Annotated in this window: 55 protein-coding genes, 4 tRNA genes and 1 other RNA gene (1 of these 60 cut by a window edge); 32 read left to right on the top strand and 28 right to left on the bottom strand. The window is 65.8% G+C overall.

Annotation, left to right across the window (positions count from 1 at the left end):
• The 3 genes from ACFWO8_RS09140 to hisC form a co-directional block, all read right to left on the bottom strand.
• On the bottom strand, nt 1-284 hold the 5' portion of the coding sequence (locus ACFWO8_RS09140; protein WP_378915131.1) for a nuclear transport factor 2 family protein. Its footprint begins 85 nt before the window's first position; 284 of the gene's 369 nt are visible here — the first part of the coding sequence; its start codon is at nt 282-284; its stop codon lies off the left edge, out of view.
• Between the two features lie 92 nt (nt 285-376).
• Nucleotides 377-1,483, bottom strand: coding sequence for a nitric oxide synthase oxygenase (locus tag ACFWO8_RS09135; protein ID WP_378946610.1), 1,107 nt, complete (start codon nt 1,481-1,483; stop codon nt 377-379).
• A 318-nt stretch (nt 1,484-1,801) separates the two neighbouring features.
• Nucleotides 1,802-2,878, bottom strand: a complete 1,077-nt coding sequence (gene hisC, locus ACFWO8_RS09130) for a histidinol-phosphate transaminase (protein WP_378946607.1) — start codon at nt 2,876-2,878, stop codon at nt 1,802-1,804.
• Between the two features lie 89 nt (nt 2,879-2,967).
• Here hisC and ACFWO8_RS09125 point away from each other — a divergent pair, with 89 nt between their 5' ends.
• The 3 genes from ACFWO8_RS09125 to ACFWO8_RS09115 all read left to right on the top strand — a co-directional run bounded on the left by ACFWO8_RS09125 (nt 2,968) and on the right by ACFWO8_RS09115 (nt 3,980).
• Entirely contained in the window at nt 2,968-3,684 is a 717-nt protein-coding gene (locus ACFWO8_RS09125; protein WP_378946604.1) for a dienelactone hydrolase family protein, read from the top strand.
• A 93-nt stretch (nt 3,685-3,777) separates the two neighbouring features.
• Nucleotides 3,778-3,867, top strand: a tRNA-Ser gene (locus ACFWO8_RS09120).
• A gap of 40 nt (nt 3,868-3,907) precedes the next feature.
• Nucleotides 3,908-3,980 (top strand) — tRNA-Arg (locus tag ACFWO8_RS09115).
• Nucleotides 3,981-4,079: 99 nt separating this feature from the next.
• Here the strand turns inward: ACFWO8_RS09115 and xerC are convergent.
• Genes xerC through ACFWO8_RS09085 form a run of 6 tightly spaced genes read right to left on the bottom strand, consistent with a single transcriptional unit; the run spans nt 4,080 to nt 8,048 of the window.
• Complete coding sequence (gene xerC / locus ACFWO8_RS09110; RefSeq protein ID WP_378946601.1) at nt 4,080-5,243, bottom strand: tyrosine recombinase XerC; 1,164 nt, start codon at nt 5,241-5,243, stop codon at nt 4,080-4,082.
• Nucleotides 5,243-5,434 carry an ethanolamine utilization protein EutA gene (locus ACFWO8_RS09105; protein ID WP_378946598.1) on the bottom strand — a complete coding sequence of 64 codons (192 nt, stop codon included), beginning with the start codon at nt 5,432-5,434 and terminating at the stop codon, nt 5,243-5,245. The genes xerC and ACFWO8_RS09105 overlap by 1 nt, the downstream gene beginning before the upstream one ends.
• A gap of 13 nt (nt 5,435-5,447) precedes the next feature.
• Nucleotides 5,448-7,181, bottom strand: a complete 1,734-nt coding sequence (locus ACFWO8_RS09100) for a replication initiator (RefSeq protein ID WP_378946595.1) — start codon at nt 7,179-7,181, stop codon at nt 5,448-5,450.
• Nucleotides 7,178-7,540, bottom strand: coding sequence for a helix-turn-helix domain-containing protein (locus tag ACFWO8_RS09095; protein WP_378946591.1), 363 nt, complete (start codon nt 7,538-7,540; stop codon nt 7,178-7,180). Before ACFWO8_RS09095 ends, ACFWO8_RS09100 begins: the two co-directional genes overlap by 4 nt.
• A 2-nt stretch (nt 7,541-7,542) precedes the next feature.
• Nucleotides 7,543-7,779 (bottom strand): hypothetical protein, encoded by a 237-nt coding sequence (locus tag ACFWO8_RS09090; RefSeq protein WP_378946586.1) that lies wholly within the window; start codon nt 7,777-7,779, stop codon nt 7,543-7,545.
• The gene (locus tag ACFWO8_RS09085) at nt 7,779-8,048 is read right to left on the bottom strand and encodes a hypothetical protein (RefSeq protein ID WP_378946583.1); all 270 of its coding nucleotides are present in this window, start codon (nt 8,046-8,048) and stop codon (nt 7,779-7,781) included. Before ACFWO8_RS09085 ends, ACFWO8_RS09090 begins: the two co-directional genes overlap by 1 nt.
• A 117-nt stretch (nt 8,049-8,165) precedes the next feature.
• Between ACFWO8_RS09085 and ACFWO8_RS09080 the strand changes: the two genes are divergently transcribed.
• From ACFWO8_RS09080 to ACFWO8_RS09065, 4 genes are all read left to right on the top strand, one after another.
• Nucleotides 8,166-8,519, top strand: a complete 354-nt coding sequence (locus tag ACFWO8_RS09080) for a GntR family transcriptional regulator (protein ID WP_378946580.1) — start codon at nt 8,166-8,168, stop codon at nt 8,517-8,519.
• Between the two features lie 199 nt (nt 8,520-8,718).
• Nucleotides 8,719-9,816, top strand: a complete 1,098-nt coding sequence (locus ACFWO8_RS09075; protein ID WP_378946577.1) for a hypothetical protein — start codon at nt 8,719-8,721, stop codon at nt 9,814-9,816.
• A gap of 20 nt (nt 9,817-9,836) precedes the next feature.
• Nucleotides 9,837-10,325: a gamma-glutamylcyclotransferase family protein gene (locus ACFWO8_RS09070; RefSeq protein WP_378946574.1), complete on the top strand. Its 489-nt coding sequence runs from the start codon at nt 9,837-9,839 to the stop codon at nt 10,323-10,325.
• Nucleotides 10,326-11,046: 721 nt separating this feature from the next.
• Nucleotides 11,047-11,877 (top strand): hypothetical protein, encoded by an 831-nt coding sequence (locus tag ACFWO8_RS09065; RefSeq protein ID WP_378946571.1) that lies wholly within the window; start codon nt 11,047-11,049, stop codon nt 11,875-11,877.
• A 504-nt stretch (nt 11,878-12,381) separates the two neighbouring features.
• Here ACFWO8_RS09065 and ACFWO8_RS09060 read toward each other — a convergent pair.
• Together ACFWO8_RS09060 and ACFWO8_RS09055 are read right to left on the bottom strand one after the other, a co-directional pair.
• The gene (locus ACFWO8_RS09060; protein ID WP_378946568.1) at nt 12,382-13,107 is read right to left on the bottom strand and encodes a maleylpyruvate isomerase family mycothiol-dependent enzyme; all 726 of its coding nucleotides are present in this window, start codon (nt 13,105-13,107) and stop codon (nt 12,382-12,384) included.
• A gap of 144 nt (nt 13,108-13,251) precedes the next feature.
• Complete coding sequence (locus ACFWO8_RS09055; RefSeq protein ID WP_378946565.1) at nt 13,252-13,647, bottom strand: Rid family hydrolase; 396 nt, start codon at nt 13,645-13,647, stop codon at nt 13,252-13,254.
• An 85-nt stretch (nt 13,648-13,732) separates the two neighbouring features.
• Between ACFWO8_RS09055 and ACFWO8_RS09050 the strand changes: the two genes are divergently transcribed.
• Complete coding sequence (locus ACFWO8_RS09050; protein WP_378946561.1) at nt 13,733-15,316, top strand: esterase-like activity of phytase family protein; 1,584 nt, start codon at nt 13,733-13,735, stop codon at nt 15,314-15,316.
• Here ACFWO8_RS09050 and ACFWO8_RS09045 read toward each other — a convergent pair.
• Nucleotides 15,303-15,989 (bottom strand): DUF998 domain-containing protein, encoded by a 687-nt coding sequence (locus ACFWO8_RS09045; RefSeq protein WP_378946557.1) that lies wholly within the window; start codon nt 15,987-15,989, stop codon nt 15,303-15,305. The two genes, ACFWO8_RS09050 and ACFWO8_RS09045, sit on opposite strands and share 14 nt — an antisense overlap.
• Before the next feature lie 142 nt (nt 15,990-16,131).
• Between ACFWO8_RS09045 and ACFWO8_RS09040 the strand changes: the two genes are divergently transcribed.
• Entirely contained in the window at nt 16,132-16,260 is a 129-nt protein-coding gene (locus ACFWO8_RS09040; RefSeq protein WP_378946554.1) for a hypothetical protein, read from the top strand.
• A gap of 20 nt (nt 16,261-16,280) precedes the next feature.
• On the opposite strand, the gene ACFWO8_RS09035 is transcribed toward ACFWO8_RS09040, so the two are convergent.
• Nucleotides 16,281-16,775 (bottom strand): very short patch repair endonuclease, encoded by a 495-nt coding sequence (locus ACFWO8_RS09035; protein ID WP_378946551.1) that lies wholly within the window; start codon nt 16,773-16,775, stop codon nt 16,281-16,283.
• Complete coding sequence (locus ACFWO8_RS09030; protein ID WP_378948144.1) at nt 16,772-17,905, bottom strand: DNA cytosine methyltransferase; 1,134 nt, start codon at nt 17,903-17,905, stop codon at nt 16,772-16,774. Before ACFWO8_RS09030 ends, ACFWO8_RS09035 begins: the two co-directional genes overlap by 4 nt.
• Nucleotides 17,906-18,388: 483 nt before the next feature.
• Between ACFWO8_RS09030 and ACFWO8_RS09025 the strand changes: the two genes are divergently transcribed.
• Genes ACFWO8_RS09025 through ACFWO8_RS09015 form a run of 3 tightly spaced genes read left to right on the top strand, consistent with a single transcriptional unit; the run spans nt 18,389 to nt 22,660 of the window.
• Nucleotides 18,389-20,137 (top strand): ABC transporter ATP-binding protein, encoded by a 1,749-nt coding sequence (locus ACFWO8_RS09025; protein ID WP_378946548.1) that lies wholly within the window; start codon nt 18,389-18,391, stop codon nt 20,135-20,137.
• Nucleotides 20,134-21,993: an ABC transporter ATP-binding protein gene (locus ACFWO8_RS09020; RefSeq protein WP_378946545.1), complete on the top strand. Its 1,860-nt coding sequence runs from the start codon at nt 20,134-20,136 to the stop codon at nt 21,991-21,993. The genes ACFWO8_RS09025 and ACFWO8_RS09020 overlap by 4 nt, the downstream gene beginning before the upstream one ends.
• A 49-nt stretch (nt 21,994-22,042) precedes the next feature.
• Nucleotides 22,043-22,660, top strand: a complete 618-nt coding sequence (locus ACFWO8_RS09015; protein ID WP_378946542.1) for a putative glycolipid-binding domain-containing protein — start codon at nt 22,043-22,045, stop codon at nt 22,658-22,660.
• 115 nt (nt 22,661-22,775) lie between these two features.
• On the opposite strand, the gene ACFWO8_RS09010 is transcribed toward ACFWO8_RS09015, so the two are convergent.
• Nucleotides 22,776-23,723 (bottom strand): prephenate dehydrogenase, encoded by a 948-nt coding sequence (locus ACFWO8_RS09010; RefSeq protein ID WP_378946539.1) that lies wholly within the window; start codon nt 23,721-23,723, stop codon nt 22,776-22,778.
• Between the two features lie 58 nt (nt 23,724-23,781).
• Here ACFWO8_RS09010 and ACFWO8_RS09005 point away from each other — a divergent pair, with 58 nt between their 5' ends.
• From ACFWO8_RS09005 to ACFWO8_RS08995, 3 genes are all read left to right on the top strand, one after another.
• Complete coding sequence (locus tag ACFWO8_RS09005; protein ID WP_378946536.1) at nt 23,782-24,321, top strand: tRNA adenosine deaminase-associated protein; 540 nt, start codon at nt 23,782-23,784, stop codon at nt 24,319-24,321.
• An 11-nt stretch (nt 24,322-24,332) separates the two neighbouring features.
• Entirely contained in the window at nt 24,333-24,767 is a 435-nt protein-coding gene (locus ACFWO8_RS09000) for a nucleoside deaminase (RefSeq protein WP_378948141.1), read from the top strand.
• Between the two features lie 46 nt (nt 24,768-24,813).
• A tRNA-Ser gene (locus ACFWO8_RS08995) sits at nt 24,814-24,904 on the top strand.
• A gap of 16 nt (nt 24,905-24,920) precedes the next feature.
• On the opposite strand, the gene ACFWO8_RS08990 is transcribed toward ACFWO8_RS08995, so the two are convergent.
• Entirely contained in the window at nt 24,921-25,889 is a 969-nt protein-coding gene (locus ACFWO8_RS08990; protein ID WP_378946533.1) for a helix-turn-helix domain-containing protein, read from the bottom strand.
• A 303-nt stretch (nt 25,890-26,192) separates the two neighbouring features.
• Between ACFWO8_RS08990 and ACFWO8_RS08985 the strand changes: the two genes are divergently transcribed.
• Nucleotides 26,193-26,441 carry a hypothetical protein gene (locus tag ACFWO8_RS08985; protein WP_378946530.1) on the top strand — a complete coding sequence of 83 codons (249 nt, stop codon included), beginning with the start codon at nt 26,193-26,195 and terminating at the stop codon, nt 26,439-26,441.
• Between the two features lie 40 nt (nt 26,442-26,481).
• On the opposite strand, the gene ACFWO8_RS08980 is transcribed toward ACFWO8_RS08985, so the two are convergent.
• Nucleotides 26,482-28,770 (bottom strand): MMPL family transporter, encoded by a 2,289-nt coding sequence (locus ACFWO8_RS08980; RefSeq protein ID WP_378946527.1) that lies wholly within the window; start codon nt 28,768-28,770, stop codon nt 26,482-26,484.
• A gap of 177 nt (nt 28,771-28,947) precedes the next feature.
• Nucleotides 28,948-31,242, bottom strand: a complete 2,295-nt coding sequence (locus ACFWO8_RS08975; RefSeq protein WP_378946524.1) for an MMPL family transporter — start codon at nt 31,240-31,242, stop codon at nt 28,948-28,950.
• Nucleotides 31,243-31,443: 201 nt separating this feature from the next.
• Between ACFWO8_RS08975 and ACFWO8_RS08970 the strand changes: the two genes are divergently transcribed.
• The 5 genes from ACFWO8_RS08970 (at nt 31,444) to tgt (ending at nt 37,647) form a co-directional block, all read left to right on the top strand.
• The gene (locus ACFWO8_RS08970) at nt 31,444-32,040 is read left to right on the top strand and encodes a TetR/AcrR family transcriptional regulator (RefSeq protein WP_378946521.1); all 597 of its coding nucleotides are present in this window, start codon (nt 31,444-31,446) and stop codon (nt 32,038-32,040) included.
• A gap of 83 nt (nt 32,041-32,123) precedes the next feature.
• Nucleotides 32,124-32,600, top strand: a complete 477-nt coding sequence (locus ACFWO8_RS08965) for an RrF2 family transcriptional regulator (protein WP_378946518.1) — start codon at nt 32,124-32,126, stop codon at nt 32,598-32,600.
• A gap of 83 nt (nt 32,601-32,683) precedes the next feature.
• Nucleotides 32,684-34,417 carry an ABC transporter ATP-binding protein gene (locus ACFWO8_RS08960; protein WP_378946514.1) on the top strand — a complete coding sequence of 578 codons (1,734 nt, stop codon included), beginning with the start codon at nt 32,684-32,686 and terminating at the stop codon, nt 34,415-34,417.
• Nucleotides 34,414-36,318, top strand: a complete 1,905-nt coding sequence (locus tag ACFWO8_RS08955) for an ABC transporter ATP-binding protein (protein ID WP_378946511.1) — start codon at nt 34,414-34,416, stop codon at nt 36,316-36,318. Before ACFWO8_RS08960 ends, ACFWO8_RS08955 begins: the two co-directional genes overlap by 4 nt.
• 75 nt (nt 36,319-36,393) lie before the next feature.
• Nucleotides 36,394-37,647 (top strand): tRNA guanosine(34) transglycosylase Tgt, encoded by a 1,254-nt coding sequence (gene tgt / locus ACFWO8_RS08950; RefSeq protein ID WP_378946506.1) that lies wholly within the window; start codon nt 36,394-36,396, stop codon nt 37,645-37,647.
• A gap of 59 nt (nt 37,648-37,706) precedes the next feature.
• Here the strand turns inward: tgt and ACFWO8_RS08945 are convergent, their stop codons facing one another.
• Nucleotides 37,707-38,489: a queuosine precursor transporter gene (locus ACFWO8_RS08945; RefSeq protein ID WP_378946502.1), complete on the bottom strand. Its 783-nt coding sequence runs from the start codon at nt 38,487-38,489 to the stop codon at nt 37,707-37,709.
• A 53-nt stretch (nt 38,490-38,542) separates the two neighbouring features.
• Here ACFWO8_RS08945 and ACFWO8_RS08940 point away from each other — a divergent pair, with 53 nt between their 5' ends.
• A complete protein-coding gene (locus tag ACFWO8_RS08940; protein ID WP_378946499.1) occupies nt 38,543-39,127 on the top strand; it encodes a DUF4190 domain-containing protein in 585 nt (194 codons plus the stop codon).
• A 69-nt stretch (nt 39,128-39,196) separates the two neighbouring features.
• Here the strand turns inward: ACFWO8_RS08940 and ACFWO8_RS08935 are convergent, their stop codons facing one another.
• From ACFWO8_RS08935 to ACFWO8_RS08925, 3 genes are read right to left on the bottom strand one after another with little or no spacing between them, the layout of a single operon-like run.
• Nucleotides 39,197-39,898 (bottom strand): RDD family protein, encoded by a 702-nt coding sequence (locus tag ACFWO8_RS08935; protein WP_378946496.1) that lies wholly within the window; start codon nt 39,896-39,898, stop codon nt 39,197-39,199.
• A 44-nt stretch (nt 39,899-39,942) separates the two neighbouring features.
• A complete protein-coding gene (gene gluQRS / locus ACFWO8_RS08930) occupies nt 39,943-40,863 on the bottom strand; it encodes a tRNA glutamyl-Q(34) synthetase GluQRS (protein ID WP_378946493.1) in 921 nt (306 codons plus the stop codon).
• Nucleotides 40,864-40,872: 9 nt separating this feature from the next.
• The gene (locus ACFWO8_RS08925; protein ID WP_378946490.1) at nt 40,873-41,358 is read right to left on the bottom strand and encodes a DUF309 domain-containing protein; all 486 of its coding nucleotides are present in this window, start codon (nt 41,356-41,358) and stop codon (nt 40,873-40,875) included.
• Nucleotides 41,359-41,777: 419 nt separating this feature from the next.
• Between ACFWO8_RS08925 and ACFWO8_RS08920 the strand changes: the two genes are divergently transcribed.
• Complete coding sequence (locus ACFWO8_RS08920; protein ID WP_378946487.1) at nt 41,778-41,987, top strand: DUF397 domain-containing protein; 210 nt, start codon at nt 41,778-41,780, stop codon at nt 41,985-41,987.
• A gap of 96 nt (nt 41,988-42,083) precedes the next feature.
• Complete coding sequence (locus ACFWO8_RS08915) at nt 42,084-43,514, top strand: WS/DGAT domain-containing protein (RefSeq protein ID WP_378946484.1); 1,431 nt, start codon at nt 42,084-42,086, stop codon at nt 43,512-43,514.
• Nucleotides 43,515-43,544: 30 nt separating this feature from the next.
• Here the strand turns inward: ACFWO8_RS08915 and ACFWO8_RS08910 are convergent, their stop codons facing one another.
• Nucleotides 43,545-44,027 carry a helix-turn-helix domain-containing protein gene (locus tag ACFWO8_RS08910; protein ID WP_378946481.1) on the bottom strand — a complete coding sequence of 161 codons (483 nt, stop codon included), beginning with the start codon at nt 44,025-44,027 and terminating at the stop codon, nt 43,545-43,547.
• Nucleotides 44,028-44,292: 265 nt separating this feature from the next.
• The gene (locus tag ACFWO8_RS08905) at nt 44,293-44,937 is read right to left on the bottom strand and encodes a helix-turn-helix domain-containing protein (RefSeq protein ID WP_378946477.1); all 645 of its coding nucleotides are present in this window, start codon (nt 44,935-44,937) and stop codon (nt 44,293-44,295) included.
• A gap of 129 nt (nt 44,938-45,066) precedes the next feature.
• Between ACFWO8_RS08905 and ACFWO8_RS08900 the strand changes: the two genes are divergently transcribed.
• Nucleotides 45,067-45,198, top strand: coding sequence for a hypothetical protein (locus tag ACFWO8_RS08900; protein WP_378946472.1), 132 nt, complete (start codon nt 45,067-45,069; stop codon nt 45,196-45,198).
• A 118-nt stretch (nt 45,199-45,316) separates the two neighbouring features.
• Entirely contained in the window at nt 45,317-46,768 is a 1,452-nt protein-coding gene (locus ACFWO8_RS08895; protein ID WP_378946468.1) for a threonine/serine exporter ThrE family protein, read from the top strand.
• Nucleotides 46,769-46,788: 20 nt separating this feature from the next.
• Here the strand turns inward: ACFWO8_RS08895 and ACFWO8_RS08890 are convergent, their stop codons facing one another.
• The 3 genes from ACFWO8_RS08890 to ACFWO8_RS08880 all read right to left on the bottom strand — a co-directional run bounded on the left by ACFWO8_RS08890 (nt 46,789) and on the right by ACFWO8_RS08880 (nt 48,641).
• A complete protein-coding gene (locus ACFWO8_RS08890) occupies nt 46,789-47,217 on the bottom strand; it encodes a DUF5994 family protein (protein WP_378946459.1) in 429 nt (142 codons plus the stop codon).
• Between the two features lie 264 nt (nt 47,218-47,481).
• Nucleotides 47,482-47,566: transfer RNA gene (locus ACFWO8_RS08885), tRNA-Ser, on the bottom strand.
• Between the two features lie 67 nt (nt 47,567-47,633).
• Complete coding sequence (locus ACFWO8_RS08880; protein WP_378946449.1) at nt 47,634-48,641, bottom strand: hypothetical protein; 1,008 nt, start codon at nt 48,639-48,641, stop codon at nt 47,634-47,636.
• Between the two features lie 156 nt (nt 48,642-48,797).
• Here ACFWO8_RS08880 and ACFWO8_RS08875 point away from each other — a divergent pair, with 156 nt between their 5' ends.
• From ACFWO8_RS08875 to ACFWO8_RS08865, 3 genes are all read left to right on the top strand, one after another.
• Complete coding sequence (locus tag ACFWO8_RS08875; protein ID WP_378946445.1) at nt 48,798-49,370, top strand: TetR/AcrR family transcriptional regulator; 573 nt, start codon at nt 48,798-48,800, stop codon at nt 49,368-49,370.
• Between the two features lie 26 nt (nt 49,371-49,396).
• Nucleotides 49,397-49,491, top strand: an RNA gene (gene ffs, locus ACFWO8_RS08870) — signal recognition particle sRNA small type.
• Nucleotides 49,492-49,657: 166 nt separating this feature from the next.
• A complete protein-coding gene (locus ACFWO8_RS08865) occupies nt 49,658-50,947 on the top strand; it encodes an aminotransferase class I/II-fold pyridoxal phosphate-dependent enzyme (RefSeq protein WP_378946440.1) in 1,290 nt (429 codons plus the stop codon).
• Between the two features lie 268 nt (nt 50,948-51,215).
• Here the strand turns inward: ACFWO8_RS08865 and ACFWO8_RS08860 are convergent, their stop codons facing one another.
• Complete coding sequence (locus tag ACFWO8_RS08860; protein WP_378946435.1) at nt 51,216-52,058, bottom strand: methyltransferase domain-containing protein; 843 nt, start codon at nt 52,056-52,058, stop codon at nt 51,216-51,218.
• Between the two features lie 40 nt (nt 52,059-52,098).
• On the opposite strand from ACFWO8_RS08860, the gene ACFWO8_RS08855 reads away from it, so the two are divergent.
• The 3 genes from ACFWO8_RS08855 (at nt 52,099) to ACFWO8_RS08845 (ending at nt 55,142) form a co-directional block, all read left to right on the top strand.
• Entirely contained in the window at nt 52,099-52,677 is a 579-nt protein-coding gene (locus ACFWO8_RS08855) for an HhH-GPD-type base excision DNA repair protein (protein WP_378946432.1), read from the top strand.
• Nucleotides 52,678-52,781: 104 nt separating this feature from the next.
• Complete coding sequence (locus ACFWO8_RS08850) at nt 52,782-53,489, top strand: hypothetical protein (RefSeq protein WP_378946429.1); 708 nt, start codon at nt 52,782-52,784, stop codon at nt 53,487-53,489.
• 372 nt (nt 53,490-53,861) lie between these two features.
• Entirely contained in the window at nt 53,862-55,142 is a 1,281-nt protein-coding gene (locus ACFWO8_RS08845) for an ROK family protein (protein ID WP_378946426.1), read from the top strand.
• Nucleotides 55,143-55,396 lie beyond the last annotated feature (254 nt).

Below are 55,396 nucleotides of genomic sequence, written 5' to 3'. Positions count from 1 at the left end.
GTGCCGTCCGGGTAGCGGCACGATTCCACGAAGGCGATGTGGTCGCCGTCGATCAGGACGCTGTCGAGGGAGTGGGTCATCTCCCTGGCGCACACGTCGTCGAACATCGCGCTGATCGCCGAGCGGCCGTGCATCACCCGCGGATGGCTGGGTTGGTCGCGGTGGTCGACCATACGGATCTCGGCATCGTCGTCGTAGAGCGTCAGCAGTGTTGCGGCATCGCGGCTTTCGATTCCGCGGCGCAGTGCATCGGCATCGAATCCTGAACTGGACGCGGTGCTCATCTCGGTCTCCCTCGCTCGTCGAAACGAGCCGGACCAGGGCGATTCGGCCCGTACCGAGAACCCTACGCTCGCCGGAGGCGGTGCGTAACCCGTCAGTCTCGGCGGACGAAATTCGGTCGAATATCCAGGTCGGGCGCGTCGTAGTAGCGGTGGAAGGTGGGTGTCAGCCCGGACGAGATGGGCGGATTGACCCAACTCCAGTCGGTCGGGCACGCGCGCCCGGCAGCTTGCTCGCGTTGCACGTGATCGCAGAACTGCTTGGCCACGGTGTGGTGGTCGACCATGTGCACGCCAGCCGCCCGAAAGCTGTGTAGCACTGCATGATTGAGTTCGATCAGGGCTTTGTCGCGCCACAGCGTCCGCACCGATGAGGTGTCCAGGCCCATCATGTCGGCGATCAGCGGCAGCATGTTGTATCGATCGGTGTCGCTGAGGTTGCGTGCGCCGATCTCGGTGCCGACATACCAGCCGTTGAAGGGGGCAAAGGGATAGCTGACCCCACCCACATCCAGATCCATATTCGAAACAGCGGGCAGCGCATGCCATTTCAGGCCGAGCGCGGCGAACCACGGGTAGTCGGGGTGGATCAGGTCGACCTCGCGCACCAGCTCGCGCGGAACGTCGAAGTACCGCACGCCCTCGGTTGGGGTGCTGATCAGCACCGGCAGCACATCGAACGGCGTGCGCGCCCCACGCCAGCCGAGCTCCAGTGCCTGCTCGGTGGCCGCGATATTGGCCGGATCGCCGGTGACGGTGCCGTCGCCGTTGCGGTAGCCGGCGTAGCGGATCAGCTGCGAACTCTCGATCCGGTACGCACCACCGCCGGGTTCGGACGTCGGGCCGACCGTGATCATCGACTGAATCGCGCCGCCATTGGTGGCCAGGCGCAAATGTTGCCAGCACACCTCGGCAAGTTCCCGCGCAGAAGTAACTCGGCGGGCATCGAGGAGCTTCAGCGATCGCCAATGTTTGCGGCCGACACAGCGAGCGTGGTTGCGCCACGCCAATTTCGCGCCGATCAGGATCTCCTCGGCGGTCTGGGTGTAGGTGCCGGTATCGCGCAATTCGGCGAGCGCGCCGAGGCGGCGCTGGGTGGGCAGGTGCCCGAGCTCGGGGTAGCGGAAGAACTCGTCGCAGTCACGCAACCGGCGTTCCAGATCGACCGAGGGCGGCGCGTCGACCTCGACATTGGCTGCCAAAGGGACTGTGGGGGTGAGTGTTTCGCAGACAGCGGGGCGAGAGCCTTGGTTCACGGTAAATCTCCGGTCGGGCAGCGGGGTGCGGGGCCGTGCGGGTGCACCCTCCGACGCGGGAAGATTGCCCGCCGAGAACACATCACTCGACCGGTGGCGCGCGCCGACCAGGTAATGGTCGGTCGTCGCCGCATGCGTATTCGTCGGAATTCGAACACCGAAATCAGCTGCGAGTCAGCCTACGACCGGTGTGCTGGCAGTGTGCTCGAATTCGCGGTAATCCCACCGCAAACCGATGTCAAGGGATGCTGACCATGTCCCGGACTAACGGAATCGGGCCGCCGTTTCGGGTGCGGTGGCGAAGCTGAGGAATTGCTCGTTCTCGTGCGGATCGCCGACCGTCACCCGCACACCGTCGCCGGCGAACGGCCGAACCAGCACGCCCGCAAGGGCACTCGCCTCGGCGAATTCGATACTGCGCTCGCCCAGTGGCAACCACACGAAATTGGCCTCGCTCGGCGGCACTGCGTAGCCCGCGGCCAGCAGCGCTTCACGCAGCCGATGCCGTTGTGCCACCAGTACATCGGTGCGATCGAGCAGTTCACCGCGCGCCTGCAGCGAGGCGATCGCGGCGACCTGCGCGATCCGGTTCACGCTGAACGGGATATGCACCTTCAGTAGTGCGGCGATCACCTCCGGAGCACCAACCGCGTAGCCCACACGCAGCCCGGCCAGGCCGTAGGCCTTAGAGAAGGTGCGCAGCACAACAACATTCGGCCTGGTTCGACCGATCTCGACGCCGTCGGGGCGGGTTTCGGGGGTCAGTCGCAGGTACTCGTAGTAGGCCTCGTCGAGCACGACGAGAACATGCGCGGGCACTCGATCCAGGAACCGTTCCAACTCGGCACGCCCGTGTGCGGTGCCGGTGGGGTTGTTCGGATTGCAGACGAAGATCAGCTTGGTGCGCTCGGTGACCGCGTCGGCCATCGCGTCCAGATCGTGCAGGTAGTCCGGGGCCAGTGGCACCTGTACTGCCGTCGCGTTGCCCACCTGCGTGACGATCGGATACGCCTCGAACGAGCGCCACGCGAACACCACCTCGTCGGTGGGTGCGTCGCAGGTGATCTGCACCAGTTCCTGGCACAGCGCCACACTGCCGCAGCCGACCGCGACATTGGCGACGGTGACGCCGAGGAACTCGGCCAGCGCCGCCCGCAGCTCGCTGACCTGATTGTCCGGGTAGCGGTTGGCCTGCTCGGCGGACTCCGCGATCGCCTTGGTCGCGCTCGGCAACGGACCGAAGGTGGTCTCGTTGGACGCGAGCTTCACCGCATCGGGGTGGTTACGGCCGGGAACGTAGGCCGGGATGGTGGCGAGGTCGGGGCGGATGTGCGCGGTCACGCCTCCACCCTACGATGATCGGCCGTCGCGACCTGCGGCGCGGCCGTCTAGGCCTACCCAAGTCCAGTTCTGCCGCCTACGCTGGGTTTATGTCGGGCACTTACGACGATGTCGCCCCCTTGCGGCCGGTGGATGTCGACGCGGCCGCCGTCGCGCGACGCACGGCCGTGCCGATCACGGTGGTCGAACCCGAACGGGTGGCCCGCGGCGGCATCGTCGTCCTGCACGAATCCCGTGAGTTCTCGCCCCGGCTGCTCGACCTGATGCGGGCCTTGTCCGCCGAGGGCTGGATCGTCATCGCGCCGCACCTGTTCGACCGCATCGCCGACCCGCAGGTGCACGAGGTGTTCGGCGAGGAACTCTTCGACGACTTCGATGCGGGCTTCGACTGGCTCACCGGCCGCGGAGTCTTCCCCGACACCATCGGCGTGCTCGGCTTCGACAGCGCGGGCACCGCCGCCTTCCTCGTGGCCGCCACCCGCCCGATCGGCGCCGCGGTGAGCGTGTCCGCCCCCGGCATCACCGAACCGCTCCCCGATCAGAACGCCGCCCTGATCGATATCGCCGCCGATCTCCAAGCCCCCTGGCTCGGCCTCTTCGGCGCCGACGACCCCGCCACCCCGCCCGAGGCGGTCGAACGCCTGCGTGAGGCCACGTCCAAGGCGAATGTGGCCAGTCTCACAATCACCTATCCCGGCCTGAGCCACCGCGCCGACCGCCCCGACCCGGAAGACGACGCGGCCATCGCCATCCGCATCGATTCCCAGACGCGCATCTACGACTGGTTCGACAGCAATTTACGCTGATTGACCAGGCGTTTTGGACTACTACGACTGCTCGTGTAATCTTCATTCCCGGCGGATCGACAAGGTCCGGTGCCCTCGAAAGAGAAGGCTCCAGGAGGCGTGCCAGAGCGGCCGAATGGGACTCACTGCTAATGAGTTGTCCCTTCACGGGGACCGGAGGTTCAAATCCTCTCGCCTCCGCCACACCCAGTTCGCTGGGTGACAACTGAAGATGCAAGACCATGCGCCCGTAGCTCAACGGATAGAGCACTTGACTACGGATCAAGAGGTTAGGGGTTCGAATCCCTTCGGGCGCACAAAAAAACCGCCTCTCACCAGGGTTTACCGGTGAGGGGCGGTTTTTCATTTCGGGGAAATGTCGCCAAATCCACTACTTTCCCACTACAAACGATCCACTACTTTCCCTCCGTGAACTTGTCGAGGGCCTTCCGTGCGTCCGGTCCGACAGTCCGCCGTTCGAGGTAGTGCCGCTCGGTTGTGTCCAGCTTCGCATGCGACAACTGGGCTTGCGCCTGAGCCGGGCCGAGGTCGTCACGGACCACCGTCGCGACAGTCGGGCGGAAGCTTCGCGGGGTGACCCACTTCAGATCCTCGGGCAGCGCGGCCCGCAGAGACCGACGCATGTTCGCCAAGCTCATCCACTCGCCGTTGCGGTTGGCGAACACCGGGCTGTCGGGGTCAGGGTCCTTTGGGCGCAGGGCGTTGAGGGCTTGCACCGCAAGCTTGGGCAGGATCACCGTGTGGTCGGGCGCATCCCCTTTCCGCGCGTCCTGACGGTGGAGCGCCTGCCCCTTGACCTTGCCGTGATCGATCATGGTCCCGGTAGTCGTGACCGTTGGCGGGTCGGCTTTCAAGTTGACCTCGCACCACCGCAGCGACAGCACCTCATTCGGTCGCCAGCCTGTTGAGACCAGCACGTCAACGAACTCGGGCAGATTCCGGCCGGGCCGAGGTCCGAAACCCTTCTCACGGTCACGGTAGGCATGCACCGCTTCCCGCACTTTCGCGAACTCGTCAGGAGTGAGGGCGCGTGCACCGGACTGCTTGCCCCCCGTGCGGCTGGTCTCCCGAATCGGGTTGACGGGCAACACGTCGTATCGCACGGCCAGAGCGAACATGCCGATCAGCACCACCCGGAATGTCTTGGCGTTCGATTCCGATCGGGCAGCGATCTTGCCAAGGTGCCTTTCGGCCCTGCTGGTGGGCAACTCCCGGACACGGAGTGCGCCAAGCTGTTTGCGCCCGTGCCGAGTCCAGGACTGTTCGTACAGTTCGCGCGATTGAGGCTTGAGCTTGGCCTTGGTCGCGAGCCAGATCGGGAACAACTCGGCCAACGTGGTGCGATCGGTGATCACGGCATCAGCAAGCGGAGAGGTCCGCGTCTTCAAGTGGCGCAACATGTTTCGTCGCGCATCCTCTGCGCTGGTACCTACGCGCTCCAACTTGCGACGCTGCCCGTCTTCATCGCGCACGTAGGTGTAGGCGGTGAATTGGCCGGGAGCGGTCTCTTTGACGCTGATCTTGCCCCACTCGCCGGGAGTCATCCTCTGACGTGGCATCAGGCAGCCTGTTCGAGTTCGGCCACCTGGTCGAGACCGGTGATGTAGTCGGTGATGGCCTGTTCGGTGACAAAGCGACGACGACCGATCTTCACCGACCGCAGCGCACCAGTACCGATCAGCTCGTAGTACTTGCTGTGCCCGATCGGGATCAGCTTGCGCACTTCGGCCTCGTTGAGAAGCTTGGACATGACGAGTTCCTCCCTATGCTGCTTCGGATTGCTGAACGACTGAAATCTGTTGTGGCACAACGGTTTCACGTGAAACACCTGGTGGTCCCTCGTCCTGTGCGAGACGGGCCATCGTGTACTGAGCGCGTTGGCTGATCCGCCTGTTCACCAGGTCCATCACCAGTTGCGCGCGAGGCGGTGCGTCCTTGTCACCCGGACGTACCGGGGTGATCCGCAGGTGCGAGGTATCGGGCGGGTAGATCCCGACAGCGGCGAGCTGCTGACGCACGAACTCCATGCGTTCAGCCTTGTGGTCGGGCAGGGTTTTGCCGGTCCAGTTGTTGGAGACCAAGCACCGTTGACCGGGCAGTCCGAGGGTGTCGCGGCGGTGGGCTTTGCTGTTGCACTTGCCCGGCTGGGTGTTCTCGCTGGCACCCTTGGGAACGATGCCGTAGAGCAACCAGACCCCGCACCGAGGCGAGCACGGAGTGTGCTGCAACTCCGCGTGGAGCCGGTCGTAGTGCTCGGCCACCCGACGAGAACCAGGGGTCAGGAGCTCGCCCAGGCTCTTGGTGAGGTACTTGGTCAGGTACCGCACGCTGTAGTCCATGCTGTCGGTGTTGGCCAGGATCTGGATGGGCTTGGACTGCGCGCCGAACTTGAGCGTGTGCGCGGGATCGAGTTCGTCTACCTCGTCCATCACCGCCAGCGCGTCATCCCAGTAGGTCAACGGTCGACCGGTGCGGGGGTCGGCGAAAGTGCCGGCGGAATAGTCCCAGACCGGCATCCGAGCTTCGCTGTAGACAGGCTTGTCGAAGTGAGGCCACCAGATATTGACGTAGGTAGCCGCGGTGACCTGAGCGAGCAGTTTCTTGGAGAACGAGCCACGCAACGCCACATGCAGGTGCGGAGCGGCCCGACGCTGCGGCTCGACCGTGGCGAAGTACTGGACATTCCAACCCACCGCACGGCGCAGGTTCTCGATGAACTTGGAGAACAACCGGGCCGTGTGGATCGTGTCGCGGGCCTGGCGGGTGTAGTCGTAGGACTCGGGATCACGCGGGGACCCATCCGAGACCATCGCGCCCTTGCCGTCCTTGCCTCCTGTGGGGTCCCATACCTGGTTGATCCGGCCGAACGAGTCCAGCGTGAGCGTGAAGAACGTCGAGGGGCGGTGTTTACCGTCGGCGTATGCCTGCCCGATCGTCAGCGTCTTATCGACTTTCAGACGCGGCAGATCCGGCAGTCCGTCACGGCGACGGGTGGACTTGGTCTTGCGGCGTGGCTTCTCATCCAGGGCCGGGAGACGACCACGCACACCGAGTTCGCGGAGCTCGGTGTCGAGGTCGGCCACCAGAGCCTTGATCGACTCGGCCAGCTCGTGTTCCTCGGTCCGGCGCGCTTCGTGGTATTCGGTGAACAGGGTTGCGCGAGTGCCCAGTACATCCGCCTGTGCCTGGGTGACGACCGGCTCGGCGTCGACGGGTTCATGGTCAGCGCACCACCCTTCCCGGAGCTGGGTGATACGCAGGTACTTGTTCGCCTTCGCACACGCCGGGCAGGTCGTCGCCACGGTCGCCTTGCACGGGGCACCGACGTAGGAAGTCCGCGAGGTGTTCGGGTCGAACGCCCGCATCGGCACGACCCGAGCGCACACCCCTTCCTTGTCGGCCATGTGTTCGGCGATATCGGTGATGTCGGGCATTGCCCGGCGGTCGGCAGCGGTTTCCCGTTGAGGGGCCAGGCCGATGATCGGTGCGGTACTCACGCCGTCGCCCCCATGGAACCGGTGGCCTTTTCGAGGTTCTCCAATCGGTCGGTGAGTCGATCCAGGACAGCGGCCACACTCGCCAGGCGATCGAGTACCTGTGTCAACGACATTCCGCCGTCGATCACCGGAGCCGATGCCGGGACCGGTGCCGTGTCAGTGTCGGACAGGGGCCACAGCTCAGCCATCGGCCGATTCACCGCGCAGGCGACCCGATGACGGGTGATCGGGTGCGGGCGTCGCCCCTTCGATACCCACCGCTGGACGGTCTTGGCGTCGACCTCGACACGTTCGGCCAGCATGCCCGGAGTCATCCCGGCATTCAGGATCGCCTCTCGCAGAACAGCATTCGATGACATGGTTACCTCTCCGGGGGTGTGAGGGTGAAGGACAGACCGCCGTGGCACCAGCGGCAGCGCTCGGAGGCGTCTTCGGGGTAGCGGTGGCCGTCGATGTACTCGGTACCGCCGCAGCGCTCGCAGATGTCCCAGGTGGTCGCGGCATAGGTGTCGATGCACGAAGGCTTTTCGCAGTCACGGCGCAGGCAGTAGGTGCACACGCCAGCCAGGTTCATCCGGGGCGGGGTCGGGACCGGCATCAGTAGCTCATTCCGTAGGCGCGGGCGTCGGCGCGGTAGTCCCACGGCTCGACCGTGGCGCAACGGGCCATCTCCGGCAGCTCGAACAGGTGGTCGGCAGCGCCGTCGAGGTGATCGGTCCGGCAGACCGCGCACAGACCCTGATCCGATCCAGCGGCAGGGCGAGGCGGGTAGGTGACAACCCAGCCGGAGAGCTCCACCGGAGGCTTGGGCCGGACGGAGTTGGTCGAGCAGAACGAGCGGGCGGCGGTCGCGGTTTGCGTGTTCATTGGGTCTCCCCTGATCGGCGTCTGTTCAAGCTGATACATATCAGTCTGTATCAGTATGGATCAGTTGTCAATGGTCCGATATAGATCAGTGACGGTCAGTGCCCGTAATCTGGTCGAATGGATATCGACCGATCGGGATTGGCCGCGTACCAGCGGGTTGCCGAGCAGATCAAGCAGGACATTCGGGATGGCCGACTGGCTCCCGGTGCCCGCTTGCCCGGAAACCGGCAGATCGCGGAGGATTACGCGGTCGCGCTGGGGACGGCACAGAAGGCGTTGCAGTACCTGCGCGAGAACGGCTGGGTGACAGTTACCCCGGCTGTTGGCGTGTTCGTCGCCGAGGAGTGCCCACCCGAGGGCGGGGTGACCGACATTGAGGCCATGCGCGTCGAGCTCCGCAAGCTGCAAGCGGAGACGGCCGACCTGTCTGCACGTGTCGAGCGGCTGGAGGCGGACGCTGAGGGCGGCTAGTCGCGGTGTTGGATGGTGCATCTCATGCCCTTCGGTTGATCGTCGGCCGGTGGTAGTTCCAGCTAACGGCCAAGCGATGTGCACCCGCGATCACCTTCTTGTCGCGTCTTTCGCGGCTGAGTCATCCGCCGTCGCGTCTCTGTTGCGTCTGTGTCGCGTCGCCTAGGCTGGCTGCACAGGGTTGCCGGGAGGGGACTGAATGAGTGCGCAGCCGATCCAACTGAAAAAGCTTCTGCGAGAACGTCATTGGCAGAAATATTCGACTTTTTGTCGTGAGTACGACCGAGTTGCCGGGACTATCGACACCGAGCTGATCGGCACAGCGCCGAGTCGTGGGCAGCTACACCGATGGCTTGGTGGCGAGCTCAAGGGCCTGCCGTACCCCAACGCTTGCCGGATACTCGAGGGCATGTTTCCGGGATGGACAGCCGCGGCTCTGTTCGATCCCGCGCCCGATGAAGACCTACCCATCTCCGACGCGACCGGCGTTGGACAGCTGGTACGGGCAGTGAACGAGGCATTCCAGACGCCCGATGCGCACCGTGCGGAGTGGACACCCGAGCCCAATTCGCTACCGCATCGGCCTGTTCGGCTAGACGGGGCGCTGGATTCGGTCGGCCAGGAAATCCCCGATTCAATGCAGCGGATCAGCAAGAAGCTTGTCGCACTTGCCCGCGTGCTGCGCATGTCGCCCGATGAGACAGCCCGCCTCGCGAGCCTTGCCGGTCAGGTCGTTGAGCTGACCATGCAGGTAGACATCGTGATCGGAGACGAAGGCCATGCTGTCGTGCGGTACTCACATGAGCTGTTCAACATGAGTACTCAAGCGATCGCCCGTATCCCGCGTGAGGTGTGGTTCGAGCACACACCGAACTCGATCACGATCACACCGCAGTCGGTTGGATCGCGGAAGGTGCTTGTTCAGCGCATCCACGACACGCCCGGTATGGCAAAATTCGCGTGCCAGATATCGCCCCCGATTCAGCCAGGAGAGACGGGCACGGTTGCCTACGAAGTCACCGGTGGTCGATTCATCAGCGATCACTATTGGCGGCAGAGTATCCCCAGATACACAAGGCACATAACGATCACCTTGCGCCACAACGCGGTAGGTCGGTTGCTGTCGTACGCTGCGCTCGAGGAGCAGGCAAACGGGTCGGAGCAGACCGTGTCCGAGGATCTCATGTGGGACAACGACGGAACCGACGTGCTCGTCACCCTTACCCGCAACTACCTGCGGCCCGGTCAATCTGTCACCGTGCGATGGGATGTTGAGCACATCGAACGTGCCCGTTGAGCATTCAGGAGGTACACGCCATGCCAGTAACCGCCCGCGTTCATATCGGCCGAACCGACATCTTCGGACCCGAGGGGTTGGCGTCGACTTCCACCGCGCCACTCTTCGCCTATGGCACCCTGCAAGTCCCCGAGGTGGCTCAGAAGCTGATCGGACGGGTACCGGATACCCGAGCTGGGGAGCTCAACGGCTGGGTGGCCGCACCGTTGCCGGGACGCATGTACCCCGGATTGGTTCGTGACAAGACCCGCCGAACACCTGGGCTTGTCGTCACCGGACTCACCCCGGCAGAGTGGATGCTCTTTGATCGGTTCGAGGACGAGGACTACGCACTTGAGCGTGTGACCCTCACCGATGGCACCGACGCATGGGCCTACGTCTGGCAGCTCGACACAGACCCCGGCGTGTGGAGCATGTCCGACTTCCGTTCGAACTTTCTGCCGCAGTACGTCGACAGGTGCGCATCGTGGTCCGAGCGAGACACCAAACACCGGTCGATCCCGCGATAACGACCCAGGCTGTTGGCGAGCCACGTCACGACAACAAGTTGTTGCTGAAATTCGCTATATAGAGTCAAGAGCGCCTGCGGCGGCGCAGAGCGCCGCCGCCGCGCTTCGACGCGCAGCGGCCTTGCTCGTACCTCACCGTCCGGCGCGTCGGCACGTCGGCGGCACCCTGCGCCGAAAGCAGGCGAACCGGGACTCCAACCAGCTCACACTGCACCGACCCGAGCTGTTGACGAGGCCCGATCAGTGGACCGGCGAGAATTGCTGAACGGAATTCACGAGCCCGATCGTGTCGGCACCCTGCCTCGATCGACAGCCCACCAGCACACCGAGTCGCATACGTACTGCCGCACGACTTCGTCGCTTGCCTCATAGGACCAGCCTGCCGAACCCATGCAGGTGGTTCATCGAACCGTCATCGGTCCCAGCCGAAAAGGCCGGCATAGTTCCCGATCACCTTGGCCGGTCACCAGGTCGGCGAATTGCTGAACGAAGGAAGCCGCGGTGAGTCGGTGAAGAAACCCGTGGGTTGGGTTGGCTCCTCATGGCCCGATTGTCTGACCTCACTCGGACGAGTCAAGGGAAAGAGCGCCCTTGACACGACCTCCCTCAGTTCAGGGATGGCCAGGACGAGGAAGCAGGGGAAAAAAAGTCACCAACTGTTCCAGATCCTGCGGGTGACCTGTACGATCACCATGTCGATCTGAGGGTAGATGGGAATTAGATGAGCAATCCGATAAAAGACTTTGGAGAAACAGCTAAGGGACTCGCGCATAATCCACTAGGCGTCATCGCTCTATTCATTGTTCTCGTATACGGCATGGCGGCATTAGTCACGGCCTTTGCGGAATCGCTTTCGCCCGCCGAGCGGATGCCGCTTATATATTTTCTCGTCAGTTTTCCGATTCTGGTACTTGCAGTGTTCACATGGCTGGTCAGCCGCCACAGCGGCAAGCTGTTTTCCCCACGTGACTTTAAGGATGACGCAGCATACATTGCGGCCCTCACCGCGACCGCTTCGCTTGCTGCGGCTTCATCGTCCCGAACCAAAGAACTCACGCCGATCAACATCGAGCAGTTGACAAAAACCGCGAGAACGGCAGCTGCTGTCACAGGTCAGGCGATAGAAGGGGCGTCCTGGCGCAGGCATATCCTGTGGGTAGATGATCGTCCAGACAACAACATACTCGAGCGCAATGCTTTCGAAGCTATGGGGCTGAGTTTTACACTGTGCTTGTCGACTGTTACAGCCCTGTGGGAGCTGCGTCGGCAGAAGTTCGCGGTGATTATTTCCGATATGGGTCGCCGCGAGGGCGCCCAAGAGGGGTACGTCCTTCTAGACCAAATCAGGAACGCAGGCGACCAGACGCCGTACTTCATTTACTCATCTGAATCATCTCCAGAACATCGAATGGAGACCATGGCGCACAAAGGTCAGGGAAACACGGCCATAGCCTCCGAATTATTCGAAATGGTGATGAACGCGATCCTGAAGCGAGAGGACTTCATGACGGTGCATGAGGTCGACTATACGCAGCTGGCCGCAGTGAACTAACGCTGATCTGATCTGGACCTCAGACCGGCGGGCCAGCGACTCTCGTACGCAGATCGTACGCAGCGGCCCCCAGGCATCAGCGATCGCCACCAACGTCCCCGACCATACGGGTACACCACGCACAACCGTCAGCCTAGGTCAGACCGTCATTCCTGCCAGTTCGCCTGCTTCCCAACCATATGGCGCGCGTTCGGCTCCAGTCAGTGGAGCGCCAGCAGAGGGACGAGCCTTGTGGGGCGGATGCGAAGCCGGAGAACATGACTCACCCACTACTTTCCCACTACAAACGCCCGGTGATTCGAGCAAACAACGGCAGACAGGCACGTAGTGACGATCGAAAAACATGCTGGTAGCAGCAGGTTTGGAGGTACGTCAGCGGACAGCCGCAAGGCAACGGAACAACCAAGAGGTTAGGGGTTCGAATCCCTTCGGGCGCACCGAAATCGACCCCGTATCAGTTGATACGGGGTCGATTTTTTCGTGAGATGACCCCGTGTGATCGGACTATTTCCAGGACGGGAGCGGAGGCAGTGGACCGGTCAGGTCGCCGCCGGAGGTGCGGCCGATCAGCCAACCCAAGAGTGCGGTGGCGGGGCCGAGGACGGTGTGGTGGGGGCGGCCTGGGCCTACGGTGGCGATGAAATCGGTGTCGGTCGACTGGATGTCGAAGGTGGGGGTGGCTTCGGGGAGGAGCTTGGCGGAGAGATCGGTGATGGTTTCGGGGAGTAGGCGGGCGACGAAGGCGGCGGGCCAGTCGGCGGGGGTGTAGCCGATGTCGAGGTCCACGTGGTGGATCTCGGTCTCGCGCAGGCGCATCCAGGGGATCTGATCGGCGGTGAGGGTGCCGCCCTGGCGGTTGCGGACCTCGGCCTGCCAATCGGCGGCGGGCATGGTGGTGGCGACGGCCTGCCAGCGATGTGCGGTGGCAGTGAAGTCGGCGTGCTGCACGGTGAGCGGGCGGGGTGCGCCCGCCTCGATGTCGGCATCGCGGACGGCGACGCTCGGGTACTGCGGCATCTCTATGCCGGTGCGGGCCCACAGCAGCAGATTCAGCAGGCTGTCGGCATTGCGCGACATATGGGCCAGCACATGGCCGCGGGTCCACCCCGGTAACAGGGACGGTTCGGCCAGGGCCGCATCGGTGAGCGTGCCGATCGCGGTATCGAAGCGCGCGGTGGAGGCGGCGACCTGATCGAGCAGATCGGTGGGAGTAGCCGTTTCGCTGGTCACAGATTCGAGAGTAGTGCTCCCGACTCCGCCGCATGGGCGATAACGGCGGCGTCGGAACTGCCCTGTGGATAACTGTGCACCTGTGGATAACTGGGCATTTTCGGCCGTCGACACCGGAGCGCCGGAGCGGGCTCGTGTGACGATTCAGTCAGCGATGATCGCGTCCGCCTCGATCTCGACCAGCAGGCCGGGGGCGATCAGCGCGGTGACCTCGTACATGGAGGCCGCGGGGCGGATCGTGCCGAACACCTCGGCATGGGCGGCCGCGACCTCGGGCCAGCGGGCGATATCGGTGACGAAGATGCGCGTGCGCACCACATCACGCGTACTCGCCCCGGCCTGCTCCAGCGCGGTGGCGATGCGGGCCAAGACCTCACGGGTCTGAGCGCCGATGTCGTCGCCGCCGACGGCACCCCCTCCGGCGACGGCGGCCGTGGTGCCACTGACAACGACTTGGTTGCCGACCCGAACCGCCCGCGAATACCCGACGACATCTTCGAAATCGGAGGCTGAGGAAATGTTCACCCGAGTTGTGGTCATGGTTGCCAGAATGGTCCACCGAGCGGTGGAGGACAATTCATTTGCCGGTCGTCTGCTGGTCGGCTCGCGACGGTATGCATGCCAAGTGAACGCACGTCCAGGTCTACGCCTCCTTCCTCTCACCGCCGCTCTGTGTGCCGCAGCCGCTGCTGTGGCCGGCTGCTCATCGCCGGATCCCGATGCCCGCTTCACCGCGGGCAGGGACCAGCCGCTGGTGATCTCGCTCGACGACCTGGTCGCCAAGGCCGGTACCAGCGCGGTGCTCGGGGTCAGCCTCGAGCCGGAGCACGGCAACATCACTCGCCGCGCCGACGGCGCCTACGTTTACACCCCGAGTGCCGGCTACATCGGTCTCGACCAGTTCACGGTCACCACCACCGACGCGGTTCGCCTGTACACCACCGACATTCCGGTGCTCGGCGAGTTCGGCGGCACCACGGTGCAGGGCAGTGGTTTCGGCTCGGCCTGGACCTCGGTGCCGGGTAGCACCGACGAGTTCTACGGACTCACCGACCGCGGCCCGAACGTCGACGGCCCGGCCAAGAATGAAAAGCTGTCGCCGACACCGAATTTCGTGCCGAAGATCGGCCGGTTCAAGTTGGTCGGCAACAGGGCCGTGCTGCAGTCGAGCATCGAGCTGCACAGCGCGTCGGGCGCGCCGTTCAACGGCCAGGTCGACACCTCGGCCAGCACCGGCGAGACCATCAAGGACCTACAGGGCAACATCCTGCCGCCAACCGATCACGGCATCGACCCCGAAGGCCTGGTCGCACTGGCCGACGGCACCTTCTGGATCTCCGACGAATACGGCCCGTTCCTGGTGCATTTCGACGCCAAGGGCACAGAGATCGAGCGGCTCTCGCCCGGCAACGGCCTGCCGAAGGAAATCGCGCTGCGCACTCCCAATCAGGGTATGGAAGGGCTGACCATCACCCCCGACGGCAGCACCCTGGTCGGCATGGTGCAGAGCGCGCTCAACACACCCGGCCTGAGCGGTTCGGCCAAGGAGGTGCCGTTCGCGCGCATCGTGACCGTCGACCTGAAGAGCAAGGCGCAGAAGGAATTCCTGTACCCACTGGAGAACCCGAAGCAGTCCAAGGTCGCGGTCTCGGAGATCACCGCGCTCAGCGCCACCACCTTCCTGGTCGACGAGCGCGACGGCAACCTCGCACCCAAGTCGGACAAGAAGATCTGGACCATCGACATCGCGGGCGCGACCGATGTCGGCCCGCAGTCCGCCGTACCCGGCGCGATCTATGACGCCGAGAAGGGCGGCCTGCTGATCGACGGCAAGCCGCTGGAAACGCTGATCGGTGTCACCCCGACCGCCGATGCCGTCGCCGCGCTGACCAAGGCGGGCGTTACCCCTGTCACGAAGAAGAGCAACCTCGACCTCTCCGCACTGGTCGCCGCGCTCGACGAGAAGGGCAGGTTCTTCGGTCACGACAAGATCGAAGGCATCGCCACCCTCGACGGCGGCAAGACCATCTACATCGCCAACGACAGCGACTTCGGCCTGGCTGCCAGCCAGGGCGAACAGCCCCCATTCGGCTTGAAGCCCAAGACGCTGCCCAACGGCGTGCAGGACACCGGCGAGGTGCTCGCGGTCGACACCACCAAGCTGCCCGCGAAGATCGACGGCTACACGGTGAAGATCACTGTCGAGTAGTCCACTCGCGTGCCTCGATGAGTACCGCGGCGGCCAGGGCGAGTAGCCACAGTGACATGGTGCCGACTTGGATTCGCTGGGCGATGCCGAGTGCGTAGGAGCCGGACAGGTTGTCGGCGACCATCATCCAGATGGTCGCCACCGACCCGAGGATCAGCACGGCGACGCCGAACTCGCGCAGGATTCGCCAGCGGTGGTAGCGGTAGGCGGCGGCGCTGAACGCGAACGCCGCCACCGCGATCGAGGTGACGGCCAGCGTGCTCGTGAGCGCGTGCGGTTGGTGCAGCTGGGGGAACAATCCGCTGTCGCCGCCGCACGTGCTGTCATCGGGGGCGCAGTCGTGGAGCGGCAGCAGGGCGTCGGCGATGGTGGACGCGCCGAAACACAGCAGGGCTGCCCAGCCGATCGTGGTCAACCGGCGGCGCTGGAAAACGAGCAGTCCACCCAGCGCCGCCGGGATCAGCAACAGGCCGGCCACTTTGTCGGCGGTGCCGAACACCTCGCGATAGGGCTTGCCCTCCGCATCGAGTTCACTGAGGAAGTCGTTGACCGGGTCGGTGTCGATCGGCAGCACGAATTCCAGCAGCCAGGACGAGTAGCACAGGCCCGCGATCGCGATCGCGAGGGCGATCGGCAACGAGTAGCCACGGGTGTGCCGTGCGTATTCGGTCACACCGACCATTGTGCGTGTCCGGCCTCCTCCTACCAGGCGCGCGTCGAGAGCGCGGACGTGGTTTCATCGAGGATCAAGGCACGCACAGGTTGCTGTCAGGTTCACCGTGCAGGGTGGTTGGTAACCAACGGAGAGGTCCTCGATGAGCTATGTGATCGCGCTGGCAAGTTTCGCCACGATCCTGGCACTGGCCGTGTCCGGCTTCATCGCGGCGGATGCGTCGCGCGCACGGGTGCGAGTTCGCGCCGAACGCACGCCGCGGCGTCGCTGAAAATCTATAGTAATCGCAGGTCAGCCGGGTTTGGATCGCTCCACCAATGAGGTGATCCGCTCGGCTGCCGTGTGTGGATTCTCGTGCTCCCACACCCGCACGACCTGCCAGCCCGCCGCCGTCAACGCGGCATCGGTGGCCCGATCCCGGGCGACATTGCCTGCCAGCTTGTCGGCCCACCACTGCGCGTTGTTCTTCGGATCGGTCGCGTGATCAGGGCATCGATGCCAGAAACACCCGTCGACATAGACGGCGATGCGCAGCCGGGGAAACACCACATCCGCGCGTCGGCGCTGGCCTTTGACGGGTGGGCGGTCGACGAAGTAGCGCAGGCCCGCGCGGTGTAGTTCTCGGCGTAGTGCGAGCTCGGGTGCAGTATTCGCGCGCCGCTGCTTGGACATTCGCGCGCTTGTCGCCGCGTCGGTCACCGGCCTGCGCGCAGCCGATGAGGTCGGTGGCGACGAGGCGGCCGCCTCGTCGGGTGATTCCCGGTCGGCGGCCCGCCGCGCGCTCATGCCGCCCAGCCGCCCATGCGGTCGAGGTGGTCGCGGACATCGTCGAGGAATCCGGGTGGGAAGCGCAGGTTGCCCATCTCGGTGCGCCGCAGGAATCCTGCCGTGGCGCGGGGGGAGAGCAGGCGAGGCTCGGTGAGGAAGTTCTTCAGGTCCTCGTAGGGCTCGTGGACCGGCCAGGTCGAGAGGGGAACCCGGTGCACCACACCCGCGTGCCCCCATGCTGCGCTCGGCCACGGCTGGCCGGCGGCTATCGGCTCGCCCACGGTCAGCGGATCCGACGGTGCGGCCAGGCGTTCACCGACCCAGTTCGCCATCCGCACACTCACCGCGTTGCCAACCAGTTTCCAGCGATGACCGTGGCGAACGCCTGGCACATCGAGGGCGGGGGCGGTCCAATCGGCGTCGAAGCCCTGTAATCGCTCACCGTCGATGATTCCCGGCGTCACGATCTCACCCGCGGGCAGCCGGACCGCAGGCGGACTGGCGATGCCGAGCCCGGAACCGCCCTTGAGGGTCGGCACCGCGTTCACCGCCCAGCCGAGGCCACGCACGCCTTCGGTCCAGTAGAAACCACACGGATCGCGGTCCGGGTCGCCGTAGTCGCGGGGACCGGCGTCGTCGCCGAACAGCACCTGGCGGGGGTCCTCGGTGCGCGAAGCCAGCATCAGCACACGCTGACGCCGCTGCGGCAAACCGAACGCGCGCCCGTCGACGACCCGGTACGCCCAGGCGTACCCGAGCTCCTCGAGCGCCTCGGTGATGTGGCGCATGGCCGCGCCGCGACCCAGCTGCAGCATGAAGGGGACATTCTCGATCAATAACCACCGCGGCCCACGCTGCCTGCGAACCAGCCGGAACACCTCGTCCACCAGGCCCGATCGACGACCGGTGATGCCCGCGGTGCGCCCGGCCTGCGAGAGATCCTGGCAGGGGAAACCGGCCGCGACGAGCTCGGTGCCCGCGGGTAGCGAGCGCAGCCGGGTGATGTCGCCGTGCAGGTCCGTATCGGGGAAACGAGCGGCGAGCACGCCTTGGGCGCCGGGGTCGATCTCGCACAGCAGCTCCGATGCCCAGCCGTGCTTGCTCAGACCGAGTTCGAGCCCGCCGATCCCGGCGAACAACCCGACCATCCGCATCAACGACCCCTGTGTCTTTGGAGCGCGGGCGCGCTCGCGTTCGCGGCCCATGGTCGGTCCGCTGTTCGGCGGCCGAAATTCGCGCCTGCGCCGCATTGTATCGGGCCACTGAACTGCGGGGCCGACCGCGAACGAGCGCTCCCGAGGGGCGAGTGCTCCGTCGGTTGGCCGTTGGGCTTGCTCGGTGGTGCGGGGGAGAAGGAGCACGGGAGAGGCGTGCGGTATTCGATCGCGGAGGGGGTGGACGCAGGGGTGTCGACGGGAGGAAAATCGGTGGCCGGGGGTGGGGGTGCTCTGGGACTCTTGACGGGCCGAACTTGTCGGACCCAGGTGCGAACATCACCAGGCCTCCGTTGGCGCAAACCCAACCAGCCAACCAGGCATCAAGGGGGAGTTTTGTCTGTCACATCAGAGCTCGCGGCCGCCGAATCGGAGGCCGACAGATCGGAGCGGCCAGCGCCGCGGTCGAGCGGCGGAATGGTGTCGCTGTGGCGATTTCTGCCCTTTCTCCGGCCATATCGGGTTCCACTGTTGCTGGCGAACGCGCTGGCGATCGTCACCTCGAGCACCGCGATCGCGATTCCGCTCGTCATCGCGCGGGTGATCGACGGGCCGATCGCGCGGCGGGATTTCGTCGGTCTGCTGGTGCCGGTAGCGCTGATCTTTCTGCTCGGATCGCTCGAATCGTTCGGCATGTGGGGCAGGCGATGGCTGGTGTCCAAGCCCTCGACGATGTTCGAAATCACTATGCGCGCCAAGCTTTTCACGCAGCTGCAGGCCCTCTCGATCGGCCGCCATGACGGCTGGCAGTCGGGTCAGCTGCTCTCGCGCGCCATCGACGATCTCTCGGTGCTGCGGCGGTTCGTCGCGTTCGCCGGCCCGTTCCTCATCGTCAACGGGGTGATCATGCCCATCGGGCTGATCGCGCTGTTCGCGATGAATTGGCAAGTGGGACTGATCTTCACGGTGACATCCCTGCCGTTGACGCTGTTCTGCGCGCGCTTCGTCCGCCGGTTCGAGGTGGCCTCGCGGCGTTCGCAGGACCAGTCCGGCGACCTGGCCACCATCGCCCAGGAATCCGCGCAGGGCGTGCGGGTGCTCAAGGCGCTGGGTCGTGGCCGGTTCTTCGGATCGCGTTTCACCGCGCTCTCCCGGGAACTGCAGCGCACCGAAATGGAGAAGGTACGTCTCGACGCGACGTTGTGGGCGGCGTTGGTGACCCTGCCGACCGTGTCGATCGCGTTGTCGCTCGGAGTCGGTGGCTACTCGGTGGTGCAAGGGTCGATGACGATGGGCACGCTCGTCGCGAGCATCACGCTGGCCACGTTCCTGCAGTGGCCGATCATCTGGCTCGGTTTCCTGTTATCGGAGCTGTTCGAGGCGCGCACCGCGGCCGACCGCTACTGGGAGATCATCGACACCCCGCTCGACATCGCCGACCCAGCGCACCCGGCGGAACTACCCACCGCGCTACACGGGGAACTGGTCATCGACCGTGTCCGCTTCGCCTACCCGCGATCCGGCGACGGTCCGGAAAACACCGTGCTGGAAGAGATCTCGCTGCGGATTCGGCCGGGGGAGACGGTCGCGCTCGTCGGCGCGACGGGCAGCGGTAAGACCGCGCTGCTCGAGCTGATTCCCCGGCTCTACGACGTCAGCGGCGGCAGCATCACCATCGACGGCGTCGATATCGCCACCCTGCGACTGGCCGAGCTGCGCCGGGTGGTGACGGTGGCCTTCGAGGAGCCGGTGCTGTTCTCGGCCAGCGTGCGCGAGAACGTGGCACTGGGCGACTCGCGCGCCACCGACGCCGATGTGCGTCAGGCGCTCGATATCGCGCAGGCCAGCGAGTTCGTCGACGCGTTGCCGTGGGGACTCGACACCCGCATCGGCGAGCAGGGCATGAGTCTGTCCGGCGGACAGCGTCAACGTCTGGCCCTGGCCAGAGCCGTGCTCACCGGCGACACCGCGGCGAGCGGCCGGATCATGGTCCTCGACGATCCGCTCTCGGCGCTGGACGTGGAAACCGAAGAGCGCGTGCAGGATCGGCTGCGCGCGGTGCTCTCCGGGGCGACCACCCTGCTCGTCGCGCACCGGCCGTCCACCGCCGCGCTGGCCGATCGCGTCGCCCTGCTCGCCGACGGGCGCATCGTCGCCGAGGGCAGCCACGACAAACTGCTGCGCACGAGCAGCCACTACCGCGAACTGATGGGAGGTGAGGCATGAGCACCGAGACCGTGACACCGGAAAAGGCAGTGCCGGAAGAGGAATCCGATCTGGCCGCCGACTGGCGAGGTATCGCCAAAGAAGACGACACCGTCACCGGAACCGGAAACCTGGTGCTGGCCGGGCGATCCCGGCGGTTGCTCCTCGATCTGGTGCGGCCCTACCGCAAGCAGGCGATCGCGACCTTCGTCCTGATCCTGCTCGACAACGCGGCCAAGGTATCGCTGCCGCTGTTCATCGCCTACGGGCTCGACCACGGCATCAGCCAAGGCCGCCAAGGTAATTGGACGCCGATGATCGCGACCGTCGCCGGTTTCGTCGCGGTGACAGTGTTGTCGGGGCTCACCACCTTCGCCTTCCTGCGGGCCTCCGGGTCGCTGAGTCAGCGGGTGCTGTTCGACCTGCGGGTGCGCGCGTTCCGGCACACGCAGCGGTTGAGCGTGTCGTTCCACGAGAAATACACCTCGGGCAAGGTCGTCACCCGGCTCACCAGCGATATCGAAGCCCTACAGGAGCTGCTCGAAGGCGCCCTGAATCAGGCGCTGAGCGCGGTGATCTCGGTGGTGACCATCGCGGCGCTGCTGATCTGGCTCGATCCGCTGCTCGCCTCGATCGTGCTGATCGGGTTCGTGCCGCTGGTGCTGGTGACGCGATGGGCGCAGCGACGTCAGCGGGCGGGCTATCGGCGCACGCGCGGCGCGATCTCGCGCGTTGTCGTGCAGTTCGTCGAATCGATGAGCGGCATGCGCGCGGTGCAGGCATTCCGTCGCGAACACCGCAACGAGGAGGTCCTCGGCGTCGAGGACTCGGCGTACCAGAAGGCGACCACCACCGCGGTCCGAGGGATGGGCGACTACGTCGGGCTGTCCAATTTCATCGGCAAGCTCACCACGGTGATCGTGCTGCTGGTCGGCGCCTGGCAGGTGATGGAGGGCAACCTCGCGATCGGTGTGCTCGCCGCGTACCTGCTCTACCTCGACCAGTTCTACGGTCCGCTCGACGAACTCGCGCAGGTGTTCAACTCCTACCAGTCCGCCGCCGCGGCGCTGGAGAAGATCTCCGGTGTGCTCGAGGAGGAACCGGCCGTCGCCGAACCAGAAAGCCCGGCCACGCTCGACAGCGCGACCGGCGCGGTGCGGATGGACAAGGTCTGGTTCGGCTACAACACCACCCCGGTGCTGCCGGAGTTCGACCTGGCGATCCCGGCCGGACAGGTGGTGGCGCTGGTCGGTGCCACGGGCGCGGGCAAGTCGACGCTGGCCAAACTGCTCACCCGGTTCTACGACCCGAGCGGTGGCGTCATCACGCTCGACGAGGTGGATCTGCGCCACCTGGCCGATACCGAGCTGCGCAGGCACGTTGTGATGGTTACGCAGGAGGCCTACCTGTTCTCCGGCACCATCGCCGACAACATCCGGCTCGGCAGACCCGACGCGACCGACGCCGAGGTCGCCGCGGCCGCGCGTGCGGTGGGTCTGGACGTGTTCGTCGCAGGACTCCCCGACGGGTATGCCACCGACGTGCGGACGCGCGGCGGCAGGCTCTCGGCGGGGCAGCGTCAGCTGGTGGCGTTCGCGCGCGTGTTCCTGGCCGACCCGGCGGTGATCGTGCTCGACGAGGCCACCTCCAGCCTTGATATCCCTGGTGAGCGGCTGGTTCAGCACGCGCTGGAGACACTGCTGCGCGACCGCACGGCCGTGATCATCGCGCACCGCCTGTCCACCGTGGCCATTGCCGACCGGGTGCTGGTCCTCGACGGTGGCCGGATCGTGGAAGACGGCACACCGACCGAGCTGATCGCGGGCCAGGGACGCTTCGCCGGATTGCACGCCGCGTGGCGGGATTCGCTGGTGTGATGCGCCCGTGTTGTGTAGCGGCGGGGCTGGTGTCGCTTACCGTAGAGACGTGACGACCTCAGCCCCGGGCCCGGCCGACGGCCCCACCGAGATCAAGCCGGCCTCCCGGTGGCCTGCGGTACTCACCTGGCGTGCCCACGACAACTCGCGCATGGAATCGGTGCGCGTCACGGTGAACGGCAATCGGATCAGGGCGGCGGGGCGGCTGATCGGAAGTGCCGGCGACGAGCACCCGGCGTTCAGCGCGTCTTACGACCTGGTCACCGATGAAGCGGGCGCCACGCGGCGGCTGTCGCTGCGCACCACCACCGCGGCCGGTGAACGCCACGCCTCGATCTCGCGGGACGAGGAGAACTACTGGCTCGTCGACGCGGGCGGCACCCACGTGCGCTCCACCTTCGGCGGCGCCCTCGACGTCGATGTGGTGCTGAGCCCGTTCTTCAACACCCTGCCGATCCGCCGGTTCAGCCTGCAGCACGCCGTCGGCGACGTCCAGGTCCCGGTCGTCTATGTCCGACTACCCGACCTGCTGGTGCAGGAGGCCGAGCTCACCTACTCGAGCGCGGCCGACGGCATCAACGTCCTCTCCCCGGTCTCGAGCGCCACCTTGACGGTCGACCCGGAAGGTTTCGTGCTCGACTACCCGGGACTGGCCGAACGCGCCTGACAACGTGTCCGGTGTCGTCGTAACCACGCGAACCCGGACGTGCTCGGGCCCCTGGTCCGCTGTAACCCAGGGGCAGCACCGAGCGGTTCGCCGAACACCCGGAACGTTTCGAGCTTCACAATGAGCGAAGAACTCCACCGTTCGCACCCGCGCGATGAAGTTCGCCCAGCCAGTCGCCAGCGCCGGGCGTGATGCCGGTGATGTCCCAGGTCGTGCGGTCGTCGTAGGCGGTACGACCGCGGAAACCCGTCTCGACAAGTTCGCCGAGGTGACCATCCGAACGCAGGACATCGCGGGCAGTGACCAGTGTCTCGATGGCCTCGTCGAGCACCCGTCCCAGCGCGGCCGCGTTCGGTTCGCAGATGGCGCGTACGAGGTCGGGGGCGGTGCCCGCGACGCGGGTTCCGTCGCGGAACGAACCCGCCGCCAGACCGAGCGCCAGCTTCCCGCCCGCGGCCCCAGACGCTGCCAGCGCTTCGGCCAGCACGTGCGGCAGATGCGAGATCCGCGCGACGGCTTGATCGTGTTCCTCGGCGAGCACCGGAACCACCACCGACCCACAGTCCAACGCGAGCCGCGCCACCCGCGACCACGGCTCTACCCGCGTGCCCTCGTCCACCCCGACGGCCCACACCGCATCCCGGAACAGCTCGGAATCGGTTGCGGACCAGCCGGATTCGGCTGTCCCAGCCATCGGATGCCCACCCACGTACAAAGCTTCGAGCCCGTGCTTTCGTACCGCGTCGAGCACCGGGCCCTTCACGCTCACCACATCGGTCAGCGGGCACCCCGGCGCGAGCGCGGCGATGTCGGCCAGCAGGTATTCGACGGCGGGCATCGGCACCGCGATCACCAGCAGCGCGTCCACTTCGGCAGCCCGGACCAGCACCGCGGACAGGTCGCCGGACACTTCGAATCCGTCGTGACACGCCGCGCCGACCCCGGCTTCGGAGCGGTTGTAGCCGAACGCCCGGTACCCCGATGCGACGGCGGCGCGCAGCAGTGAACCGCCGATAAGGCCGGTCCCGAGGACGCAAACAGCCCCACGCTCGTCGATGCTCATCGGAACAGATTGGCACACGAGTTCATCATTAGGGGTGGGACAGACTACCGTTTGGTCCATGGCAGCACAGCGCTCGGGCACGAACAGGGCGACGTCGGATGATGACTTCGACGTCGAAGGGTTCGCAGTGGCCGTGGTCCGCGAGGAAGGCACATGGCGGGTCAGCCCGCTCAGTTCCGAAGCTCTGCACGATCTGTCGGCCGCCGAGACCGAACTGAAGGCTTTGCGCAGCTCAGGTGCGGTGTTCGGCTTGATCGACGTCGATGACGAATTCTTCATCGTGTTGCGTCCCGCGCCGAGCGGCACCCGCCTGCTCGTCTCCGACGCCACCGCGGCGATCGACTACGACATCGCCGCCGACGTTCTCGACGCGCTCAATGTCGAGATCCCCGACATCGACCCCGACGACCTCGACGACGTCGAACCGTGGGAAGAGGGCGACCTGGGCGTCCTGGCCGACCTCGGTCTCGGCGAACCGGTGCTCAGTGTGATTCTCGCGGACACCGATCTCTACCCCGACGAGCAGCTCAGCGCGATCGCCGAGAGCCTCGGTTTCGCCGACGAGTTCGCCGCGGCCCTGGACAAAATGCCGAGGTGACCGACGAAGAGATGATGCGCGCCGCCCTGGCGGCCGCAGCCGACGCCGACCCGCGCGATGTGCCGGTCGGCGCCGTCGTCTTCGACGCACATGGGCGCGAACTCGCCCGCGCGACCAATGCCAGGGAAGCCCTCGGCGACCCGACCGCCCATGCCGAAGTGCTGGCTCTGCGTGCGGCCGCCGGTGTCCACGGCGACGGCTGGCGCCTCGAAGGCGCGACCCTGGCCGTCACCCTCGAACCGTGCACCATGTGCGCGGGCGCGTTGGTACTTGCCCGTGTCGGCAAGGTCGTCTTCGGCGCGTGGGAACCCAAAACCGGTGCCGTCGGCTCGCTCTGGGACGTGGTCCGCGACCGCCGCCTCAATCACCGCCCCGAAGTCCGCGGCGGCATCCTCGAATCCGACTGCGTAGCCCTCCTCGACACCTTCTTCAAAAACCAACGCTGACCACCCGATTTAACAATCTCCCCACCACTCCGGTACCGTAGTCGGCGGTGGCGTGTCCGAGCGGCCTAAGGAGCACGCCTCGAAAGCGTGTGAGGGGTAACCCCCCTCCGAGGGTTCAAATCCCTCCGCCACCGCCAAGAGCCCCCCACCTGTTCACACAGGTGGGGGGCTTTTTCTTGTCCGGAAGGTGCGGCGGTAGGACGATGGCGAGGTCCGCACCGCTCGCGTGAAATGGTGGCGGAAGGTGACCGGGGTGGCGAAACCGGCCGCGGTCGCGATCTCCTCGATCGGTGCGTCGCCGGTCTCCAGCATCGCCAGTGCTGCCTGAATCCGCTGGGCGATCAGCCATTTGCTCGGGGTCGCACCGGTTTCCCGGACGAAATGGCGCAGGTAGGTGCGCGGTGACAGGCCTGCCACCCTGGCGAGATCGGGAATGCCGATCGGGTCGGCCAGGTGTTCGAGTGCCCAGGAAAGGCTGCGGGCGATGGGGGCGTCGAGGGGTTCCGGGGGCATGGGGGATTCGATGTACTGAGCTTGGCCGCCCGTGCGGTGGGGCTGGATGACGAGGCGGCGGGCAACGGCGTTGGCCACGGACGCACCCAGGTCGTTGCGGACCAGGTGCAGTGCCAGGTCCAGGCCTGCGGCGCAGCCCGCGCTGGTGAGGATGTCGCCTTCGTCGGTGTAGAGGGGTTCGGGGTCGACCTCGACCAAGGGGTAGCGCTCGCGCAGCAGGTCGGCGTATCGCCAGTGCGTGGTGGCACGGCGGCCGTCGAGCAGACCCGCGGCGGCGAGGGCGAACGCACCCGAGCAGATCGACACGATCCGGGAGCCGTTGCTGTGCGCCCGGCGAAGGGCGGCGATCAATTCCGGCGAGGTCTGCGCGCGGGGGTCGGCGACGCTCGGGACGACGACCGTATCGGCGGCGGCGAACTCCGCGAGACCATACGGGCTGGTCAGGGTCGCGCCGCCGATCACGCGGATGGGGTCGGGGGTTTCGGTGCAGATCTTCAGCTCGTACCAGGGCTGCTCGATATCGGGCCAGGTCAGACCGAAGACCTCGACGACGATGCCGGTTTCGAACGCCGTCATCCCGTCGTAGGCCAGCACCGATACTGAGCTCATGTCTAAATCTTAGCGATAGTTGTCATCTACGCCACTTCTCCCGATGACGCGGAAGTCGGAGCATGAAGATATGTTGAAGCAACTGAAGGACTTCGCCATCGGAATCCACACCGCGAACGCGATCAGGCACGGCATCCGCCCGTCTACCGCGGCTCGGCCCGAAAGCCGGAAGCCACAGTGTGGGGGAGCGCGGACCACCCGGTAGCGGCAAGATCTGTCGTCGGGTATTCACCTCGTCCGACCTGCGGTGTATTCCTCGCGTAATAGACTGGGTTACACCGAATCCGGGAAGGAACGATGATTATGCGCGGGCGACAGCCGCCACCCGCGAAGTCCGGGATCGGGCTCGGGGGAAAACTTCTGGTTCTCGTCGTGCTCGGCTGGGTCGCCGTCGGGCTGCTCGCGGCCGGTCAGCGGCACCACTTCGCTCACCTGCCCAAGGAATGCTCGGACTGGGCGACCATCGCGGTCACCGCCGCGGCGGGACCCGCGAACTACATCGGGTTGAATCCGCGGGTCACGGAATGCCAAGTGCCACAACCGAGTCAATAGCGAAATAGCCGGGGAATCAGGGTTCCCCGGCCATCGGTGCTCAGACTTGCGCTGGGGCGAGCGCCCGCCGTTCGGCCTGGATCTCGCGCACCCGCGAGCCCTCGATGTCGATATCGGGCACGATCCGGTCCAGCCACTTCGGCATCCACCACGCCCATTTACCCAGCAGCACAAGCAGAGCGGGGATGAGCACCATCCGGACCACGAACGCGTCCAAGGCCACGCCGGCCGCCAGGGCGAAGCCCATCGACTTGGCGGTGACGTCGGATTCCAGCAGGAACGAACCGAACACCGAGATCATGATGATCGCCGCCGAGGTCACCACGCGCGCACCGTGGTGATAGCCGTTGATCACGGCATCGGTGGGATCGGCGCCGTGCACGTATTCCTCGCGCATGCGGGTCACCAGGAACACCTGGTAGTCCATCGCCAAGCCGAATACCAAGCCGATCAACATGATCGGTAGGAAGCTGACCAGCGGATGTGGATCCTGGATCAGCCCGAGTTTGCCTTCCTGGAAGATCAGCACGGTCGCGCCGAAGGTGGCCGCCATCGACAACAGGAAGCCGAGGGCGGCGGTGAGCGGGACCAGGATCGAGCGGAACACCAGGATCAGCAGGATGAACGCCGCGCCTGCCACGATCGCCATGTACGGCACGATCTTGCTCAACAGCACGTGGTCGATATCGGCGTAGATCGCGGTGGTTCCGGTGATGCCGTAAGACATTTGGTACTGCTCGTGCAGATCGGATTCCGCATCGCGCGCCGACTGCACCAGATCCTTCGTCGACTGCGCGTTGGGTCCGGTCTTGGGGATGCCGTTGATCAGCGCGCCCGCCCCGTCCTTGCTCATCTGCGGCTCGGTGACCAGATCCATATCGGGGTAGGACTGCAGCTTGTCGCGCAAGGCATTCAGCGCCGCCGGACGCTGGTCGGCGGGGGTATCGCTGAGGTCGACGGCCACCTGGAGCACCCCGTTGCTGCCCTCACCGAAGCCTTCGGTGCGCAGGTCGTAGGCCTTACGGACAGTGGTCGACTTGGGCAGGCTGTCCTCGCCTGGCAGGCCGAGGTTCAGGTTCAGCGCCGGTGCGGCGAGCAGGCCGAGCACCACAATGGCCAGCAGCATCGTGATCGAGGGGAATTTGGCGATCGCCCTGGCCACGCGGGTGCCGTTGGTGACGACACTGTCGTCCTCGGGATCGTGCTGGGCGATCAGCGGCAGCTTCGGCTTGAACAGCGCCTTGCCGAAGGCACCGAGCAACGCGGGCATCAGCGTGATGGCGGTGAGCACGGCGAACGCGGCCGCGATGGCACCACCCAGACCCATGAACGTCAGGAATCTGACCCCGACGATGCTGAGCCCGACGAGCGCGATGATGACGGTGAGCCCGGCGAACACCACCGCCGAGCCCGCCGTCCCCAACGCGGTACCGGCCGCTTCCTCGGCTGAATCCTGCACCGCCAGCTCATGTTTGTAGCGCGAGACGATGAACAGCGCGTAGTCGATCGAGAGCGCGATGCCGATCATCGAGGCCAGGAAGGTGGTGAAGCTCGGCACCGACAGCACCGAGGTCGACAGGAAGATCAGCGAAGTCGCCGCGCCGAGTCCGACGATCGCGGTGATGATCGGCACGAACGCGGCGACGATCGCGCCGAACGCCACAATCATCACCACCAATGCCACAGCCATACCGATCATCTCGGACTTGCCGCTCGGCATCTGTTGTTCCATCGCGATAGTGCCGCTGATCTCGACCGTCAGCCCGGCCGCGCGGGCGGTGTCGCCCGCGTTGTAGGCGGCCTCGCGTTCGGTGGCGGTGATCTCGGCGAAGTCCGTGATCGTGAACGGGACGCTGAAGAACGCGACGGTGCCGGGTGCGGTCTTGTTCAGCACGTTCAGTGGCGCGCCGCTGCAGGTCGACGGGTCGGGTTGCCCGGTGAGGCAGCCCATTTCGTCGGTAGCGGTGATCGGATTCACGATCGGCTCGGCATGGTCGACGATGTCGAGTCGGTCGAGCTCGCCGATCAGTTCGTCGATCGCGGCCCGGTTGGCCGGGTCGGTGAGTTTCTGGCCCGCGGGCGCTCCCACGACATATGTGCCGGTCACCGCGTCGAACGCGAACGCCTCTGACATCCCGGGGAAGTGCTTGTCGAGGATTTCGGTGGCCCGCTCCGAGGGCAGGTTCGGCATGCTGAAGTCATCGGTCATCGGCTTCTGCAACGAGGAACCCAGCCCCGCGAGCACCATGAAGAACAGCAACCAGACGGGCAGCACAATCCATTTGCGGCGAAAGGCCAGCTTGCCCCACCGATAGAGATAGATGGACACGGTTCTTCTCCTCGTTGATCGGTGCAGAGCGCGGATCGGAGGTGTAGCCGGTCGAACTAGCCCTGAGTCTGCTGCCCAGCAACCTCGATATCAAGCACCTCCTCCAGCGCGGATGCCGAAACAACGCGGCCCCGCAATCCAGTAGCGGATTGCGGGGCCGTGTGGTCTAGTCGCGGATCAGCCGACCGAAACCGGGTGTTTCACCGTTTCGGTGGTCTCGGCGCGCAGCTGCTCGAGCTTCGCACCCTCGACGTCGATATCGGGCACGATCCGGTCGAGCCACTTCGGCATCCACCACGCCCACTTGCCCATGATCACCAGCAGTGCGGGGACAACGACCATGCGGACGATGAACGCGTCGATCGCCACACCGGCGGCCAGCGCGAAACCGAACGACTTGGCGGTGACGTCGGTTTCCAGGATGAAGGAACCGAACACCGAGATCATGATGATCGCGGCCGAGGTCACCACGCGGGCGCCGTGGTGGTAGCCGGAGACCATCGCGTCCTTGGGCGATTTACCGTGCACGAATTCCTCGCGCATGCGGGTCACCAGGAACACCTGGTAGTCCATCGCCAAGCCGAATACCAAGCCGATCAACATGATCGGCATGAAGCTGACCAGTGGCTGCGGATCCTCGATCAGGCCGAACGCGCCCTCCTGGAAGATCAGCACGGTCGCACCGAAGGTGGCACCCATCGACAACAGGAAGCCGAGCGCCGCGGTGAGCGGGACCAGAATCGAGCGGAACACCAGGATCAGCAGGATGAACGCGGCACCGGCCACGATCGCCAGATACGGCAGGATCTTGCTGAGCAGCACATGGTCGACATCGGCGTAGATGGCGGTGGTGCCGGTGATGCCGTACGCCATGCCGTACTGCGCGTTCAGATCCGCTTCCGCGCCACGTGCCTCGGCGACCAGATCCTTGGTGTCCTGGTTGTTCGGACCGGACTTCGGGACACCGTTGAGCATGGCGCCCTGTTTGTCCTTGCTCCAGACCGGCTCGGTGACGTAATCCATGCCTTCGTAGGACTCGAGCTTGGTACGCAGCGCACCGACCGCGGCCTCACGCTCGGCCTCGGGCGTCGCACTCAAGTCGGCGGCGACCATGAGCACACCGTTGCTGCCTTCGCCGAAGCCTTCGGTCCGCAGGTCGTAGGCCTTACGGATGGTGGAGGTCTGCGGCATGCTGTCGTCACCGGGCAGGCCGAGGTTCAGACCGGCGGCGGGCGCGGCGAGCGCACCGAGCACGACCACCGACAGGACCAGCGCGACCCACGGGGCCTTGGCGATCAGCTTGGCGAAACGCTGACCGTTGGTGACCGAGCTTTCGTCCTCGGGATCGTGCTGCGCCACGATCGGCAGCTTCGGCTTGAACAGCGACTTGCCGAAGGCGCCCATCAGCGCCGGCATCAGGGTGACGGCGGTGAGCACGGCGAACGCGGCGGCGATGGCGCCACCCAGACCCATGAAGGTCAGGAACTCCACGCCGACGATGCCGAGCGCGCCGAGCGCGATGATGACGGTGAGACCGGCGAACACCACGGCCGAACCGGCGGTACCGAGCGCGGTGCCCGCGGCTTCTTCGGCCGAATCACGCACGGCCAGTTCGTGTTTGTACCGGGAGACGATGAACAGCGCGTAGTCGATCGAGAGCGCGATACCGATCATCGAGGCCAGGAAGGTGGTGAAGCCGGGCACCTCCATCACCGAGGTACCGAGCATGATCAGCGAGGTCGCGGCGCCGAGGCCGACGATGGCGGTGATGATGGGCACGACCGCGGCGACGATGGCGCCGAAGGCCACCACCATCACGATCAGCGCGACACCCATGCCGATCAGTTCGGACTTGCCGCTCGGCTGTTCCTGCTTCATCGCGATCGAGCCGCTGAGCTCGACGGTCAGCCCGGAGTTACGGGCTTCGGCGCCTGCCTCGAAGGCGGCATCGCGGTCGGCGTCGGTCACATCGGTGACCGCCTTGATGGTGAACGGGACGCTGAGCACGCCGACGGTGTCGGGTGCGGTCTCGTTCAGCACATTGAGCGGGGCGGACGAGCACTTCGACGGGTCCGGGCTGGCGAGGCAGCCCATCTCCTCGGTGGCCGCGACCGGGCTCATCAGCTTCTTCTCGTGATCGACGATCGACAGGTCGCCGAGCCTGGCGATGAACGCGTCGATCGCGGCCCGGTTGGCCGGGTCGGTGAGCTTCTGGCCCTCCGGCGCGCCGATCACGTAGGTGCCGGTGACGGCATCCATCGAGAACTGCGCCGACATGCCTTCGAAGTGCTTGTCGAGGATTTCGTTGGCGCGGGCCGACGGGAGCTCGGGCATGCTGAAGTCGTTGGACATCGGCTTGCTCAGGGTGGCGCCGAGGCCGCCGAGCAGCACGAACAGCAGTAGCCAGACGGGCAACACGATCCACTTACGGCGGAAAGCGAACTTTCCCCATCTGTACAGGTATACGGACACGCGGGTGCTCCTAGCGCGAAGAACGGGTGGGTGGCATGGCTCGTAGACAGCACTCGCGGGCCACCCCTGCGGGACCCGCCTCCACAACATCGTTTTCTGCCTACCGTGCGGTAGGTAGACTACCTAGTGGATAAGTGGAGGAGCAACCTCAATTTTAGGGGCTCCGGATACGTCATGCCGAATCATGGGAGGATTGCCGCCATGCCCGCCCGACACATCGCCGACACCGTCACCGCAGGTGGAGGCACTAAACAGGCGATCCGCGACGCCGCGGTCGCGCTGTTCGCCGCCAAGGGTTTCGAACAGACGAGCCTGCGCGAGGTCGCGGATGTGGTGGGAATCACGAAGGCCTCGCTCTATTACCACTATGCGTCGAAGCTCGATCTGCTCCTCGCGATCATCGATCCGATCATCGATCACATGCGCGACATCGTCGAGGACATCGACGCCGTCCCCTACAACGACGAGGGTATCCGCGCGGTCCTGCGCACCTATCTGCGCGGCATGATCCGCCACCGCGACGCGGGCGCGCTCTGCGTGCGCGACACCGCGGCTATCGTCAACGCCATCGCCGACCGCTACCCCGATCTGATGGAACCCACCCGTGAACTGCGGCTGTGGCTTTCCGGACCCGACCCCACCCAGGGCTCGACCCTGCGCGCCGCCGCGGCCATCGAGGTGCTCGGGGTGGCGCTGCTGTCCTCGGAGCTGGCACCGGACGCCACCGACGAGGTGGTCGAGAAGACTCTCCTCGACGCGGCGACCTGCGTACTGACCGGCTGCGTCAATTCGGCATGAGCGGACGGCCTGCGTGGTGACGCTTCGCGACCGCCTCCGGCCGCTGACCGCTCCTGCCGGGGGCACCGCGTAAGTTCGACACCGTGCATATCACCGCCAGGGTCGATTACGCGGTGCGAACGCTGCTCGAGCTCGCCGCGGCCGACGGAGTCGTCAAGTCCGAGGCCATCGCCGCCGCCGCGCAGATCCCACCGAAGGTGCTCGAGACAGTGCTTGCCGAACTGCGTCGCGCCGAGCTCGTACTGAGCAGGCGCGGGCCCGACGGCGGGTATCGCCTCGGCAGGCCCGCGACGGAGATCTCGGTGGCCGATGTGATCCGCGCGGTGGAGTCGCCGTTGGCGTCGGTGCGTGGGCAGCGGCCGGAGGATGTGCGGTATCCCGGTGCGGCGGAACCGTTGCAGCAGGTGTGGATCGCGCTGCGGGTCAATATTCGGGCGGTGCTGGAGAATGTCTCCATCGCCGATATCGCTGCCGACCGACTGCCCGGTTTTATCGGTGAGCTGGTCGCCGACCCCGGCGCCTGGGCGCGTCGAGAGCCGCGCACACCGGCCGGCGCCTGAGTTATCCACAGGCTGAGAGTTATCCACAGGGTGGGTAAAAGTGCTCGGCGCTGGTCACCCGCGCGCTGTAGCCTTCGACCATCATGTTGATCACCCTGCTGCGGACCTACCTGGCCCCGTACCGCGCCCAGCTGGCGGGTGTCCTCGTACTCCAGCTGATCTCGGTTATCGCGATGCTCTACCTGCCCAGTCTCAATGCCGACCTGATCGACGATGGTGTCACCAAGGGCGACATCGGTTTCATCTGGACCACCGGTCTGTGGATGCTCGCGGTGAGCTGCGTGCAGATCGTGGCCTCGGCCGCGTCGGTGTACTTCGGCGCGCAGGCGGCGATGGGTGCAGGCCGGGATATGCGCGGTGGCGTGCTGCACCGGGTGGAGACGTTCTCGGCCAGGGAGGTCGGGATGTTCGGGGCCCCGTCGCTGATCACCCGCTCGACCAACGATATCCAGCAGGTCCAGCTGCTCATCGTGATGTCGGTGACGATCCTGGTGATGGCGCCGATCATGTGCGTCGGCGGCGTCATCATGGCGGTGCGTGAAGATCTCGGGCTGTCGTGGTTGCTGCTGATCGCGGTGCCCGCCCTTGCTATCTCCATGGGCACGATCGTGGCCAGGATGGTGCCGGGGTTCCGGCAGATGCAGGAACGCATCGACGGGGTCAACCGGGTGTTGCGCGAGCAGATCACCGGCATCAGGGTGGTACGCGCGTTCGTGCGTGAGCGGCAGGAGATCTGGCGCTTCGGGATGGCCAACACCGCACTCACCGACGCCTCGCTGCGCGTCGGCAAGTTGATGGCGCTGATGTTCCCGACCGTGATGTTGATCAGCAATCTGACCGCCGTCGGGGTGATCTGGTTCGGCGGTCACCATGTAGACAACGGCACGATGCAGATCGGCTCGCTCACCGCGATGCTGTCCTATGTCATGCAGATCCTGATGGCCGTCATGATGGCCTCGTTCCTGGCGATGATGGCCCCGCGCGCGGCCGTCTCCGCCGATCGGATCGGCGCGGTGCTCAAGACCGAGTCCTCGGTCCGCCCACCGCGGCTGCCCCAGCAGTTCAAGGGCGACCCGGCCACGGTCGACATGCAGTTCGCGGAATTCGCCTTCCCCGGCGCGGAGAAGCCGGTGCTGCGCGGTATCCGATTCCAGGTCACGCCCGGCACCACCACCGCCGTCGTCGGTTCCACCGGCGCGGGCAAGACCACGCTGATCAACCTGATCCCGCGCCTGATCGACGTCACCGATGGCGCGGTCTATCTCGGCGGCACCGACGTGCGCCACCTCGACCTCGAACTGCTGCGCAGTGGGATCGGATTGGTGCCGCAGAAGGCCTACCTGTTCTCCGGCACCGTCGCCACCAACCTGCGCTACGGCAAGCCCGAGGCCACCGACGAAGAACTCTGGCACGCGCTCGAGGTCGCCCAGGCGGCCGATTTCGTGCGAGAGATGCCGCAGGGTCTCGACACACCGGTCGCCCAGGGCGGCACCACGGTGTCCGGCGGTCAGCGCCAGCGGCTGTGTATCGCCCGCGCGCTGGTGCGCAAGCCGCGGATCTACCTGTTCGACGATTCGTTCTCCGCGCTCGATGTCGCCACCGACGCCCGGCTGCGCGCCGCGCTGAAGCCCGAGACCGCCGACGCCTCGGTGATCATCGTGGCCCAGCGGATCCAGACCATTCGCGATGCCGACCAGATCGTCGTCCTCGAAGACGGCGCGATGGCGGGCATCGGCACCCATGACCAATTGATGCAGCGCTGCTCGGAGTACCGCGAGATCGTCGAGTCCCAGCTGAGCGTGGAGGAAGCCCGATGAGGCCAGGTGGACCCGTACCCGGAGCTCCGGGTACGAAGGCCAAGTCGTTCCGTCCGTCGCTGAAGCGACTGGTGAGCAGGCTGGCTCCCGAGAAGTTCACCGTCGGCGCGATCATCGCGCTGGTGATCACCTCCGTGGTGCTCAATACGCTCGGCCCGTATCTGCTCGGCAAGGCGACGAACCTGGTGTTCGACGGTTTCGTCGGCAAGCAACTCGAACCCGGCCTCACGAAAGACCAGACCGTCGAGCTGCTGCGCAGGCAGGGCGAGAACACCCGCGCCGACATGCTCTCGGCGATGAACGTCATCCCCGGTACCGGCATCGACTTCGACGCCGTCGGCCGCGTGCTGATGCTCGTACTCGCGCTGTATGTGGCCGCGTCGGTATTCGGCTGGCTGCAGGGCTATCTGCTCAATATCGCCATCAACCGGACCGTGAAGCGGCTGCGCGACGAGGTGGAGCAGAAGCTACACCGGCTGCCGCTGCGCTACTTCGACACCTCGCCGCGCGGTGACGTGCTCAGCCGCGTCACCAACGACGTCGACAATGTCTCGCAGAGCTTGCAGCAGACGATGAGTCAGCTGCTGGTCTCGCTGTTCTCCGTGATCGGCATCCTGATCATGATGTTCTGGATCTCGCCGCTGCTGGCACTGATCGCGCTGCTCACCGTGCCCGCCGCGATCGTGGTCACCGCGCAGATCGCCAAGCGATCCAAGCCGCACTTCGTCAACCAGTGGAAATACACCGGCGAAGTGAACTCCTCGGTGGAAGAGGCCTACACCGGCCACGAGATCATCACCGCGTTCGGCCGCGGCCGCGAGGTCGGCGAGGAATTCGACCAGCGCAATCAGAAGCTCTACGACGCGAGCTTCCAGGCACAGTTCATCTCCGGCCTGATCATGCCGGCCATCATGTTCCTCGGAAACGTGAACTTCGTGTTCATCGCGCTGGTCGGCGGGCTGCGCGTGGCCACCGGCAACCTGTCGCTCGGCGAGGTGCAGGCGTTCATCCAGTACTCGCGCCAGTTCAGTCAGCCGCTCACCCAGATCGGTGCGATGGCGAACCTGCTGCAGTCCGGTGTCGCCTCCGCGGAACGGATCTTCGAGATCCTCGATGCCGAGGAGCAGAGTCCCGATCCGCTGGTGGAGAACCCCCGCCCAGTGGATCGTGGGCGGGTGGAATTCGAGGCGGTGTCCTTCGGTTACGACCCGGAAACGCCTGTCATCGAACGGCTTTCGCTGGTCGCCGATCCCGGCCACGTGGTCGCCATCGTCGGCCCGACCGGCGCGGGCAAGACCACGCTGGTGAACCTGCTGATGCGCTTCTACGAACTCGACGCGGGCACCATCGCGATCGACGACGTCGACATCACCACCATCACCCGCGACCACCTGCGCTCGCGCATCGGCATGGTGTTGCAGGACACCTGGCTGTTCAAGGGCACCATCCGCGAGAACATCGCCTACGGCAACCCGACGGCATCGGAGGCCGACATCCAGGCCGCGGCCCGCGCTGCCTACGTCGACCGGTTCGTGCACTCGCTGCCCAACGGCTACGACACGGTCATCGATGAAGAGGGTGGCGGGGTGAGCGCGGGCGAGAAGCAGCTGATCACGATCGCCCGCGCGTTCCTGGCCAAGCCGTCGATCCTGATCCTGGACGAGGCGACCAGCTCAGTCGACACCCGCACCGAGTCGCTGGTCCAGCACGCCACCGCGGCCCTGCGCCGCGATCGCACCAGTTTCGTGATCGCGCATCGACTCTCGACGATTCGTGACGCGGATCTGATCGTGGTGATGGACAAGGGGCGCATCGTCGAACACGGCACCCACGAGCGCCTGCTCGCTGAGCGCGGACCGTACTACAACCTGTACAACGCCCAGTTCGCGGCGGCTCAATAAGCCCGAGGTCTGGGCTACCGCACCCATACAACGCCCAGTTCAGGCGCATCATTGCCGCCCTGGCACGATGGGGCGGTGGCCGACAGCAGCGAGTTCTCCTTCGAAGTAGGCACCCGTCTGGACGGGGGCAGGCATGGTCGGACCGGGGTGATCTCCACCCCGCACGGTGAGATCGCCACGCCCGCTTTCATTCCGGTGGGGACGAAGGCCTCGGTGAAGGCCGTGCTGCCGGAGACGATGAAGGAGATCGGGGCACAGGCGCTGCTGGCCAACGCCTATCACCTGTACTTGCAGCCCGGCGCCGATGTCGTCGATGAGGCGGGTGGGCTCGGGAAGTTCATGAACTGGCCGGGGCCGACCTTCACCGACAGCGGTGGGTTCCAAGTGATGTCGCTGGGGGTCGGGTTCAAGAAGGTCCTTGCCATGGAGGCCGTGGATATCCGGTCCGACCAGGTGATCGCGGCGGGCAAGGAGCGGCTGGCCACCGTCGACGACGACGGGGTCACCTTCCGTTCGCACCTGGACGGTTCCAAACATCGCTTCACGCCCGAGGTGTCGATGGGGATCCAGCACGAGTTGGGGGCCGACATCCTGTTCGCCTTCGACGAGCTGACCACATTGATGAATACCCGCGGCTATCAAGAGAAGTCGCTACAGCGGACGCACGAGTGGGCGCAGCGTTGTATCGACGAACACGAACGGCTCACTGCTGTACGCAGTCATCGGCCGTATCAGGCGTTGTTCGCGGTGATTCAGGGTGCGCAGTACGAAGACCTGCGGCGCAAGGCTTGTCGTGAGCTGGAGACGATCCGGGGGAATGGCGGCACGGAATTCGACGGGTACGGCATCGGCGGCGCCCTGGAGAAGCACAATCTCGGCACGATCGTCGGATGGTGCAGTGATGAGCTGCCCGAGGACAAGCCGCGCCACATGCTGGGGATCAGCGAGCCGGAGGACATGTTCACCGCGATCGAGAACGGCGCGGACACGTTCGACTGCGTCAATCCTTCTCGAGTGGCGCGCAATGCGGCGATCTATGTCGACGAGGGGCGGTTCAATATCAACACCGCTCGGTTCCGTCGGGACTTCAGGCCGATCGACGAGGAGTGCGATTGCTACACCTGCGCTCACTACACCCGTGCGTACCTGCATCATCTGTTCAAGGCCAAGGAGATGTTGTCGGCGACGTTGTGCACGATTCACAACGAGCGGTTCACGATTCGGTTGGTTGATCGGATCAGGGGGAGTATCGAAGGTGGGTACTTCGATGAGTTCAAGAAGGAGTTCATGGGGCAGTGGCGGGGGCGGATCAAGGTGCCGGGGGAGTAGGAAAGCTGGGTTTGCCGGGCCCTCCGGGTAGGGGGCTGCCCTACCCGGGAGGCTGACGGCTAGTCGTGCAGCGCGTCGACCTTTGCGGGGGCGTAGGTCGGTTCGGTTTTCTTGAGGATCGCTATCACGCGGTAGGTGATCGGCATGACGAGCAGCTCGCACAAGGTTTTCCATACGAAGCCGACGATGACGTAGTTGATGAACGACTGCCAGGTGTTGATGCCGATGGCGGTGGCGGCGATCGAGCAGAAGATCAGGGTGTCGGCGAACTCGCCGACGACGGTGGAGCCGATCAGGCGGGCCCACAGGTGCTTTTCCTTGGTGCGTTCCTTGATCAGCACCAGGGTGGCCGAGTTCAGCAGCTGGCCGACGAAGTAGCCGGCGAGGCCTGCGAGCACCAGTTGGGGGGTGGTGCCGAGGACGGTGCGGAAGGCTTCCTGGTTTTCGTAGAACCCGGCGGCGGGGAGCTGGATGGCCACGTAGAAGCAGGCGACGGTCAACAGCAGTGCGCCGAAACCGGTGTAGATCGCGTGGCGGGTGGCGCGGAAGCCGTAGACCTCGCTGAGGACGTCGCCGAGGATGTAGGCCAGCGGGAACAGGAAGAAGGCGCCATCGGTCGCGATCGGCAGGATCTGGATCGGGCCGAGCATCACCGAACTGTCGGTGAAGAATTCCACGCCCTTGGTGGCGCAGATATTGGAGATGATCAGCGTCGCGGTGAACACGGCGACGATTACCGGATAGAACCCCCGCGCAACCTGGGCGAATGCCGCATGGTCCGGCGCGGGGTGCCCAGATTCAGCGGGCTTGTCGAGCGAATTCGTATCAGTCACGCCCCCCATTCTCCCAAGGAAGCGATGCGTCACGATGGGTGGTTGTGGAATACGCTGTCGTTATGACGAATCCCGGCGATTCCGACGAGTGGTGGAAGCAGTACGGCGGCTCTGGCGTGTCGCCGGAGTCCGGCGCGCCGGGTTCGGTGCCGCAGCATCCGACCGCCCAGCCGTCGCAGCCTCCTAATTATCCGTCGTCGCCGCAGTATCCCCAGCAGCCGGCGCCGCCACCCTCGCAGCCGCAGTACCCGCAGCAGCCTCCGTCGCAGCCGCAGTACCAGCAGCCCAACCAGCCGCAGTATCCGCAGCAGCCGCCCGCCTACGGGCAGCCGCCTGCCTACGGCGGTTATCCGGCCGCGGGTGCCTACCAGCCGTACGGGCAGCACCCGCAACCGCAGGGCACCAATGGGCTGGCGATCGGCGCGCTGGTCGCCTCTCTGGTCGGGCTGTGCACTTGCATCGGCTCGATCGTCGGCATCGTTCTCGGTGTGATGGCGCTGAATCAGATCAAGGAACGCGGGGGTGAGGGCAAGGGCATGGCCCAGGCAGGCATCTGGATCGGTGTCCTCGCCATCGTGGGCTGGATCCTTTACGTCGTCTTCATCGTCATAGTCGGTATCAGCGCCGACACGTCAACAACATACTGACCTGAACAATGAACAGGGGCGCTTCCGGAATCCGGAAGCGCCCCTGTTGTTTTCGTCAGGTGAAGGGAATCAGCCCTTGACGACCTGCGTGCCGCCGGCGAACTTGTCGTGCCAGCCCTGCTTGTTCGGGTCGTTGTTGATGGTGACCGCGATGTAGATCCACAGGCCGAGGGCGCCGAGCTGGCCGATGCAAGGGATCGCGTAGAGGGCGATGAAGATGTTGCGCTTCAGCGACTGCTCGGGGGTCAGAGTCGGTGCGCCGCCGGGTGCGAGCACACGCAGGCCGAGCATCTTCTTGCCCAGCGTCTGACCGCCCTGCGTGACCTCCATGGCCACGTAGTAGCCGTAAGCCGCCAGCGAGATGATCAAACCGCTGATGAGCTGGCCGCCGGTGCCACCGCCGACGATCAACATGAGAACGATCGAGACCGGGATGCCGATGATCAGCTGATCGATGACTCGCGCGCCGAAGCGAGAGCCCAGATCCGCGGGCTGCACGCCGCCGAAGCCCTGCTGCTGACCGTACTGGCCCTGCTGCGGGTAGCCCTGCTGCTGACCGTACGGGTCCTGCCCGTAGGCCGGCTGCTGCTGCCCGTAGGGGTCCGGCTGGCCGTAACCGGGCTGGGGTGCGCCGCCGTGTCCGGGCTGGCCGTACGGCTGCTGCTGGCCGTAGCCGGGCTGCGGCTGCTGCTGGCCGTAGGGGTCCTGGCCATAGCCGCCGGGCTGACCGCCCTGCGGGTACTGGTTGGGGTCGTAACCACCGCTGGTCATATCTCAGTCCTCGTTTTGATCTTCTAGATCGGTCTATGCGTACGTTACGGACATCCCTCTGGTCGGAACAACCCGATAGGCTCGAGTATCCACGGTTTTTCGGGGATGCGGGCGGGGTCGAATACTTCGCGTAGCTCGGCAGTCGTCCGTGCGGAATATCCGAGCGATTCCGCGATCGCCGCCACCACGTCCGCAGGCGTGTTACCCAGGGCGCGTTGATCCGAAAGGCTCACGGCTCCATCACGTTTAGCAAGTCGCTTGCCCTCTTCGTTGAGCACGAGCGGCACGTGGGCGTAGGTCGGGACGGTGAGTCCGAGCAGTTCTGCGAGATAGGCCTGGCGAGGAGTGGACGGCAGCAGATCGTCACCGCGAACCACCTGGTCAACGCCTTGGGAAGCGTCGTCGACCACGACGGTGAGGTTGTAGGCGGGGATACCGTCGCCGCGGCGCAACACCAAATCGTCGACGGCGCCCCGATATCGGCCGTGCAGCAGATCGGCGATCTCGTATTCGGTGACATCGGCGCGCAATCGCACTGCGCCGGTGCGTCCTTCGGCCCGCCTGGCCGTGCGCTCGACGTCGCTCAGCTGACGGCAGGTGCCGGGGTAGGCGCCCATCGGCCCGTGCGGCGCCGTGGCGGCCTGCTGGATTTCACGTCTGGTGCAGAAACATTCATAGGTGCGCCCGGCCGCGGTCAGTTCGGCGACAGCGGCCGCGTAGACCGGCAGCCGTTCGGATTGGTAGACCACGGGGCCGTCCCAATCGATGCCGATCGCGGCGAGGTCGTCGAGCTGGCGCTGCGCGGCACCCGGCCGGACTCGATCCAGATCGTCGACACGAATCAGGAACTCGCGCCCCGAAGTTCGCGCGAAAAGCCAGGCGAGCACCGCGGTACGCAGGTTTCCCACGTGCAGCTCGCCCGAAGGGCTCGGCGCGTAGCGGCCCGCTCCTCGACTCGTTGGCACCCCTCGATCCTAGGTGGGCTCTCGGCACAGCCGCGTCCGCAGCCGCTCCTCGGCGATGGTGTCACCGGTATCGAGCGCGACGAGCAGCTCCTGCGCGTGCGCGATGAGCCCGGCACGGTCGACATCGTGCTGCTGGGCATTCGCCGGATAGGACTCGAGCCGCTCACTCGCGCGGCGCAGCAGCGTACCCGCGCCTTTGGCGTTGCCTCGCTGGATGTGGGTCAGGCCGACGGCGTATTGGGCCAGGCCCTGCCAGAGCATCCGCTCGGCAACCGGCCCGTTCTTCCACGCCGCCTCCAATACCTCGTGGGCATTGAATGCCAATCCGTCGTCCAGCAGTTGCTGAGCGAAGGTGAGAGTTTGCTGGGGCCCGAGCTCGAGATCGTCGGGAATTCGGGCGACTCCGGCACTGCCGGGAGGCAGCGGTCGGCCGAGTCGGTCGCGGGGGCGGTCGTTACGGGCACGACCTGCGGTGTCGCGGTCACGGGAGATCATTCCCCCATGATCCACGCCTGCCCTCGATGGTGCGCATGTGACTGCTGAGGTACTCGGGAAATTGACGTATCACGGACCAATCACATGGAAGTAAATCGGGATGTGTCAACCGGATCGGGAATGGGTAAGGGGCCTGGCAATGCCCCCGCAAACGTGAAGCTTCGCAAGCTTGGCAAAACGATATGGGAAAGCAAATTCTCTTCCGCAACATTGCGGAAGACCTGCTAGTGTTTCTTCCGCGGGGGCAGCCCCCGGAGGCGGAAACGCCTCGATGCGCTGGTTCGTGCCGGTCGGTTGCGCGCGCCGTGTGGCAGTGCCTTGTGTGCCACGAAGTAACTCATCGGTCGCGCCGGATTTCGGAATGTTTCAACGATTCCAGGAGTTATCCCCTCTTCTCGATGACCAAAGGAGCAAGTGCCGTGGAAGTTGATGTGACCGACGCTGTGTGGCGGAAGAGCACCTACAGCGGACCCGACGGGAACTGCGTCGAAGTAGCCTTTCTCGCCGGCGGCGATATTGCCGTTCGCGACACCAAGGACAGCGGCCGCGGACCCGTACTGGCCTTCGGTCCAGGGCAGTGGCGAGCCTTTCTCGCCGATGTCACCGCGGGAGAGTTCGCGCGGGGCTGATCCGCGAGATGCATCTCGAATGGGCAATACCGGCCCCGAGTCGAGCGGACTCGGGGCCTTCTCAGTGACCTCTGCGGGTTGGCCTATCGTGGCCGGATGACCACGATGGCCGCGCGTGACGCGACGATGTACTGGCTGTCGCGCCGCACCACCAACGATGTGTTCCTGCTCTGCTCTTTCACCGAAACCGATACCGCCACCGACGAACTGCGCGCTTTCGTCGCCGCGCGTGCCGCACGCATTCCGGATCTGCGGATCCGGTTACAGGACATACCGGGCGATCTCGGCTATCCACGCTGGGTTTCGGCCGAATTCACGTCCCAGCAATTTGTGCACCACCAGCCGGACGGCCGGTCATGGCACGCGCTGCTCGCGGATCTGGGCGAACACCTGGGAACCGGCGTCGTCGCGACCGAATATCCTTGGCGCATCCACGTCTTCCGTGCCGTCCACGATGCGCCGCGCTCGACGGAGCCCGTTGTGGTGGTGCTGCTGCAGCTTTCGCACGCACTCGCCGACGGCACCCGGGCCGCCGCAATCGCACGAGCGCTCTTCGGGACGGCTGTGGCTGAGGCTGTTGTCCACAGCACACCCGATGCGCCTGTGGATAACTCGGCATATCACTCGGTCGGACCTGCCAAAACTCCTACACACCCTGGGGATTCCTGTGGACAACCCTGTGGATGGATTGCTCGACAGGTAGACCCGAGAGTGCTTGGAGTGCTGCGCTTTCCCGGTCAATTGGCCGCCACGGTCTGGCGCGGACGGGCCGCGTACCTGGCGCAGCGGGAATTGGCGGACCGGACGGCCGCGGGTGAGGTACCCGCGGCCGCAACCGGATTCGCGCCGAGTGCGCTGAACCCGGCCGCCGCGGTCGCCGATCGCACTGCGCGAATGCTGGTCGTCGATGTGGGCGACCTCCGCATTCCGGGCAAAACCGTCACTGTTGTTGCACTGACGGCGATTTCGTATGCGCTGGCCGACTACCTCACCGAGCGTGGTGCGCGACCGGAACGGCTCGGCACCGCCCTACCGATGGCACTTCCGATGCCGAGTGCGGCGCGCAACAACTACCGCGGACTGTCCATCGACCTGCATATCAACGAACCCGACCTGCGTATCCGCGCGAATCTCATCGCCGATGAACTCGCCGTCCGCCGCGAGCGAGCGCTCAATCCACTGCTTTCCGCACAGGATCGAGTCGGCGAGGTGGTCCCCGCTGTCCTGGCGGCGCGCGATGTCGAACGCGCCGACCTGGACAGTGTTCCCGCGACGCTCGACGGCAACACCGTCGTCTCCAGCGTCTACCGTGGCCCGGGCGACCTCGCCTTCGCGGGCGCCCCGGTCCTGTTCACCGGCGGTTTCCCCGCCCTCGGCAACGTGATGCACCTGACTCATGGCGTCCACGGAATCGGCGAAACTGTCACGTTGTCAGTGCATTCCGATCCGCGGGTAGTGCCCGATCCCGACCGCTACCTGCAAAAGCTCGCCGAGGCGCTCGACACGGTCGTCGCCGCGCACCGCTGATCGCGGAGGGCTGTCGCCGCGGGCCCGGTTTCACCGAATTCGTCCGGGGCCATTGCTGTTTCCCGCGCGCTTCAGCTCGGCACCCACCGCTAGTAGCGCCGAGTGCAAAGCCGTCGCCGGATCTGTTCCGGCGGCTTCGCCCTCGACCACACCGTCGATCCGGAATGGGCAGAAGTACCCGGTTCCGTTGTCTCCCTGATGCGGTCGCCCGATCTCGATGAGCGGGCCCGTCCGGTGCGCGGCGGCGATCGCCGCCGCGAGCGTCGCATCCGCGGCCCGCGGATCACGTCGACGAGTGACGGGCAGCGGGGGCCTCGATTGCGCGTGCACCCGCTCGTACCAGGCGATCACCTCGAAAGATGCTGCTCGCGCACCGGTTTCGTAGTGGCCGAGCGCCGCCCTGCTGTACGGGACGCGAGTGGCCAACGCGGCCAGCGACAACCCCGCCTCTTCCCGCAGTCGCCGCAATCGAGCTCCGACGATGCCGTTCCCCTGCTCGCCCCGACTGGACATGGACTCATCGTAGAGAACTGTAGACGTTTGTAGACGCTTTTGCTGTCCAAAAGGTCTTGGCGGCGACCATACTTTTTCGTGGCGGCTTAGTGACCACAATACGCGCCAACCGTGCAAGCACTGACTCGTTCGGAGGGGAACCGATGGAGATCTTTCTGTGGATTGCTCTGGGGCTGTTCGTGTTCGGGGCGCTGAGCCGCTACCTACTACTTCTGCCACCCGAAGATCACGGGCGACCGAGCGTCGCCGAGATCCGGCGGCGGCTTCAGGCCGAGCGCGAGGGGCCCGGCCACGACTCGACGCTGCCATCGGTGCGCAGCATTTCCGCCAGGAGCTTTTCGGCGTCGGACTTTTCCCGCGCCAGGACGCTCCAGCCGCGCACCAGACCGTCGGGGCCCGATTTCGTCGTCCACGAGCCGACGGCATGAGCACCCTGGGGATGGAGCGAGTAGTAGATGGTGCCTACCGGGAACGCGATATCCATGCCGCGCATCCAGCCGGTGAGCGCCTCGCCCTCCCATACGCGCATCTCGCCACGCATCTGGGGGACCGGATCCGATTCGGGCGCAGGCGATTCAGCGGCCGAGTCGAGCATCAGATGGTCGCCCTCGTGCCGGATGGTCACCGCCGCTACCTCGACCTCGTCCGGGTGATTCGCCGGTTTCTGCCAGGCTGCCCACCAGCGACCCGCCAGGTCGACGCGGTTGTCCACGAGGCCGGCCAGCTCCGCCAGCGAAACCTGCAACGCCTCGGCCAACCGGACCGCGACCGGCAGCGTCGGCGACTGCTCCTCGGACTCGTACCTGGTGATCTGGCGCGAGCTCACCCCGATCGCGGTGGCCAGCGCGGGCTGCGAGAGCCCGAGCAGCCTGCGCCGCTCCTGGATCACCTTCCCCGTCCCGGTGTTCATACCGTCATCGCCTCCATCGCCTGCCCCTCCCGTCACGCCCTGCTGGACACATCCGCACCAGACCCGCCGACATCGCGGGCCGCCACCTTCCGGCACGAAGAGCACTGGCGCGCCGTACATGCCGACTGTGTGGCCGATTCTTCCATTTCTTCGCTCCAGCAGGCCCGTTTCGTGCTGACTCAGCACAACGGATGCGGTCCGCGCTGTCTACAGCACCTGGCGGCGATGGCCTACAGCACCGGATTGATCGACGACATCTGACCCTACGGCTCGACCTCGGACGTCGCCATGCGCTCCTCGCCGACCGAATCCGGACCGACACGTTGAAGAACTGATTGCGAGACGGCGAAGGTGCTGCGATCGCCATTACCGTCGAGGTATGAGTGCGGACCCCTTGGCGGAAGGCGACGGCGCCCCAATTCTCGAGCGCCCAGGTCTGCGCCAGCGATGGTGGCGATTGCGCAGGCCGTTCGTGTTGCCGTCGCAGCGGGCCACCGCCGACAACATCGTCGCCGCGCCCACTCCACTGCAACCGATCGACCTCGGCGACGACGCCGAGGTCGCGCAGGTGCTCGACCTGGCGGTGCGGGTGGGTGAGGTGGTGCTCTCCGCGGGCACCGGTGTCGGTGACACCTCCGCGCAGGTCCGCTTCATCGCCTCGACCTACGGCCTGAACAGCTGCGATATCGACGTCACCTTCGACGCGATCCGCATCTGGGCCGACCGAGGTCCCAGCCTGCCGCCGGCCAGCGATATGCGCGTCGTGAAATACCGTTCGCTCGATTTCACGCGGTTGGCCGCGGTCGACCGGCTGACGCGCCGGATCCGCAGCCAGATCGTCCCCGTCGACCAGGCGCACGCCGCCCTCGACGAGCTGATCTCCTCGCGTCACCCGTACCCGCGCTGGGTGTCGACGGCGGGCTGGTCGCTGCTGGCGGCGGCGATCGCGGTCCTGCTCGGTGGCGGCTTCGTGCTGGCCGCGATCAGTTTCGCGACCACCGCGGTGATCGACGTGGTGAACCGGTTCCTGCATCAGCTCGGGCTACCGATGTTCTTCCAGCACATGATCGGTGGTGTCATCGCCACCATCCCGGCCATCGCGCTCGCCTCGATCAGTGATCACTGGCGATCCGATGCGGCGCTGATCGTCGCCGCGGGCATCACGGTGCTGCTGTCCGGTCTGCAGTTGGTTGGTTCGGTGCAGGATGCCATCACCGGCGCGCCGATCACCGCGGCTGCTCGCATGCTCGAAGTGGTGATGATGACCGGTGGCATCGTCGCGGGTATCGGTCTGGCACTGCGAATCTCGACGATGATGGGGATCGCGGTGCCGGAGATCGCGGCGAGCGCGGGCCGTGACACCGGGTATTTGGCGATCAAACTGGTGGCAGGCGCGGTCGCGGCGATCGCCTTCGCGCTCGCCTGTTACGCCGAGCGGCGGGCGCTGGTCGCGGCCGGACTCAGCGGCGCGGGCGGCACCATGGCCTACCTCGGCGCGCAGGACATCGGATTCGGGCCGGTGGTGTCGGCAGGGCTGGCGGCAACCGCGATCGGTCTCGCCGGTGGCCTGATGGCGCGTCGCGCGCTCACGCCGCCCCTGGTCGTCGCGGCGGCCGGTATCACGCCGCTGCTGCCGGGTCTGAAGGTGTATCGCGGGCTGTATGCCCTGCTCGAGGATGAGACGCTGCTCGGTTTCGGGCAGATCCTCGCTGCGTTCGGTGTCGGCTGCGCGCTGGCCGCGGGCGTCATCCTGGGTGAATGGTTCGACCGCTTGCTGAGCCGCCGCGGTGCGCCGCGCGACTTCGATCCGACCTTCACCAGCGACCGATGAACTCCGACGAGCGTGCTCGCCTAGATCTGCACGAGGGTGCGTGGCCCGTCGGCCGCCGTGTCGGCGGGCGCCGGGTCCTGGATGCGCGGTTTGCCTGCCGCCCAGCGCATCTGGCTGCGGGCGGCGGGTGCCTCGGTGGCCGAGGGGATGACCAGCAGCGCGAGCGCGGCGCCGTTGCTGCCGACCACGTGCATGATGCGCGCAGCCTGTTCGTTGTGTGCTGTGCTGTCGCCGGATTCGCTGGTGGTCCAGTCGAATCCGAGCCTGGCCAGCTTGCCGATCCGCGGTCCGACCGCGGTCACCAACTGGTGCAACTCGGTCATCGGCTGGTCGGTTCGCGGCCACCAGGCGCCGTCGATCGGCCCGGTGGTGGCTGTGCGGTCACGCAGCATCAGCCTGATCGGCCCGGACGCGTCGCGCCCGATGCTCGTTTCTGGTGATGTATTCACTTCGTTCTTTACTTCCTGATTTCTGTGCGATCGACGCCGCTCGCGGCATCGATCGGCGCGGTCCGAAGACGGACCTGCGCGAAGGCTGGGTACCCACTGGACTGTGTCGGCACGCACATTTGTGTTGGGGGCGGCGACGACGGTATGTGGGTGTGGTGGGGGTCTCCCGCACCATCGGGGCTCACTCTACGGAAGCCCACTGACAGATCCACCGATTAAACGAACAAGGCCCTGACCGGCGAACCGATCAGGGCCCTGCTGTTGCGGAGGATAGGGGATTTGAACCCCTGAGGGCGTTAACCCAACCCGCGTTCCAGGCGAGCGCCATAGGCCACTAGGCGAATCCTCCGTGGAGCAGCATAGCGGGTCGCAGGGGGTCGATGCCAAACCGGGCCCCTGCGACCGGTTCTGACCTGCTACTTCTTCAGAGCCGCCAGCACCTTGCGGACCTGCGTCTCGGCGGCGGTGCGCATAGCCGCCTTGTCGGCGGAGCGCATTGTCGACACCTCGATCTCCACCTTCACCGAGATGTTGCTGTCGTGCGCGGCCACCACGATGGAGTAGTCGTTCGGGATGGAACCGTAGATGTGTTGCTCGCTGGCGTAGTACCCCTCCGTGCCGAGCCCGCTCACCGCACCGTGGTCGTAGTCCTTGCCGGTGGTCTTGGTGTCGTAGCCCTTCCAGCGCGAATAGTCGGACTCGGTCTCGCTCTCGGTCTTGAACTCGACCTCGAGCCCCAAGCTCGCTTCGTTGGCGTTGCGGCCCGACTCCTTGTTCTTGGCGTCGCAGTCGTAGGAGCCGCCACCGATGTATTCCGACGGTCCGCGCTCGGTGTGGGTGGTCGTCTCGCGAGTGGACGCCCACTGATTCAGCACAGTGAGATCGACCAGGTCGCAAGCGTTCATGCCGTCTTGGAAGCCGTAGCTGCCCGCCCATTTGTCCGGATCGGGTCCGAAGGGGTTGTCGTCGTCGACCTTGTTGGCCGTGAACGCGATCAGCCCGATCACGAGAACGCCCACCGCGACGATGGCGCCACCGACGATCCACCACACCGCCTTGTTGCCGGAGGAGGGCGGCCGCGGCGGTGCGCCCCACTGCGGCTGCGGCGCCTGATAGGCGCCCGCTTGCGGCTGCGCGAACTGCTGAGGCGGTGCGAACTGCTGCGGCTGCGCGAACGGTTGGGGATTCGAGCCGCTCTGGTAGGGCCCGGGCGGCGCGGTATAGGGCTGGGGGTTCGCGCCGCTCTGGTAGGGCGTTGGCGGTGCGGTGTATGGGCCGGGCGCGCCGATGTTGCCGCGCAGCACCGTCGGGTCGGCTTGCGCGGGGGTCTGACCTGCGCCTTCGCCTGGTCGTTCCCACCAGGCGACGGTGGGGTCGGACGGCGGCACACCGTCGCCGGGTGGTTGCTGATTCGGGCCGGTCACGATCGGGCCCCCTCTCCAGTCATGGGGAACACCGAACCCCCCGCTGCCGATAGTCGGATAGATCGTAGCCAGCGTCACCGTCAGCGCAGTGGTTATACGGCTGCGTACACTCGAGTATCGACTGGTCGGGTGTGGTCGTCGTTGGATGGATATGAGGTGGAACACGTCGTGGGTACCGCGCGAACTCCCCGGGTCAGGTGGGTCGAGGAAGGTCTGGCCGTGCTGGCATCCTCGGGCATCGACGCCGTCCGGATCGAGGCGCTGGCCAAACGCATCGGGGTGACCAAGGGCGGGTTCTACGGCTACTTCGCCGACCGCGACGCACTGCTCACCGCGATGCTCGACGTGTGGGAGAGCGAGGCGACCGACCAGGTGCTAGAGCGGGTCGAGCACGCGGGTCTCGACCCAAGGACCAAGGCGCGGGTGGCCGGGCTGCTCACGTTCTCCAGCAATCGACTACTCCCGATCGACCTCGCGATCCGCGACTGGGCCCGCCGCGACGACGACGTCGCCGAACGCCTGCGTCGCGTCGACAACGCGCGAATGGCGTTGCTGCGCGAGACAATCGGCGTGTTCTGCGAAGATCCCGATGAGGTAGAAGCCAGGAGCCTGCTCGCCTTCTGCGCCACCATCGGCAGCCACTTCCTAGCCGCCGATCACGACGGCCGCACTCGCGTCGAGGTACTCACCCGGGCCGCCGACCTGCTGTTCGAAGACCGGAATCGCTAGTAGCGAGAACTACCGCTACACTGGCCGACGGATCCCGCGCGGCGAGCATCCTGTGAACTCCCCCAGGGCCGGAAGGCAGCAAGGGTCAACGGGCTCTGCCGGGTGCGCGGGGTCCCCTTTAGTTTCAGGGGACCCTCCTCCGACTGATCGGCCTACGCACCTTCGCAGCGTGCGAGCCTGATCCGGGCCCCGGATACCCCGCCGATTCCGAGCAAACGCCGGGTAACGTTGCGGGAGTCAGCACGCACCGCGTGCACCCCCCTTGCTGCTTCGAAAGGCTGCCCAGGATGCCCCGGCAAACGCAGATCGGTTTGATGAGCCACGAGGAACTCGTGTCCGAGCACGAGTCCCAGACCGCGAATTACGCGACGCTCAAAACTGAGAAGCTCACGCTGGACCTCACCCGAGGTAAGCCGTCGCCGGAACAACTCGACCTGTCCTCGTCGTTACTCTCCCTGCCGGGCGACGGCGACTTCCGCGACAGCTCGGGCACCGACTGCCGCAACTACGGCGGCCTCACCGGCCTGCCGGAACTGCGCGCGATCTTCGGCGAACTGCTCGGCATCCCGGTCGAGCGACTGCTGGCGGGCAACAACGCCAGCCTCGAGATCATGCACGACATCATCGCGTTCTCGATGCTCTACGGCACCCCCGACTCCCCGCGCCGCTGGGTCGGCGACGAGCCGATCAAATGGCTGTGTCCGGCCCCGGGTTACGACCGTCACTTCGCCATCACCGAGGCGCTCGGCATCGAGATGATCACCATCCCGATGCGCCACGACGGCCCCGACACCCACGCCATCGCGGCGCTGCTGGCCGACGATCCGCAGATCAAGGGCCTGTGGGCGGTGCCGAACTACTCCAACCCCACCGGCGTCATCTACTCCGAAGAGATTGTCCGCGAACTGGTTTCGATGCCCGCCGCGGCGCCGGACTTCCGGCTGTTCTGGGACAACGCCTACGCGGTGCACCCGCTCACCGACATCGCGGCCCCGGTCATCGACGTGCTCGGGCTGGCCGCGGCGGCGGGCAACCCGAACCGTCCGCTGGTGTTCGCGTCGACCTCCAAGATCACCTTCGCCGGTGCGGGCGTGAGCTTCTTCGGAGCGTCGCAGGCCAATATCGACTGGTACCTGTCGCACGCCTCGAAGAAAAGCATCGGCCCCGACAAGCTCAACCAGCTGCGCCACCTGCGCTTCTTCACCGATGCCGAGGGTGTGCGTGAGCACATGCAGAAGCATCGCGCGCTGCTCGAACCCAAGTTCGCGCTCGTGCGCCGCATCCTGGAAGACCGCCTCGGCGCCTCGAAGGTGGCGTCGTGGACCGAGCCGAAGGGCGGCTACTTCATCAGCCTCGACGTGCTCGACGGCACCGCGGCCCGGGTTATTGCCCTGGCCAAGGACGCGGGCATCGCGCTCACCGCGGCGGGCTCGGCCTTCCCGTACGGCAAGGATCCCGAGGACAAGAACATCCGCATCGCTCCCAGTTTCCCGCAGCTGCCGGAACTGGAGAAGGCGATGGACGGACTCGCGACCTGCGTGCTCCTCGCCGCCACGGAAAAGCTGCTCGAAGGCTGAATTGTTGGAGCGCTGGCGGAGGTAGGGACAGATCGGGGTTACCGAGCCCGGGTCGCTGGGGGCTGTGTTTATTGGAGCGCTGGCGCGCTCGAGTCGGGGCCCTTCGGGCCCCTGATCTTCCCTCCCTCCGGGCACTCCTTCGTCGCACCCTCCACTCAGTCCAGATCAGGGCGGGCCCCGCCCTTGGTAGGGACACATAGGTGTGGACCTACTAACGAAGGTCGACACATAGGTGTGGCTATTGACGAAGGTGTACGCGGGCTGGACCTCAAGCCGGTTTGTGGACCAAGGCGCCGAACAGGGTGACGGAGATGTGGATGTCGCCGTGGTCGGCGCCGGTCTGTAGGTCGGCGAGTAGTTGGTCGCGGTCGGCCGGGGTGATCACCCCGCGCAGGACGGTCAGGTCCGCGATCCGGCGTACCAGCGCCCCCGCGCCGACGGTGCGGTCCTGGACCAGTGCGTGCGAGCCGATCTCGTCGACCACCAGCCCGGTGCCGCTCAGCAGGCCGGCGAGCCTGCGACCCGACAGCGGGTTGGTGGTCGAGGAGATCAGGGTGTCGATCACCGCGCTCACCACCCGGGGGTCGCCCGGATGGACGATCGCGGTCGCCCAATCGCAGTCCACCACCACCGCGCGCCCACCGGGCCGCAGCACCCTGGCGATCTCGGCCGCCGCCCGTGCGGGTGCGGTGAGGTGCTGGAACACCCGCTCACACAGCACCGCGTCGAAGGTGCCGTTGCCGAACGGCAGGCCGTAGGCATCGCCGGAGACGAACGCCGCGCTCGACCCGGACTCGACCGCGCGGCGCTGCGCCGAGGCCAGCAGATTCGGATCCGGCTCGACGCCGACCGCGGTGCCGTGGGGCCCGAGTTCCTCGGCGAAGGTGAATACCTCCGATCCGGTTCCCGATCCAACATCGAGAGCGCTCTCGCCGGGACGCAGGGCCAGCGCGGTGTGGCTCCAGGCGCCGAGCGCGCGCATTCCGGGTTGGGCGACGTCCAGGTCATGGGCGTCGATCAGTTGATCCCGGCCCGCTTGGTCGAAGCGGGCCGGTCGTGGGGTGTAGTCGGTCATACGCACCGCCAGATCGGGAGCAGTCCTCGTAAGCATGGACTCAGAGGCTACTGGTGAAATGTGTCACCATGAATGTATGACTCGCACGCTGTGCCTCGCGCAGGAATCCGAGGCCGACGAACTGCTCAGCACTGACGATTTCGCGCTGCTGCTGGGGATGCTGCTCGACCAGCAGTACCCGATGGAGCACGCGTTTCGGGGGCCGCGCAAACTCGCCGAGCGCATGGGCGGATTCGATCTGCAGCGCATCGCCGAAGCTGATCCGGCCGAATTCGAGGAGCTCGCGGCGACCCCACCTGCGATTCACCGCTACGGGCGGTCGATGGCGCGGCGGGCGCAGGCACTCGCCCACTATGTGATCGAGCACTACGACGGTGTACCGGCGCAGATCTGGACCGCGGGCGACCCCGATGGGAAGGAGGTGCTGCGCCGGTTGCAGGACCTGCCGGGGTTCGGGGCGCAGAAGGCGAAGATCTTTCTCGCGCTGCTCGGCAAACAACGTGATGTGCGGCCGGACGGTTGGCGAAAAGCGGCCGGATCCTATGGTGACGACGGCTCGCGACGCTCGGTCGCCGATGTCGTAGACGCTGAAACATTGTCGGAAGTAAGGGAATTCAAGAAGCAGGCCAAAGCGGCGGCCAAAGCTTCGAAATGAATTCTTAGTTAAGATCTCGCTGCTTTTTTCCCTCGTCATGTGGGTGGAACTGCTCGAAGCTTGCAACTCGAACAGCTCCATCAAGATGAGGGATTGGCAAGTTTATGAAGATGAGGAAGCTCGCCGTGGTTGCGGCACTCCTGACAATGGCAACCGGTGTTTCCGCGGGTACCTCTGTCGCGGCTCCGGCTGAGCAGGAAGCCGCTCCGATCAATTACTCCGCCGAGGTTGTCGACGAGTCCAAGGCCGTCATCACCACCGACGCGGGCTCGCTCGTCGTCGAAGACGGTGCCTTCAAGATCAAGGCCGCCAACGGCACCACTGTCGCAGGCACCCCGCTGACCTTCCGCCTCGACGAGTACGAGCTCCCGATCGCGGCCGAGATCTCGGGTAACACCGCCACCCTGACCCCGCAGCTGGACCCGGCCAAGGCCGTGTACAAGCCGGTCGCCCTTCCTTACGAGAACCAGGCGCCCTGGAAGACCGAGTACGAGCGTGAGCAGGCTGCCTGGAGCCGGCTGACCTCCACCATCTCCTTGGGTGCCGCGATCGGCACCCTGACCGGCGGACTCGGTGGCGCCGCCATCGGTTGCGTCGCGGGTGCGGCCGGCGGCCTGGTTGCCGGTGGCGTGCTCGGCGCGCTGGTCGGTGCCGTTCCCGGCGGCATCGGCGGCTGCCTCGTCGGCGCCACCACCATCGGCGCCCTCGGCGTCATCCTCGGTCAGATCTTCGTGACCGCCCCGGTCGCGATCGGTGCGGCGATCCAGTACTTCACCACAATCTCCGCCCCTTTCACGCCCCCGGCCAAGTAGCAACGCGGGTACTCAGACCCCTTCCGGAGCCCTGGTTCCGGGAGGGGTTTTGCCCGTCTCGGACCCGGCACGCGCTGCATTGCGCGGGCGGCGCAACGCTCTGAACTGGGGATTCGCTGTGCCGCACGGCACAATTCGCCGGTTTGGCTTGGATGGGTCCGGATTCGGTGTTAACTTGATTGTTATGTCCGGCAACCATCTCACCGCCCAGCGGGTCACCTATGTGACCGCCGCTCTGGGCTTGCGGTTGCCGTTGACGCGTGAACTGTGTCGTTCCTGCTCCTGCGGCTGAGTCTTTCCGGCTCCCTGGCTGCCACGTCATACGTGTAGGCAATCTCGTTGGGACAACGGGATTTCAGCAAGGAACTTCATATGTCTGCTCCCATCATCGATCGCCCCGTCTCGCGGGCGGGCGCCGGTCGTCCTCGTGTTTCCCGACCCGTTGTGCCGCCCGAGCTGCGGCGCAGCGACAACCCCGCCGCCGCGGTGCTGCGAACCGCGGCATCGGGTCCGGTCTCGCGTGACAATGCCGCGCGAGCAACGGGTTTGAGTATCGCCACCGTGAATCGGCAAGTGGCATCGTTGCTTTCGGCAGGTCTACTGCGCGAGCGGCCCGATCTGACCGCCGCGGGTGCTGTCGGCAGGCCGCGGGTGCCGTTCGAGATCGATCACGACGCCTACCTGACGCTTGGCATCCATATCGGTGCCGAGGCAACGAAAATCGTCGCCGCTGACCTGCGTGGGCGGATTCTCGGTGGGCTCGCCATCGCCACACCGCAGACCGGGCAGGAATTCGCGGTGACCACCGTCGCTCGCAGCGCCAAGGCGTTTCTTCAGCGCTGGCATCGGCGGACGCCGCTGTGGGCGGGTGTCGCCATCGGTGGGCGGGTGGATCCGCAGAGCGGTGTGGTCGACCATCCGAAGCTGGAATGGAAGGGCGCGCCGATCGGGCAGGTGCTCGGCGATGTGCTCGAGCTGCCGGTTTCCGTCGCACCGCACGTCGAGGCGATGGCGGCTTCGGAGCTGCTGCTGCCGACCTTCGATGCCCGCCGGCCCGAGCCCGATACCGAACTTCCCGCTGCTCAGCACGGCAGCAGCCTCTACTTCTATGTTCGTGAGACCGCTGGCATCGCAGTGACTCTCGACGGGCGAGTCCATACGCCGAGCAATGGGCCCGGGTCGATCGCGCATCTGCCGACGGGCTCCGATGTGCAGTGCACGTGCGGGCGGCGTGGGTGCTTGGAAGTGACCGTCGGTGATCGGGCGCTGCAAGCTCGGGCCGTCGGTCGCGGAATCATTCCGGCGCACAACGGGACTGCTGGGACGACGATCAACGATCTGTATCGGGCGGCTGAGTCGGGGTCGGAGTCGGCGCGGGAATTGCTCGCGGAGCGGGCCACGATGCTCGGGCAGACTGTCGCGCTGGTTCGGGACATGCTGAACCCGGATCGAGTTGTGTTGGGCGGTCAGGCTTTTACGGGGTATCGGCCGGCGCTTGGGCATGTGGCTCGGGCGTTTTCGCAGAGTACGCAGTTGGCTGCTACGGATATTCGGATCAGTGGGTTCGGGGGGAAGGTGCAGGAGTTTGCTGCGGTGGTTACTTCGGTGAGTGCGCTGTATGCGGATCCGTTGGCGGCTATTCGCCGGGTTTAGTTTGTGGGGCTTGAGGTTTGGTAGTCCTGGGCGTTTTAGGGATGTCCGGGGTTTGGTAGTCCCAGCCGGTTGTGTGGCAGAGCCACAGGGGTTGGTAGTCCCAGGAGGTTTGACGCTGTGTTTATTGGCGCGCTGGCGCGCGCGTGTCCGCGGCCCCAAAGGGCCGCCGGTTAGCGCTCGAGACTAGAGCCTTCGGCTCAGCGCTTTCGAGCGCTAACCGGCGACCCGGCCGCGGACCGGCCACTTCGTGGCCG

Origin of the sequence: Nocardia sp. NPDC058480, from assembly GCF_042720495.1 — a bacterium.
GTDB lineage: Bacteria > Actinomycetota > Actinomycetes > Mycobacteriales > Mycobacteriaceae > Nocardia.
This window is presented reverse-complemented; position numbering and strand designations above follow the sequence as displayed.

Coding starts and splice junctions, on each gene's coding strand:
- ACFWO8_RS09125 (WP_378946604.1), top strand. CDS start 2,968: ATGTCGGGCACTTACGACGATGTCGCCCCCTTGCGGCCGGTGGATGTC.
- xerC (WP_378946601.1), bottom strand. CDS start 5,243: ATGCCACGTCAGAGGATGACTCCCGGCGAGTGGGGCAAGATCAGCGTC.
- ACFWO8_RS09105 (WP_378946598.1), bottom strand. CDS start 5,434: ATGTCCAAGCTTCTCAACGAGGCCGAAGTGCGCAAGCTGATCCCGATC.
- ACFWO8_RS09095 (WP_378946591.1), bottom strand. CDS start 7,540: ATGTCATCGAATGCTGTTCTGCGAGAGGCGATCCTGAATGCCGGGATG.
- ACFWO8_RS09090 (WP_378946586.1), bottom strand. CDS start 7,779: ATGCCGGTCCCGACCCCGCCCCGGATGAACCTGGCTGGCGTGTGCACC.
- ACFWO8_RS09085 (WP_378946583.1), bottom strand. CDS start 8,048: ATGAACACGCAAACCGCGACCGCCGCCCGCTCGTTCTGCTCGACCAAC.
- ACFWO8_RS09080 (WP_378946580.1), top strand. CDS start 8,166: ATGGATATCGACCGATCGGGATTGGCCGCGTACCAGCGGGTTGCCGAG.
- ACFWO8_RS09075 (WP_378946577.1), top strand. CDS start 8,719: ATGAGTGCGCAGCCGATCCAACTGAAAAAGCTTCTGCGAGAACGTCAT.
- ACFWO8_RS09070 (WP_378946574.1), top strand. CDS start 9,837: ATGCCAGTAACCGCCCGCGTTCATATCGGCCGAACCGACATCTTCGGA.
- ACFWO8_RS09065 (WP_378946571.1), top strand. CDS start 11,047: ATGAGCAATCCGATAAAAGACTTTGGAGAAACAGCTAAGGGACTCGCG.
- ACFWO8_RS09055 (WP_378946565.1), bottom strand. CDS start 13,647: ATGACCACAACTCGGGTGAACATTTCCTCAGCCTCCGATTTCGAAGAT.
- ACFWO8_RS09040 (WP_378946554.1), top strand. CDS start 16,132: ATGAGCTATGTGATCGCGCTGGCAAGTTTCGCCACGATCCTGGCACTG.
- ACFWO8_RS09035 (WP_378946551.1), bottom strand. CDS start 16,775: ATGAGCGCGCGGCGGGCCGCCGACCGGGAATCACCCGACGAGGCGGCC.
- ACFWO8_RS09030 (WP_378948144.1), bottom strand. CDS start 17,905: ATGGTCGGGTTGTTCGCCGGGATCGGCGGGCTCGAACTCGGTCTGAGC.
- ACFWO8_RS09025 (WP_378946548.1), top strand. CDS start 18,389: ATGGTGTCGCTGTGGCGATTTCTGCCCTTTCTCCGGCCATATCGGGTT.
- ACFWO8_RS09020 (WP_378946545.1), top strand. CDS start 20,134: ATGAGCACCGAGACCGTGACACCGGAAAAGGCAGTGCCGGAAGAGGAA.
- ACFWO8_RS09010 (WP_378946539.1), bottom strand. CDS start 23,723: ATGAGCATCGACGAGCGTGGGGCTGTTTGCGTCCTCGGGACCGGCCTT.
- ACFWO8_RS09005 (WP_378946536.1), top strand. CDS start 23,782: ATGGCAGCACAGCGCTCGGGCACGAACAGGGCGACGTCGGATGATGAC.
- ACFWO8_RS09000 (WP_378948141.1), top strand. CDS start 24,333: ATGATGCGCGCCGCCCTGGCGGCCGCAGCCGACGCCGACCCGCGCGAT.
- ACFWO8_RS08990 (WP_378946533.1), bottom strand. CDS start 25,889: ATGAGCTCAGTATCGGTGCTGGCCTACGACGGGATGACGGCGTTCGAA.
- ACFWO8_RS08985 (WP_378946530.1), top strand. CDS start 26,193: ATGCGCGGGCGACAGCCGCCACCCGCGAAGTCCGGGATCGGGCTCGGG.
- ACFWO8_RS08970 (WP_378946521.1), top strand. CDS start 31,444: ATGCCCGCCCGACACATCGCCGACACCGTCACCGCAGGTGGAGGCACT.
- ACFWO8_RS08960 (WP_378946514.1), top strand. CDS start 32,684: ATGTTGATCACCCTGCTGCGGACCTACCTGGCCCCGTACCGCGCCCAG.
- ACFWO8_RS08955 (WP_378946511.1), top strand. CDS start 34,414: ATGAGGCCAGGTGGACCCGTACCCGGAGCTCCGGGTACGAAGGCCAAG.
- ACFWO8_RS08945 (WP_378946502.1), bottom strand. CDS start 38,489: ATGGGGGGCGTGACTGATACGAATTCGCTCGACAAGCCCGCTGAATCT.
- ACFWO8_RS08940 (WP_378946499.1), top strand. CDS start 38,543: ATGACGAATCCCGGCGATTCCGACGAGTGGTGGAAGCAGTACGGCGGC.
- ACFWO8_RS08935 (WP_378946496.1), bottom strand. CDS start 39,898: ATGACCAGCGGTGGTTACGACCCCAACCAGTACCCGCAGGGCGGTCAG.
- ACFWO8_RS08925 (WP_378946490.1), bottom strand. CDS start 41,358: ATGATCTCCCGTGACCGCGACACCGCAGGTCGTGCCCGTAACGACCGC.
- ACFWO8_RS08915 (WP_378946484.1), top strand. CDS start 42,084: ATGACCACGATGGCCGCGCGTGACGCGACGATGTACTGGCTGTCGCGC.
- ACFWO8_RS08910 (WP_378946481.1), bottom strand. CDS start 44,027: ATGTCCAGTCGGGGCGAGCAGGGGAACGGCATCGTCGGAGCTCGATTG.
- ACFWO8_RS08905 (WP_378946477.1), bottom strand. CDS start 44,937: ATGAACACCGGGACGGGGAAGGTGATCCAGGAGCGGCGCAGGCTGCTC.
- ACFWO8_RS08895 (WP_378946468.1), top strand. CDS start 45,317: ATGAGTGCGGACCCCTTGGCGGAAGGCGACGGCGCCCCAATTCTCGAG.
- ACFWO8_RS08865 (WP_378946440.1), top strand. CDS start 49,658: ATGCCCCGGCAAACGCAGATCGGTTTGATGAGCCACGAGGAACTCGTG.
- ACFWO8_RS08860 (WP_378946435.1), bottom strand. CDS start 52,058: ATGCTTACGAGGACTGCTCCCGATCTGGCGGTGCGTATGACCGACTAC.
- ACFWO8_RS08855 (WP_378946432.1), top strand. CDS start 52,099: ATGACTCGCACGCTGTGCCTCGCGCAGGAATCCGAGGCCGACGAACTG.
- ACFWO8_RS08850 (WP_378946429.1), top strand. CDS start 52,782: ATGAAGATGAGGAAGCTCGCCGTGGTTGCGGCACTCCTGACAATGGCA.
- ACFWO8_RS08845 (WP_378946426.1), top strand. CDS start 53,862: ATGTCTGCTCCCATCATCGATCGCCCCGTCTCGCGGGCGGGCGCCGGT.